The sequence below is a fragment of the Brevibacillus massiliensis genome, assembly GCF_000311785.1.
Lineage (GTDB): Bacteria > Bacillota > Bacilli > Brevibacillales > Brevibacillaceae > Brevibacillus_C > Brevibacillus_C massiliensis.
Genome location: NZ_HE978535.1, coordinates 128,077 through 168,690, shown reverse-complemented (window position 1 = coordinate 168,690; position 40,614 = coordinate 128,077). Strand labels below are relative to the sequence as shown.

General features: G+C 53.6%; 38 protein-coding genes. 6 read left to right on the top strand and 32 right to left on the bottom strand.

Annotated features, from left to right (window positions below; all coding sequences use genetic code 11):
- Nucleotides 1-36: 36 nt before the first annotated feature.
- From hflX to miaB, 11 genes are all read right to left on the bottom strand, one after another.
- Nucleotides 37-1,332 (bottom strand): GTPase HflX, encoded by a 1,296-nt coding sequence (gene hflX, locus HGBM_RS00875; RefSeq protein ID WP_019119218.1) that lies wholly within the window; start codon nt 1,330-1,332, stop codon nt 37-39.
- A gap of 75 nt (nt 1,333-1,407) precedes the next feature.
- Nucleotides 1,408-2,370 carry an AAA family ATPase gene (locus HGBM_RS00870; protein ID WP_035286251.1) on the bottom strand — a complete coding sequence of 321 codons (963 nt, stop codon included), beginning with the start codon at nt 2,368-2,370 and terminating at the stop codon, nt 1,408-1,410.
- Between the two features lie 129 nt (nt 2,371-2,499).
- Nucleotides 2,500-2,739 (bottom strand): RNA chaperone Hfq, encoded by a 240-nt coding sequence (hfq, locus tag HGBM_RS00865; protein WP_019119216.1) that lies wholly within the window; start codon nt 2,737-2,739, stop codon nt 2,500-2,502.
- 29 nt (nt 2,740-2,768) lie between these two features.
- Entirely contained in the window at nt 2,769-3,722 is a 954-nt protein-coding gene (gene miaA / locus HGBM_RS00860; RefSeq protein WP_019119215.1) for a tRNA (adenosine(37)-N6)-dimethylallyltransferase MiaA, read from the bottom strand.
- A 1-nt stretch (nt 3,723) separates the two neighbouring features.
- A complete protein-coding gene (locus HGBM_RS00855; protein WP_019119214.1) occupies nt 3,724-4,509 on the bottom strand; it encodes a class I SAM-dependent methyltransferase in 786 nt (261 codons plus the stop codon).
- Nucleotides 4,510-4,567: 58 nt separating this feature from the next.
- Nucleotides 4,568-6,535, bottom strand: coding sequence for a DNA mismatch repair endonuclease MutL (gene mutL / locus HGBM_RS00850; protein ID WP_019119213.1), 1,968 nt, complete (start codon nt 6,533-6,535; stop codon nt 4,568-4,570).
- A gap of 16 nt (nt 6,536-6,551) precedes the next feature.
- Nucleotides 6,552-9,113 carry a DNA mismatch repair protein MutS gene (gene mutS, locus HGBM_RS00845; protein WP_019119212.1) on the bottom strand — a complete coding sequence of 854 codons (2,562 nt, stop codon included), beginning with the start codon at nt 9,111-9,113 and terminating at the stop codon, nt 6,552-6,554.
- 2 nt (nt 9,114-9,115) lie between these two features.
- Nucleotides 9,116-10,465 carry a putative amidoligase domain-containing protein gene (locus HGBM_RS26155; protein WP_019119211.1) on the bottom strand — a complete coding sequence of 450 codons (1,350 nt, stop codon included), beginning with the start codon at nt 10,463-10,465 and terminating at the stop codon, nt 9,116-9,118.
- 108 nt (nt 10,466-10,573) lie between these two features.
- Entirely contained in the window at nt 10,574-11,137 is a 564-nt protein-coding gene (gene cotE, locus HGBM_RS00835; RefSeq protein WP_019119210.1) for an outer spore coat protein CotE, read from the bottom strand.
- A 148-nt stretch (nt 11,138-11,285) separates the two neighbouring features.
- Nucleotides 11,286-11,732: a YlbF/YmcA family competence regulator gene (locus tag HGBM_RS00830; RefSeq protein WP_019119209.1), complete on the bottom strand. Its 447-nt coding sequence runs from the start codon at nt 11,730-11,732 to the stop codon at nt 11,286-11,288.
- A gap of 4 nt (nt 11,733-11,736) precedes the next feature.
- Nucleotides 11,737-13,248, bottom strand: coding sequence for a tRNA (N6-isopentenyl adenosine(37)-C2)-methylthiotransferase MiaB (miaB, locus tag HGBM_RS00825; RefSeq protein ID WP_019119208.1), 1,512 nt, complete (start codon nt 13,246-13,248; stop codon nt 11,737-11,739).
- Nucleotides 13,249-13,457: 209 nt separating this feature from the next.
- On the opposite strand from miaB, the gene HGBM_RS00820 reads away from it, so the two are divergent.
- The 4 genes from HGBM_RS00820 (at nt 13,458) to cbpB (ending at nt 17,506) form a co-directional block, all read left to right on the top strand.
- Nucleotides 13,458-14,708: an S-layer homology domain-containing protein gene (locus tag HGBM_RS00820; RefSeq protein ID WP_019119207.1), complete on the top strand. Its 1,251-nt coding sequence runs from the start codon at nt 13,458-13,460 to the stop codon at nt 14,706-14,708.
- A gap of 185 nt (nt 14,709-14,893) precedes the next feature.
- Nucleotides 14,894-15,709, top strand: a complete 816-nt coding sequence (locus HGBM_RS00815) for a lipoate--protein ligase family protein (RefSeq protein WP_035286248.1) — start codon at nt 14,894-14,896, stop codon at nt 15,707-15,709.
- A 30-nt stretch (nt 15,710-15,739) separates the two neighbouring features.
- Nucleotides 15,740-16,879: an acyltransferase gene (locus HGBM_RS00810; RefSeq protein ID WP_019119205.1), complete on the top strand. Its 1,140-nt coding sequence runs from the start codon at nt 15,740-15,742 to the stop codon at nt 16,877-16,879.
- A gap of 189 nt (nt 16,880-17,068) precedes the next feature.
- Complete coding sequence (gene cbpB / locus HGBM_RS00805) at nt 17,069-17,506, top strand: cyclic-di-AMP-binding protein CbpB (protein ID WP_019119204.1); 438 nt, start codon at nt 17,069-17,071, stop codon at nt 17,504-17,506.
- A gap of 63 nt (nt 17,507-17,569) precedes the next feature.
- On the opposite strand, the gene HGBM_RS00800 is transcribed toward cbpB, so the two are convergent.
- Entirely contained in the window at nt 17,570-18,688 is a 1,119-nt protein-coding gene (locus tag HGBM_RS00800; RefSeq protein WP_019119203.1) for a YheC/YheD family endospore coat-associated protein, read from the bottom strand.
- Nucleotides 18,689-18,829: 141 nt separating this feature from the next.
- On the bottom strand, nt 18,830-19,384 hold the full coding sequence (gene mnmM, locus HGBM_RS00795) for a tRNA 5-(aminomethyl)-2-thiouridylate-methyltransferase MnmM (protein WP_019119202.1): 555 nt from the start codon (nt 19,382-19,384) through the stop codon (nt 18,830-18,832).
- A 149-nt stretch (nt 19,385-19,533) separates the two neighbouring features.
- Between mnmM and HGBM_RS00790 the strand changes: the two genes are divergently transcribed.
- Complete coding sequence (locus HGBM_RS00790) at nt 19,534-20,577, top strand: YkvI family membrane protein (protein WP_019119201.1); 1,044 nt, start codon at nt 19,534-19,536, stop codon at nt 20,575-20,577.
- 56 nt (nt 20,578-20,633) lie between these two features.
- Here HGBM_RS00790 and HGBM_RS00785 read toward each other — a convergent pair whose 3' ends face one another.
- From HGBM_RS00785 to HGBM_RS31005, 19 genes are all read right to left on the bottom strand, one after another.
- Nucleotides 20,634-21,500 carry a 2-oxoacid:ferredoxin oxidoreductase subunit beta gene (locus tag HGBM_RS00785; RefSeq protein ID WP_019119200.1) on the bottom strand — a complete coding sequence of 289 codons (867 nt, stop codon included), beginning with the start codon at nt 21,498-21,500 and terminating at the stop codon, nt 20,634-20,636.
- Complete coding sequence (locus tag HGBM_RS00780; protein ID WP_019119199.1) at nt 21,472-23,250, bottom strand: 2-oxoacid:acceptor oxidoreductase subunit alpha; 1,779 nt, start codon at nt 23,248-23,250, stop codon at nt 21,472-21,474. Before HGBM_RS00780 ends, HGBM_RS00785 begins: the two co-directional genes overlap by 29 nt.
- A 187-nt stretch (nt 23,251-23,437) precedes the next feature.
- Nucleotides 23,438-24,376, bottom strand: coding sequence for a dipeptidase (locus HGBM_RS00775; RefSeq protein WP_019119198.1), 939 nt, complete (start codon nt 24,374-24,376; stop codon nt 23,438-23,440).
- Between the two features lie 90 nt (nt 24,377-24,466).
- Complete coding sequence (gene spoVS, locus HGBM_RS00770) at nt 24,467-24,727, bottom strand: stage V sporulation protein SpoVS (RefSeq protein WP_003385776.1); 261 nt, start codon at nt 24,725-24,727, stop codon at nt 24,467-24,469.
- Nucleotides 24,728-24,842: 115 nt separating this feature from the next.
- Nucleotides 24,843-25,637 carry a TIGR00282 family metallophosphoesterase gene (locus tag HGBM_RS00765; protein WP_019119197.1) on the bottom strand — a complete coding sequence of 265 codons (795 nt, stop codon included), beginning with the start codon at nt 25,635-25,637 and terminating at the stop codon, nt 24,843-24,845.
- Between the two features lie 59 nt (nt 25,638-25,696).
- A complete protein-coding gene (gene rny / locus HGBM_RS00760) occupies nt 25,697-27,247 on the bottom strand; it encodes a ribonuclease Y (RefSeq protein ID WP_019119196.1) in 1,551 nt (516 codons plus the stop codon).
- A gap of 370 nt (nt 27,248-27,617) precedes the next feature.
- Complete coding sequence (locus HGBM_RS00755) at nt 27,618-28,265, bottom strand: RecX family transcriptional regulator (protein WP_019119195.1); 648 nt, start codon at nt 28,263-28,265, stop codon at nt 27,618-27,620.
- A gap of 74 nt (nt 28,266-28,339) precedes the next feature.
- On the bottom strand, nt 28,340-29,401 hold the full coding sequence (gene recA / locus HGBM_RS00750; protein WP_019119194.1) for a recombinase RecA: 1,062 nt from the start codon (nt 29,399-29,401) through the stop codon (nt 28,340-28,342).
- A 183-nt stretch (nt 29,402-29,584) separates the two neighbouring features.
- A complete protein-coding gene (locus tag HGBM_RS00745) occupies nt 29,585-31,168 on the bottom strand; it encodes a DEAD/DEAH box helicase (protein ID WP_019119193.1) in 1,584 nt (527 codons plus the stop codon).
- A gap of 5 nt (nt 31,169-31,173) precedes the next feature.
- The gene (locus tag HGBM_RS00740) at nt 31,174-32,415 is read right to left on the bottom strand and encodes a competence/damage-inducible protein A (RefSeq protein WP_019119192.1); all 1,242 of its coding nucleotides are present in this window, start codon (nt 32,413-32,415) and stop codon (nt 31,174-31,176) included.
- 38 nt (nt 32,416-32,453) lie between these two features.
- Complete coding sequence (gene pgsA, locus HGBM_RS00735) at nt 32,454-33,029, bottom strand: CDP-diacylglycerol--glycerol-3-phosphate 3-phosphatidyltransferase (RefSeq protein ID WP_019119191.1); 576 nt, start codon at nt 33,027-33,029, stop codon at nt 32,454-32,456.
- A complete protein-coding gene (gene rimO / locus HGBM_RS00730) occupies nt 33,030-34,376 on the bottom strand; it encodes a 30S ribosomal protein S12 methylthiotransferase RimO (protein WP_019119190.1) in 1,347 nt (448 codons plus the stop codon).
- Between the two features lie 127 nt (nt 34,377-34,503).
- Nucleotides 34,504-35,433, bottom strand: coding sequence for a helix-turn-helix domain-containing protein (locus tag HGBM_RS00725; RefSeq protein WP_019119189.1), 930 nt, complete (start codon nt 35,431-35,433; stop codon nt 34,504-34,506).
- 12 nt (nt 35,434-35,445) lie between these two features.
- Nucleotides 35,446-36,225, bottom strand: coding sequence for a YmfK family protein (locus HGBM_RS00720; RefSeq protein WP_026074107.1), 780 nt, complete (start codon nt 36,223-36,225; stop codon nt 35,446-35,448).
- A 121-nt stretch (nt 36,226-36,346) separates the two neighbouring features.
- The gene (locus HGBM_RS00715) at nt 36,347-36,592 is read right to left on the bottom strand and encodes a DUF3243 domain-containing protein (RefSeq protein ID WP_019119187.1); all 246 of its coding nucleotides are present in this window, start codon (nt 36,590-36,592) and stop codon (nt 36,347-36,349) included.
- Between the two features lie 112 nt (nt 36,593-36,704).
- Nucleotides 36,705-37,439, bottom strand: coding sequence for an elongation factor P 5-aminopentanone reductase (ymfI, locus tag HGBM_RS00710; RefSeq protein WP_026074106.1), 735 nt, complete (start codon nt 37,437-37,439; stop codon nt 36,705-36,707).
- 9 nt (nt 37,440-37,448) lie between these two features.
- Entirely contained in the window at nt 37,449-38,744 is a 1,296-nt protein-coding gene (yfmH, locus tag HGBM_RS00705; RefSeq protein ID WP_019119185.1) for an EF-P 5-aminopentanol modification-associated protein YfmH, read from the bottom strand.
- 1 nt (nt 38,745) lies between these two features.
- Nucleotides 38,746-40,041: an EF-P 5-aminopentanol modification-associated protein YfmF gene (gene yfmF, locus HGBM_RS00700; protein WP_019119184.1), complete on the bottom strand. Its 1,296-nt coding sequence runs from the start codon at nt 40,039-40,041 to the stop codon at nt 38,746-38,748.
- 98 nt (nt 40,042-40,139) lie between these two features.
- Nucleotides 40,140-40,295 (bottom strand): hypothetical protein, encoded by a 156-nt coding sequence (locus HGBM_RS31005; protein WP_019119183.1) that lies wholly within the window; start codon nt 40,293-40,295, stop codon nt 40,140-40,142.
- Between the two features lie 115 nt (nt 40,296-40,410).
- Between HGBM_RS31005 and HGBM_RS00690 the strand changes: the two genes are divergently transcribed.
- On the top strand, nt 40,411-40,614 hold the full coding sequence (locus HGBM_RS00690; RefSeq protein ID WP_019119182.1) for a hypothetical protein: 204 nt from the start codon (nt 40,411-40,413) through the stop codon (nt 40,612-40,614).

Here is a 40,614-nt window from a genome sequence, read left to right as displayed (position 1 = left end):
AAGCAAAAAGCGGCTGGCCGTCAGCCGTCCGCTTTCTCATTCATACTCTTCAACAGATCGGGGCAGGTCCACTCGAAACGATTGAATCCGTCCGTATACGGGATTCTCTTGATTGATTCGCGCCTTGATCAGGTACGCGCCCGCCGTTTCGGAAAATTGCTGCTCCAGCTCGATTCCCTCTCGATACAGCAGCGACAGGATATCTCCCCGCTCCGCCGGCACCTGCAGCGTCATCTCCTGATACGACTTGCGCACATAGCGCTCGATGAGGGCAAGGAGCCGCCGCAGATCTTCATCCGAGAGCGCAGAGATCGTAATCGCATTCTCCATCCGGGGAATGTAGGAGCCGGGCATCACCAGATCTGCCTTGTTGAAGACGATGCACTGCGGAATGGTTTCCGCCTTCAAGTCCCGCAGCACCTTTTCCACTACTTCCAAATGGATTTCAAAGTCGGGGTGATGAGCGTCGACTACGTGCAGAATCAAATCGGCTTCCTTGACCCCCTCCAGCGTGGAGCGGAAGGCGGCTACCAGCGCCGTGGGCAAATCTTGAATAAAGCCGACCGTATCGGTCAAAAAAACGTCCATCCCGCCGGGCAGGCGTAGCTGGCGGGTAGTCGGATCAAGCGTGGCGAACAATTTATTTTCCTGCAGAGTGTCAGCATTTGTCAAGCGGTTTAACAATGTCGATTTGCCGGCATTGGTATAGCCTACCAAGGCGATCTGAAAGACGTTGTTCTTCTTCCGCCTTTCCCGGTGCAAGCTGCGAGTCCGCACGACGTCCGCCAGTTGCTGTTTTAGTTCACTGATCCGCCGGCGGATGTGGCGCCTGTCGCTCTCCAGCTTGGTTTCACCCGGACCCCGGGTGCCGATCCCCCCGCCCAGCCTCGAGAGCTGCTTGCCCTGCCCGGCAAGCCGGGGCAGCAGGTAGTTGTACTGGGCCAGCTCAACCTGTATCTTTCCCTCGCTGGAGTGGGCCCGCGAGGCAAAAATGTCCAGGATAAGCTGGGTGCGGTCGATCACCTTGCACGAAAAGGCAGCTTCCAGGTTGCGGTTTTGGCTGGGTGAAAGCTCATCGTTGAAGATGACCACATCCGCCTCAAGCTGACTTGCTCTCGCGGCAATCTCTTCTATTTTTCCGCTGCCCAGATACCAGGCCGGGTCGATTCGCTCGCGGTTCTGGGTCATGACCTCCAGCACCTCAACGCCGGCCGTCCGGGCCAGCTCGTGCAGTTCTTCGAGCGACAGACGGGAGCGTTCCTCATCGCGGTGATCAAGCAGGCAGCCCACCAATATCGCTGTTTCCCGCGTTTTGATCTGTTCCGTTCTCATGTATCTACGTCCTTTCCAAGCGCTATCCAAGGGCGTCTTTGCGTATGCTTTCCAGTGTACCACAATCCTCTGCCGTCATTGCTGAAAGACAAAATCCTCGGCTGCCAGCTGCAGCAGCTCATCCCTGGTCGGAGCGTTCACGGCCAGCAGCCGAACGGCCTGCTGCCTGATCGCATCTTCGATCGCGTTTCGGATGAAACGGGCATTGCTGAAATTGCTGCAAAACGGGTCGTTCCGGCTTTTGGTGATGTGTTCTCTCAGTTTCTCCTTCGCAGGCGGAGTAAGTTGGTACTGTTTGTTTTTCACGATTAATTCAGAAATCTCCATCAGCTCATCGATGCTGTAGTCTTCAAAGCTTAGTTTGATGGGAAAGCGGGAGGGAAGCCCCGGGTTCAACTCCATAAAAGAGTCCATCTCATCGTGGTATCCGGCGAGAATGCAGATAAAATCGTTTTGGTGATCTTCCAGGGCCTTCGTCAGGCAGTCAATCGCCTCTTTGCCAAAATCCTTTTCTCCCCCGCGGGCAAGCGAGTACGCCTCGTCGACGAAGAGAATCCCGCCCAGCGCTTTCTTCACCAATTCCCTCGTCTTTTGCGCAGTATGGCCGATGAACTCGCCAACCAAATCCGCCCGCTCCACCTCGATTAAATGCCCTTTGCTCAAAATCCCCATTTCCTTGAAAATACGTCCAAAAATCCGAGCAACCGTTGTTTTACCCGTACCCGGATTTCCCTTGAAAATCATGTGATACACCTGTTTTTCAACCTTCAGCTCCTGCTTCGTCCTCTCCTTGTTGATTCGAAGCAGGGCGTATATATCGTACATCACCTTTTTTACCTTTTTTAATCCGATCATCTGTTCCAGTTCGTCGAGAACGGCGGTCAAATTCGGACTGGCTGTGACCCTTACGGCATCTGCCAGCGTTCCCGGCGGCTTCACTCTTTGCGGACGGTTTAACACGATCTGAATCCGGTGGGGATGTCTGTTGATCACATCCGTCGTATCAGCTGACGAGTTTGGTGACTCCTTCACAAGCATCACCTGCCTTTGTGTCATACCATTAGTATACTCGTCAGGCGTGAAAACCTGCGCGAAAATTTGCCCGGGCGTTTGGCGCTCGGACATGAAAAAGCCCGGAATCTGCGAGAGTTCCGGCCTTATCATCTGTCACTGCTGATTGTTTTCCGCTGCCATCAGGGAGACAGGTCGCTGCGGGGTAAACGTGGAGATCGCGTGCTTGTAGACAAGCTGCTGTTTTCCATCCGTATCGATTACGATCGTAAAGTTATCGAATGCTTTAATGTAGCCCCGCAATTGAAAGCCGTTGACCAAGTAAATGGTAACCGCGATATTTTCCTTACGCAGATGGTTTAAAAACGTATCTTGGATGTTGATCGTCTGTTTCATGGTCAATACCCCCTAAAAGGACTTGTAAGTTATATATTCGGCAGTTGGTGAAACTTTCCTGCCAATGTTTGGGTGATTCTCTCCACTACCGATGAATATTCTTCTGGGTCGGTAACGTCGAACCAATGGATTTCCGACATTCGCCGAAACCATGACAGCTGACGTTTGGCAAAGTGACGGGTGCGCTGCTTGATCGCGGCCACCGCCTGTTCCAACGAAATTTCACCGTATAAATACGGAACCAGTTCCTTATAGCCAAGTCCCTGCATCGACACCGCGGACGGGTCCAAGCCGCGGTCGAGTAGCTGCCGGACTTCCTCGACAAGACCGGCCTCGATCATCTGATCGACGCGCCTGTTAATTCGTTCATACAACACGGCGCGATCCATCGTCAGCCCGATCATGACCAATTGGTAAGGGGAATGCTCCGCCCGTACCTGAAAATCCGACATGCGCTGCCCGGTGACCTGGTAAATCTCGATTGCCCGAATTACCCGTTTTCTGTCGTTGGGATGCAGCCGTTCCGCGGTAAGCGGATCGATCGCGGCCAACTGTCGGTGCAGCGCCTCCACTCCTTCCAACTCTGCAATCTTCTCGAGCCGCTGACGCAATTCAGGATCTTGCCCAGCTTCTGAAAAGTGAAAGCTGTGTGTGACTGATTCTATGTAAAGTCCGGTACCGCCGACGATAAAGGGCAGTCGGCCGCGCTCGTTGATTTCCGCAATGAGCTGCCTGGCCATCGCCTGGAAGTGGGCCACGGAGTATTCTTCATCCGGATCGATAATGTCGATCAAGTGATGCGGAACCATCCGGCGCTCCTCAGGCGTCGCTTTCGCCGTGCCGATGTCCATCTGGCGGTAGACCTGCATGGAATCTCCCGATATGATTTCGCCGTTGAACGTCTGAGCCAGCCTCAAACTGAGTGCCGTCTTGCCGACAGCAGTAGGCCCGACAATCACCGCCAATTTTTCCTTCTCTTGCACGTCACTCCCCTCCAGTTACCTCTCTATAGCTGTACACAACCTGATGTTCCTTTTTCCGGTATGGCGTGAACCCAAACTGCCGGAAGTACTCGCTCGTCTTCCCCTCTTTCAACACCACACGCCTGCGGGCAACACGGAGGGCCTCTTGCACCACCTGTTTTGCAAGCGGCTCCTGATTGGCAAGCGGGCGAAGTGCGGCGATCCCGCTCGAAGCGTCAACACCGACCTGAAACATCGGGTCAAAGTAGACGACGTCCCACGAACGGTCAGGCTGCTGCCGGAGAAACGCGTAATGGTCGGCGGCGACTACCTCCACCCGCCTCATCGCTTGGATCAGCGCTTCCGATCCCTGACTCCAGCGGCGCAGTCCGTCCTCTACCATCAGCGCCACGGTCCGCTGCGACTCAATGCCGACAACTCTGCCCGACTGGCCGACCGCATAAGCAAACACGATGGCGTCAGCCCCCAGACCAAGTGTAGCATCCAGCACACCATCTCCTGGTTTTATTTGGCAGGCAGAGAGCATAGTATCAGTATCGCCGCGCTCAAGCCGCTTTATACGGAATGCAGCCGTATTCGGATGAAAAAAGAACGGTTGTGCACCCGGCGATTCGAGCCGCACTCCTTTTGCCGAGACGACGATGATCTCATCTGTCCCGCTGCGCCGCCTGAGTGCCGCCAGTGAATCAAACCGCCGCGGTACGATCGGGATTCCGAACCGCTTGGCCAGTGCTTTGGCGTGTTCCAGTGTCTCTTCGCTGGGTTCCAATCCCGTTGTCAGGATCAAGCTGCATCACCCGTTTCAATAATAGCATGTTATGGAGATGAATCTAATAGATATATCGTCACATCACCCGCTTAAACATTTTTTCCAATTCATAGGTAGAAAAGTGGATGATGATCGGCCTGCCGTGCGGGCAGGTAAAGGGGCTTTTGGTCATCCGCAAGCGCTCGAGCAGTGCCTCCATCTCCGCGTGGGTGAGAAAGCGGTTGGCTTTAATCGAAGCCTTGCAGGACATCATGATCGCCGCTTTCTCCCGCATTTCCCGGATATCGATGCGGGCCTGCTCGCCCGCCTCCAAAACGAACTGGATCAGTTCGTCGATGACTTCCAATTCGCTGCCTTGCGGAAACCAGGAAGGGTGAGCCCTGACGATGAACGTCCGACTTCCGAACCACTCCGCCTCCAACCCGAGCGACCGCAGCAGTTCCAGCCGTTTCAACAAGCGTGCCTCTTCCGCCGCCGTGCATTCCACGGTGTGGGGAAACAAGAGCAGCTGGCTGGATGCGCTCTCCTCCTGCAGCTTCTCCATAAAAAATTCGTAGTAGATCCGCTCCTGTGCCGCGTGTTGGTCGATCAGGTACATCCCGGTCTCATTTTGCGCGACAATATAGGTCCCATGTACCTGTCCGACCGGGTATAACATCGGGATCGCAGCCGCCGCCTCGGCGGCTTCCCCCGCAGACGCACTCCCCTGGGCCGCAGACGCTTCCGCATCGAACGCCGCATCATCTGCAGCCGCGGAAGCTGCCTGGACAGACGGTTCTGCCGCCGCAGCTGTTTCGGCTCCGCTGTGCGCGGCTTCTACCTGCAGTTCCGCAGAGGGCTGCTCCGTAACCCCGCTCTCTTTTACCAGGAACCTCTCGCGAACCTCCGCCTCTGTCGGCAGCTTGCGGGATTGACCGAACACGGCACTGTCTATTTTTTCCATCTTCACCGCAGGCCTGGTATACCCTGCCGGGTTCAGCTCCAACTGCGGCTGGAACAGGGACTCGCCTCGTCCCCGTCCCCTGCGCTCCGCCTGCAGCGGCTGCACGATTCGCAGGCCCTGGCGGAGCGCCGTCCTTACCGCCGTTTCGATCGCCTCGCACAGCTCCTGCTCTTTGCTGAACCGCGCCTCCAGCTTTGCGGGATGCACATTGACGTCGACGAGTGTCGGATCCATTTCCAATTGCAAGGCCACAATCGGAAACCTTCCAACAGGCAAAAGCGTGTGGTAGCCGCGCATGATCGCATTGGTCAGCGGGTAACTGCGAATGTACCGCCCGTTGACCAGCGTGGAGATATAGGAACGGTTGGCTCTCGTCACTTCCGTCTTGGCGAGATACCCGCTCCAGCGAAAATCGAGCGTCTCCCCGCTGACCGGAAGGAGCAGCTTGGCTACCTGGACGCCGTAGATCGCCGCCATGACATGCAGCAGTTTGCCGTCTCCGGAGGTTTGCAGTATCATTTTCCCGTTGTGGGTAAGCGTAAAGGCTATCCCGGGGTAAGCCAGCGCCAGACGGTTCACAAAATCGGAGATATGTCCGATCTCGGTGGAGATCGACTTCATGTACTTCAGCCTTGCCGGCGTATTGAAAAACAGATCGCGAATGACGATTTGGGTTCCCTGTACGGCAGCAGCGTCAGTCACGCTTTGCACCTTGCCGCCTTCGACCACGATCTGCGTTCCCACTTTGCCGCTTGCGTCCGTGCTGGTCAGCTCCACGCGGGCGACGGAGGCGATACTCGGCAGCGCCTCGCCGCGAAACCCCAGCGTGCGAATCTGAAACAGATCGCGCGTAGTGCGAATCTTGCTGGTCGCATGCCGCTCGAATGCGAGCAAACAGTCGCTGCGCTCCATCCCGTGTCCGTCATCGACGATCCGGATGGAACCAAGCCCGCCTTCCTCGACGTGGATTTCGATTCGCTTCGCCATTGCGTCGATAGCGTTTTCGACCAGTTCTTTGACCACGGAGGCAGGGCGTTCCACCACTTCACCCGCGGCGATCATGTTGCTCAGCTGATCGTCCATCACCTGGATTATTCCCATCTCCTCCGCCTCCTTGTCACTTTCCGTTCAATGTTTGCTTCCACTCTGACAGCAGCAGCATCGCCTGCAGCGGCGTCAAGTGGTTGATGTCAACCGAGCGCAGCTGGTCAAGCACTTCCGCCGCCTGCGGATCGAAAGCAGGCTCCGGCTTCTCTTCAGCCGCCGCGGCAAACAACATGTCGAGTGTCATCTGCTCCGGTGCGGCCGCGAATTGCTTTGCCTCCAGTTCATGGAGAATCTGGCGGGCCCGGGAAATGACGGAATGCGGCATCTCGGCAAGCTCTGCTACGTGGATGCCGTAGCTTTTGTCAGCTCGTCCCTCGGCGATTTTGTGCAAGAACAGGAGCTTCCCTTCTCTTTCTTCGCATCTGGCATTGACGTTGACCACCCGCGGCAAGCTTTCTGCCAGATGGGTCAGCTCGTGGTAGTGCGTGGAAAACAGCGTCTTGGCGCCGATCCGGTCGTGGATGTGCTCGATCACCGCTTGGGCCAGCGCCATGCCATCATAGGTCGAGGTGCCTCGGCCGATCTCGTCCAGCAGGATTAAACTGCGGGACGTGGCCTTCACCAGCGCCTGCTTGGTCTCCAGCATCTCCACCATAAACGTGCTGTGGCCGCCGACCAGATCGTCAGCCGCGCCGATCCGGGTAAAGATCTGGTCGACCAGCGAGAGGCTGGCTTCTTTGGCCGGTACAAAACAGCCGATTTGCGCCATGATCGCCATCAGGGCGATTTGCCGCATGTACGTGCTTTTCCCCGCCATATTGGGCCCGGTAATCAGCAGCACTTGCCGCTGCTCCTGGTCGAGGGCAACGTCGTTCGCTACGTACTTTTCCTTGGACAAAACAGCTTCCACCACCGGATGACGCCCTTCCCGAACGACAAATTCGCCGCTTGTGACGATCTGCGGCCGAACGTAGCCGCGTTCATAGCTCACAGTGGCAAAAGACTGCAGCACATCTACTTCGGCCACTCTTTCGGCGAGCGATTGCAATCTGGCGACATGCTGCGCCACTTCGCTGCGAATCTGGACGAACAGTTGGTACTCCAATTCTACCATCTTTTCTTCTGCTTCGAGGATGAGCGCTTCCCGCTCTTTTAACTCAGGCGTGATAAACCGTTCCGCATTGGCCAGTGTCTGTTTTCGCTCGTAGCGCCCCTCGGGAACGTGGGACAGGTTGGCGCGGGAGATTTCGATGTAATAGCCAAACACCTTGTTAAACCCGACTTTCAGGGAACGGATTCCGGTCGCTTCCCGTTCGGCTTGTTCCAACTGGGCGATCCAGTCCTTCCCTTCCCTGCTGGCAAGCTGCAGCTTGTCCAGGTAAGCGTCGTAGCCGGGGCGGATCAGGCCGCCTTCGCGTACAGAGAGCGGCGGATCGTCGACCAATGCCTGCCGCAGCAGGCGGACGAGGTCGTCACATTCGTCCATTCCTTCAGCCAGCTGCGAGAGCACCGGCAAGCCGCTCATGGCGAGCCTTGCTTTCAGTTCAGGAATGTGTTCAAGGGATACCCGCAGCTGGACCAGATCCCTGGCGTTCGCGTTTCCGTACGCGATGCGCCCGGTCAGCCGCTCTATATCATACACCTCGTTTAGTGCAGCGCGGATATCGGATGTGAGCAGCAAATCTTCATACAGGTGATGGACTGCATCCAAGCGCCGTTCGATCTCGGAGCGATCCAGAAGAGGCCGCTCAATCCAGCGCCGCAGCAGACGGCCGCCCATCGCCGTTTCTGTCCGGTCGAGCAGCCAGAGCAGCGATCCCTTTTTGCTCTTGTCGCGAATCGTTTCCGTCAACTCCAAGTTGCGCCGGGAAAAGGCGTCCAACTGCAAATACTGGGCGGTTTCATACGCCTCCAGCTGGCGCAGGTGGGAGAGGCCCCGCTTTTGCGTCGTACCGATGTACTGCAGCAGTGCACTGATTGCCAATTTTTGGGATTCACCCAGCCCTGCTGTCTGTTCTCCGTACTGACTGTCTGCAAGGCGGGGATCGATCTGGTCCGGCGCCATTTTCATGACCGGCAGGTTCAGCACACCTTCCGCGATCTCTTCTCCGCACAGCACCAGCTCCCTGGGCTGGTACCGCAGCGCCTCTTCCCATACGGCATCCGCACGCGGAGTGGTGACGTACATCTCGCCCGTACTCATATCGCAGGCGGCGATGCTTTCCCGGCCGCCGCTTGCGGCGATGGAGACGATGTAATTGTTTTCCTTGGCGGATAACCACTCGCCTTCCATCATCGTCCCGGGCGTGATCACCCGCGTCACTTCACGGCGGACAACGCCCTTGGCCGCCTTCGGATCTTCCACTTGCTCACAGACAGCCACTTTATACCCTTTTTTTAACAGCTCAGCTATGTATGTATCTGCGGAATGGTGGGGAACCCCGCACATCGGGATTCGCTCCTCCCCTCCGCCATCGCGGCCGGTCAGTGTAATCTCCAGCTCGCGGGACGCTTTTACCGCGTCCTCAAAAAACAACTCGTAAAAATCGCCCAGGCGAAAAAATAAAAAAGTATCGGGATACTCTTGCTTGATCGCCAGATACTGCTGAATCATCGGCGTATATTGTGCCATTGTTACACGACTCCTAGCTTTCCAATCTCGTCCTTTATTATAGCACGGTTATTTGGGGATGTAGAGGGTGAGAGTCCCCAGGCCGGGCGAAAATCCTGCTCGGCCGGCCAGTTCTTCCCGGATGTGAGATCGCGAAAAAACGGTTCCAACACCTGTTCATAACGTCGATACATCGGCAAGCGGGTCAATTCTTTCAGCAAGTCACGCACAACCGGGCGCAAAAAAGCGGTATCCCCTCTGTAATAAGCCATTTGAACGCCCAGATCTGTCGCAGGCATCTGAGTCAAGTGCCATTGCTGATCCGCTACCAGCTTCGCCAAGGTGAGCACCCCTCTGGCTGTCTGAGGCGTGACCAGCCAGCTCGGCAGCGTCCGGTATTCAAATCCGCCATGCGGCTGTTTTCGCACATCTCCCAAAAATCCGTATCTCGGCCGGCGGTCCCGGCTTCCTGAATCTTCCACCAGACAGAGCGGCAGGCTGAGGTAACTGTCCAGCTTTCTCGCCAACTGAAATGTCGGGACAACGCCGCTGAAATGGATGTGTCCGCCAATCGGAAACCCTCGGAACGGCATGCCGCCGGCAATCCATTCCCATGAGCTGTCTATTTTGCTTCGGGCAACTTGCATGGCCCGATAGAGGTGGCGGAGCAGCTGATCCGGTTCGTCAGCGGGTTTGGGGCGAAGCTCGACGAGCGGAAAGTGATTCTCCAGGCGATTTTCCTGCGTCCGGGCAAAGTCGCACCCCGCGATGCCGTGTTTTCCCAAAAATGCGGACGCGATTCCCATTTCGCCCGTCTGGCTGCGCAGGGCAAATTCGGGGTCGGCACCCAGCGTTACGCCAGTCTGCCGCTGCTGTTCATCGCCGACTTGTTGCAGGAAAGTCCGCTGAGCTTCAGCATACACTAATGATAGCTGCTTCGATCGCTCCATCCCGGGATCTACATCCATGACCCGGATCCGGGTCGGCGACAAGGCAGCGATGAGGACCGAACCGTAATCAAGCCCCACAGCATACAAGCTGCGAATTGCACAGGCGATGACCCGCTGGATCTCCGCACCTTCCCGCTCTTCTGTCGGGAGAAAATCAAGCACTTCCGGGCTGATCACCTGCCGCATGAGCCAAACACCCCGGGATTCGGCCAGCTGCATCCCCAATACGTTGCGCTGAAACAGGTGGACCAGGTAACTGCGCTGGGGCCTGTGGCCGGCTTCACCCAACTGTCCGCGTTCCCGGAGCATGCGCGTCGGGATTCCGTGCAGCTTGAGCACGGACATCATCCTGCGATAGTCGCGGCACAGTTCAAGCGCCGACGCGGGGTTAAGCAAAATGGACGTTGCAGTTGCTATTGTCATCCTCTGACTCCCCTCCGCCTACATCCTATGCAAGAGCCCAGCAAGCCGTGAGGGCGCTTTTGCCGATCGACAGCAAGCAAAAAAGAGAGGAGTGTGGTTCTCCTCTCTTTAGTCGAGATCGTCAAACAGGGCATCGGCCGATTCAAAATCGTCATAGTCCTCGCTGCTGTCGCTAAAGTCATCGATGATAAAGTCTTTATCATCACAACCGCCGGAGCAGACGACGACACACATCTTCGTTTCGCCAATGATTTCCACCGCGTACTCCATTTCGATACGGATGGTGACCGTACCCCCGCCGGAAATTTCGGCTTTGACGCATTTCGGCTGCTCAACAGCCCGGGCGATAATCTCCAGATCGCCGCGGCAGTTCGTATCGTAGTAGGAAAGCGGGACTGTCTCATGATAGGAAATCGTTTCTTTCTTTACTTCCGTCTGCGTGTTGTCAGCGAACGAATACCACAAGTTGACGTCACAAGTACCGGTAATTTCAATAGCATCTCCGACTTTTTCCGCTTGGAAACTGTTGTTGATCAGCCAGCATCCCAAGATTGTCGAAGGTGTATGAGATGGCAAAATGGTCTGTGTCGTAGTGGAGTATTTCTGGCCTTTGCCACATACGGCTTTTGCGATGAGTTCCCGGCACTGCAGGTCTTTATCTATACCCGACATTTCGTTACCTCCTCCATACAACGTTTCTGTACATTTGTATGCAGGTCATTCGTCTAGGGTGCAAGAAAAGCTCACGCCGAGTTTTGAAAAGCCCGTTTGTGACAAAGACCGTTTGTGAAAAGACCGTTTGCCGAATGCTGCAAGCCCGTCAGCAGCCGCAGCAGCTGTCCGAATCCTTGCGCTCCGGCCCTCCCCCCGTCTGTCCCGTCAGCGGATTGCCGCCGGTGTCCAAGATAATCCGCTCGGACACCGTGTTCGTGATGACGTGTGTCACCATCTGCAGCAAATCGTTCACATCCATTTGCGATTGCTTAAACTCGGCAACGATGGGGATGCTGTCCAGCTCCTCATGCAATTGGTTGTACTCCGCCTCCACCTTCTTGGCCATCTCCTGATTGTTCATCGACTCAAACATCACGAGTTCTTTCTGTTTCCGTTTGAGCTGGCTGATCAACTCCTGCACCCGTTCATTGTGCTTGATCTGCTGCTCCGCCCGCTTGTAGAAGTCTACTTCCTTCGACCGGGCAATCAGCGCGGCCAATTCACGCGCCCTCGCTAAAATATCTTTATCCGTAATCATCTGGTTTTGTTCCATGATCCTACACTCCTACCTTTGTCACGATTTCACCATGCAGTGTCCACGTCTTCGCTTCCGTGATGCGCACGTGCACAAACTGGCCGATCAGGGATTTGTCGCCTGCAAAGTGGACGAGCTTGCCTGTGCGGGTGCGGCCGGACAGGACATCGGGGTTCGTTTTGCTTTCCCCTTCGACGAGCAGTTCCACTACTTCGCCTTGCAGCGCGAGATTTTTTTCCAGACTGATGCGATTTTGCAGATCCATCAAGCGCTGCAGGCGTTGTTTTTTCACTTCGTGCGGGACGTTGTCCTCCATGACCGCTGCTGGTGTCCCTTCGCGAGGGGAATAGATAAACGTGTAGGCCGAATCATAACCTACTTCTTCCACCAAAGAGAGCGTCTCTTCGAACTGTTCTTCCGTTTCTCCGGGGAACCCGACGATGATGTCTGTCGTCAAGGCAGCATGGGGGATGGCGGCTTTAATCTTGCGCACCAACTCGAGATAATGCTCCCTGCTGTACTTCCGGGCCATTTTTTTCAGGACCTCTGTACTGCCTGACTGCACCGGCAGGTGAATTTGCTCGACCAGGTTGCCGCCTTTGGCCAGCACCTCGATCAGATGGTCGTCAAAGTCGCGCGGGTGGCTGGTGGTAAAGCGAATCCGCGGTATGTCGATCTTGCGCAGATCGTCGAGCAAATCGCCAAAGCCGTAGGTGATGTCCTCAAAGTCCTTGCCGTAGGCGTTGACATTTTGTCCGAGCAGCGTAATCTCCTTAAAGCCCTGCCGCGCCAATTCCCGCACTTCGGCAATGACGTCGTCCGGACGGCGGCTTCGCTCTTTCCCCCGCGTATACGGAACGATGCAGTAGGTGCAGAATTTGTCGCAGCCGTACATGATATTCACCCACGCCTTGATGCTGCCCTCGCGAAGCTTCGGCATATTCTCGATGATGTCTCCCTCTTTGGACCACACCTCGACGACCATTTCCTTGCTGAACAGCGCGTCTCGCAGCAAATGCGGCAGACGGTGGATGTTATGCGTCCCAAAAATGAGATCCACGTGCTGGTAACTCTTTAGGATCTTGTTTACGACGCTCTCCTCCTGTGACATGCATCCGCAGACACCGAGAATCAGGTTGGGGTTGTTGTACTTCATCCGCTTCATGTGGCCCAATTCGCCAAACACCTTATCCTCGGCGTTCTCGCGAATGGCACAGGTGTTGAACAGAATGATGTCAGCCTCTGTCTCATCTTTGGCAGGAGCGTACCCCATCTGTTCCAGAATGCCGGAGATCGTCTCGCTGTCGTGCTCGTTCATCTGGCATCCATACGTGCGAACCAGGTAACGCTTTCCTCTTCCGATCCCTTCCATATCCTCCGGAATCGAGAAGTTGTAGTGGACGGTAACCTCTTCCTTTCCGCGCTTCTTCGCCTCTTTTAACGAAGGGGGCTGAAAATAGATCGAGTAATCTTTCTTGCTTTTCGACTTCTGGGCGGATTTTAAGTCCGGTGTCGAACTCCCCGATGTTGTCATGATCTATCACCTCAATATGATTGTTAATGGGTTCACATCAAGACATTATACCACAACTGCCGGCCGGACACCTAGAAACAGCATTGAACGGCTGGGAATGTATTATTTTTCAGGATCGTTTGATTGCCGTCCATTTTTTCGGGGACTTGCAACTTTCCCTCGTCCGGCGACGTCTAAAGGAGCAAATCACCACATTCAAGGAGGAACCCATGCGAAAACTTGCGTTATTCTTTCTCGCCGGCTTGTTGTTGTTTGCGATGATGCCGTTTGCACAGGCACAGGCCGCAACAAAGACATTCAAAGACGTGCCGCGCAGCCACTGGGCCTATGAAGCCATCTCTGCCATGGCCGAAAAAGGGATAATCCAAGGGTACACCGATGGCACTTTCCGGCCCAATAATAAAATCACCCGCGCGGAATTTGCCAAAATCATGATCGCGGCAGCAGATATCGAGATCAACAGGTCCAATTCAATCAAACAGACATTTAAGGACGTGGACCGCAACCACTGGGCGTTTTACTATGTTGAGCTGGCCAAAAATTACTTGACCGGCTACAAAACAGGTACGACCTATCTGTACAAACCTGATGAATACGCCGTCCGGGAAGATATCGCTGTCGCCCTCGTACGGCTGATGGGATACGATCAGAGCAAGAAAGCAGATCTGTCGATTTTATCGCGCTTCCGCGATTATTCCAAGATATCGCCGAACCTGCAGCCGTTTATCGCAATCGCTGTTCAAACCGACTTGATCAAGGGCTTTGACGACAGGACATTCCGGCCCCAGGACCCGATTACCCGTGCGGAAGCCGCTTCCCTGTTGTACCGCGCCGGGTTGGATGAGACAAAGGTTGTCTTCCCGCCGGACGATTCGACAAAACCGAAGCCGGAAGATCCGAAAAGGCCGATCTCGATTAGCGACTCCTTCTCCGGCAAGAACCTCGACAATTGGCTGACAAAGGATGCAACCGGAAACTGGGGAGTGATCGGCAACCGGGCAACCGCTGTATCCAATGACTCCAACCTGTATCACTACTTCCTGCCATTAAAATGGAACGAATCGGCCAATCCCGAAAATTACGAGCTTCAGATTGACGTCATTGCAGACGGAACAGACGGCTTAGGCGGACTCTTCTTCAACGGCAAGGACGGCGAAGCTGATGTGGTGACGATCGGCAAAAAGGCAATCACCGTCTCCCACGTCAAGGATGCAAAGAACAAGAGTACAACCACATTGGCAACCTTCGCCTACAAGCTGCAAACCACCAACAAACTGAAAATCACGGTAAACAAGGACAGTTACGAGATTTCTGTGAACGGTTCATTTGTCTTTGGCCAGCAGGATTATCCGATTGACGGAACATCGCTCGGCCTTTATCTGCACAAGGACGCCACCAAAGATGTACCGGACAAAATGACCTATTTTGATAACTTCCAATTTAAGGAAATTACAAAGTAAGCACATGCGCTCAGGCCGCTTCTTTTCGGAAGCGGCTTTCCTGTTTTTCTTGGTTATGAAAAATTCACAACTAGAAAAAATAAAAGGGTACGTGTATAATAGTATCCGACTTTTGCCGGTCAAGTCGGCATTTTGGAAGGAGTATTGCCTTGTCTGACCTTCGCGTTCCGCTACCTTTTCGCTGGATGGACTCCGGGATCCATACGGCGAGCCCAATAGATCCGCTCGCCTTCGATGAAGCCTTGGCCAACAGCCTCGGCAGACCGGATGCCCAGCCCATTATCCACTTGTGGGTATACGATCGCGCTCTCTACCTTGGCCGCCGCGATGCGAGGCTGCCCCATTTGTCACGGGGGCTGAAATTTGCCGCCGAACGCGGATTTGGCTGTGTGCTGCGCTCCTCTGGCGGAGCGTGTGTCCCGCTCGATGCCGGGGTGTTGAATGTGGCCATTCTCTTGCCCGATACACGCATTTCCATCGACGATTTCTTTCGCCTCGCGGCAGCGATCATCAGCACAGGGCTCCAGGCTTACGGCCCGGTAGAAATCGGGGAAGTGGCGGGTTCTTACTGTGCCGGCGACTACGACTTCGCGATCGGCGGTAAAAAGCTGGGCGGTATGGCACAGCGGCGCACCAGGCACGGATCCATCCTGCAGCTCTGCATCAATGTAGAAGGAAGCGGACTCGAACGCGGAAAACTGATGGACAATTTCTACAGGGAGGCCGGACTGGCCGAGATGATACAGAACAAACCGATTCCCCGGATTGACCCGGGGACGATCGGCAGTATATCGGAGTTGACTGGCCGGGCTGTGACGCTGCCAGAGGTAAAAGAACAGCTATTCGTCGCTTGCCGGAAATTCTGGGCAGTAGAAAAGGTCCCGTTTTCTCTGCCAGTTGCAGACTTTTCAGAAGCACGTGCACATCTGACTGAACGCCTCGGTCTTTACGGATACTCGAGCGAGGAATTAAAACGGGCCGACTCACTGTCAATCGGTTGACATTTTCATCGTAAAAGGAGGGGAGGATCCATGGTACAGAATCGCAGAGGCTCGTTTACAGACGTGAATGGACTTTTTGTCTTCGGTGCCTTCACGGTATTGGTGATTCACATCCTCGGTTTTTTCATCGCAGCGAGCCAGGACTTTCCGGGAAATTACGATGCACAAGCCCTCTCCATCATCTTGTTGCGGTTTGGTCGTGCTCTCTTCATTTTTGGGACCGGTTTGCTGATGTTCTACTGGTACGCCAACCGGGAAGTGGATTGGCGCAAATTTTGGCGGAAGCGTTGGATCAATGTGCTGGTTCCGTACCTGATTTGGACAGGGATTTACACCTGTGTCCGCTTTCAGACCCTGCAGCCGGAGATTATCGTTCCCGAATTTTTGAAGAGCGTCCTTACCGGGAGCGCTTTTTACCATTTGTACTACATCCCTTTGTATCTGCAGTTGAACGTTTTATTCATGCTTTTCAAACGGGTGATCGAACAAAGGCTGCGCTTTGTTTGGGTACTGCTTGTCTTCGCCGCTCAAGCAGCCCTGTACGCCTGCTACCGGTACGTATTTGTCACGCCGGGCGTCCCCATTGATTGGAATGCATCGGCTGTGATGTCGTTTCTGCAGGAGATCTACAACTATGGACAAAATTACGCTTTTATGTACGTCTTTTACTTTCTTCTCGGCTGTTATGCCGGGCTGAACATCGACAAGTGGCGGATATGGGTTTACCGCTTCCGATACGTTTCCTTGCTGCTGTTCATCGGGTTTACGGCCGTTATTGCCGGGAGTTACCTGACAGACCGGATCAGTTACGAAGAAGGTCTCAACATCTTCAGTCCGCTCTACCTGTCCTATACGACCAGTTTTATCCTGGCATCCTACCCCTTCCTCGCACATCTCGGGAGGCTGCCAGTCATCAGCGGATGGCTCGCCAAGCTGGCCAAGTACAATATGGCACTGTATCTGGTTCACCCGATGATTCTGTTTTTGCTGGAGAGTTATGTCATCTACCGCCTGCCCTGGTCGACGCCGGCGCTCATCGCCGCCATGTTTTTGGTTACTGTCCCGGCCAGCATCTTCCTGTATCAGCAGACATCGATCGCATTTTGGCTCCAGCGAAAGCAAAAGCGGAGCAAACGGCAAACGGCAACGGTGCGTTCCTATCAAACCTGAATGCCTCTTTGCCCTGACGAGAACTCAAACCTTGATCCACCGCCTGGCGTCCGCCGGGCATTGTTTTGTTTTGCTGTTTGTAAGCCCTTTCAATTTAGGTTTTTTTTAGAGGCTCTTGCACTTTACAAACCTACGCATACAACGTATGATGAAGCGGGAGCTAATTTGCTTGCAAAGGAAGTGAAAGTTGTGAATCATCCACAATTCAGCCGGCTGCTTGAACATGAAATTAGCGAACTCATGATTCCAGCATCAAAAGTAGCTCATGTACAGCTTGGAAATTCTCTGGAACATGCCCTTTTGGTGTTGATTAAATCCGGCTACTCTGCTGTACCGGTACTCGATCTCGATTACAAAATCCACGGACAAATTAGTACAACCCTGATTATGGAGTCCATACTTGGCATTGAACGAATTGAATATGAAACGCTGCATGAACATAAAGTTGAGGAAGTAATGAACCCGAAAATCCCTCGAATCAGACAGCAGGAAAATTTTATGCGGGCGCTTGAGCTTTCCATTAACCATCCGTATGTTTGCATAGAAGACGATCAAGGCGTCTTCCTCGGTATCCTCACCCGGAGAGCGATTTTGGCGATCCTGTATCGGTACTTCCGGGAGAGTTAATTATCGGAAGAACCGTTCAAAACGGCAGGGATGATTTGCTCCCTGCCGTTTTTACTTATCCGGCTACAGTGAAGGGCTCTCGTCATCATCCAGCGAATGCGCATGCAGAAGCGGCTGTGAGATCGGCCTGCACTCCAACAAGCTTTTCCCGTACTCCAAAGGGGTTTGGTAGGTCTTCCTGAACATGCCCAACTCACCCGCTTTAAAGAAAGAATAACGCTGATCCCGTACGTTCACCTCAATCAAGTAAGGGTTCCCTTCGAGGTCAATGCCCATGTCAATACCGATATCGGCGAGTGAAGGGCTGGTCAATTCAAGCTGTTTGGCTATGAGAATGCCAACTTTGGCGATGTCCAATTTGATCTTCCTGACTTCCGCCTCAGAAAACAGCGAAAGCAGGACCGTGTCGAGCTTTTCGGCACTTCCTCCCTGCGCCAGGTTGCTGAGTTTGTTATATCGGTTTGCCAGCTTGGCTACCATTCCCGAAACCGACCACAAGCGCTTCCCATTTTTCTGTATCGATACCCGAATGTCAAACGTTCTTCCCTTGTACAGCGCCAGTTTTATCCCCTGCTGGATGAGAAATCTGCGGTTCCCCACCCATTTTCCCACCTGTTGGCGAAAAGCGCTTCGGAGAAACGGTTTCTGCTGGATCGACGAAGACGTCCAAAGGAATGCAGGGCCGCTGCGTTCTATCCGAACGACTCCTTGGCCAACCGAACCAATGACCGGTTTCAGGTAGACAACCTGGTAGTGGTTGAGAAGATCCATGAGTCCATTCCATGTGTATGTTCTCGAGATTGGAAGATGGGGGCGCAATGCGGGATTGCTGTGCAACAATCTGTAGACTTTCCACTTGTTCCGCACAACGAGGCCGTTATACACCCGTCCAATCGTCCCTAACTTGCGGATTATCTGCTTCGTACGCGGGTTTCCTTCCAACACGCGGTTATGGATCACTCTTGGAATTTTTACTTTTTTGCGGACCAACCGGCCTCTCACGAGAACAAGCCCTCTTACTTCCCTGGTTTTCAAGTTGGCCTGGCAAGGATGAAAAAAAATAGGCTCAAGCCCTAATTTTTCGCCTATCAGCTTGTAGTAGCTGAGCCGCTCATAAGTCTGCTTTCCCGCCAAAGCCAGCTGCAGCACCTTCCAATCGAGCATAACACCGATGTTTTTCACATTGATTCCCCTCTTGCACCAAAGATAGAAGGAATATTGACTGCTTGTTACAGGGTATGTTGCATGCATAGCAAAAGAGTGCCTATTTTTTGTCTCTGTTTTTGTCGCTTTGTGCGCTTCCCCGGGAAACGTCAGCTGCGCCTACCGACATTCGATTGCCAGCAAAAAGGGGGCCTGGTTTTGCTGGTTCAGGTATTGGTATCTCAAGACGAGGTACTTGGTTTGATCCAGCGTCCGACAGTAGTTTTCCACGGCTTCTTTTTCCACTTTTCCGGCTGAATGCCCCCAATAGACGACGACTGTCATGACGCCGCCGGGCCGGAGTGACTCCAAGCCGGCCCCGATAGCCCGGATCGTGCTCTCTGCCTCTGTCGTAACGCGCTTGTCTCCCCCTGGAAGGTAGCCGAGGTTAAACATGACGGCACCTACCTTCGCTTCAACCTCGCTGATCTTTTCATGACTTTCCATGTGAAGCTGGACGCGGGCCAGGACGCCTTCACGCTCCAGCCGCAGCCTTGTCTTTTCGATGGCCTCCTGCTGGATGTCATATGCGATAACAAGGCCCGTTTCGCCGACCAGTTGGGCCAGAAACAAGGTATCGTTGCCGTTGCCCATCGTCGCATCAATGACTGTCTCGCCCGGACTGACCCGTTCGCGGATCAATTGTCTTGCCACTTCCAGTACATTTGGAAACATCTTCTTCTCTCCTTCCCGGTTACGTGCAGACCGCTGTCTGCACATGCTGGTTCACTATCGGTTGTCTACTCATTCTGGGTCAGGTGCATGAATGGCAATACCTGGTCATAAGATGGGAGTAATAAGGGACAAGAGGCAGGAGGCCAAACATGCCAAGCACATGGAAACAAAGCTTGCAAATTGCTTCTACCTATATCGGAACAGTGGTCGGCGCCGGCTTTGCATCCGGACGGGAGATTATCGAGTTTTTCGTGCAATACGGCACACAGGGACTGATCGGGATCTTCCTGGCAGCTTTGCTCTTTTCCTGGAGCGGCGTGCAGGTGATGCTGATCGCCCACCGTCTGCAGGCAAGCTCCTATCATCAGGTCAGCACGTATCTGTTCGGCAAGGCGCTCGGTACCCTCTTTAACATCGTCCTGATCGCCGTCATGCTGGGAACGACTTCCGTTTTGCTGGCGGCCAGCGGTGCCGTCTTCGTCGAAACCTTCCAGGTTTCCGCACAGATTGGCATTTGGTTTAGCATGGTCTGTATCTTTCTGGTTGCAGCCAACGGATTAAAAGGCATCCACTCTGTAAACAGCCTGTTCGTTCCCACCCTCATCTTGTTTACACTGTTTGTCTTTCTCTACAACCAGCCGTGGCGGATAGCCGAGGGCGACTCCTTCATCCTCGAGGTGATCAAACCGTGGATCTGGTTAAAATCCCCCTTGTACTATGTAGCGCTCAATGTCTGCCTCACCCAAGCCGTGCTCGTCCCGATCGGCAAGGAAAGCAAAAGCGAGCGACCCTTGATTATCGGTGGGCTGCTCGGCGGATTGGGGATTGGACTTTTGCTTTTTCTCTCGTACTGTTCCATGCAAGTGCACTTGCCCAACGTCCTGCTGGCGGAAATGCCCAATATCTACATGTTATCCGGTGTGGGAAAAGGCATCTCCATTGCCTTCGCCCTGCTCGTATACGCTGAGGTATTCTCTTCATTGGTTGCCAACGTATTCGGTCTTGCCCAGCAAATGAATCGATGGGTCCCCGTCTCCCCTTCTCTTGTGCTGCTCGGCATATTGGGGATCAGTTACCTGATCAGCTTTGTTGGATTTTCCAGTCTGCTCACTTTATTGTACCCGCTTTTCGGGCAGATTGTCGTCTTCTTTTTGCTGATGCTGGCCGTTCGCCAGTGGAGGTACAAGTATTAAGATTATCCTGTAAGAAAAAAACGCCCCCGCAATACGGAGGCGTCCGGAAGCTGAGGTTACGCGAACTCAGCCATCAATTTATCGAACTCTTCAGCAGACAAGCGAATATCTTGGTTTGCCAACCCTTGTTCCTTAAAACCGGGAACAAGCGCCTCATACGACGGCTGCTCTGTGTCTTGGTAAATCAATCCAGTGAGCATGCCTTTATTCGCCATCGAATAAGACATCGCCTTGATCCGGTCATGCGGATCATACCCTTCGATGCTCTCAACCGGTACGATGTTTTCCTTGAACCAGTCGTACGTGTTGATCTTGTTATAGGTGACACACGGGCTGAAGACGTTGATCAGGGAGAAGCCTTTGTGTTTGATCCCTCTTTCGATCAAGTCAGTCAAACCTTTCAAGTCGCTGGAGAAAGATTGGGCAACGAAGGTTGCTCCGGCCGACAGCGCCAGTTCAACCGGTGTAACAGCCGATTCGATCGATCCCGCCGGCGTCGATTTGGTGACAAACCCGGCCGCCGAACGCGGAGAGGTTTGTCCTTTGGTCAAGCCGTAGATTTGGTTGTCCATTACGATATAGGTAATATCCATGTTGCGGCGAATCGCGTGGATCGTATGTCCCATCCCGATGGCAAAACCGTCGCCGTCACCGCCGGCAGCGATAACCGTCAGTTCCCGGTTGGCCATTTTCAGGCCTTGCGCAATCGGCAGTGCGCGTCCGTGAACGCCGTGGAACCCGTAGCAGTTCACGTATCCAGAGATACGTCCAGAACAACCGATTCCCGATACAACCGCCAACTGTTCCGGTTCAAGACCTACGTTTGCAGCTGCACGCTGAATCGAAGCTTGTACGGTAAAGTCGCCACAGCCTGGGCACCAGTTTGGCTTAACATTATTGCGAAACTCTTTGAACGTCGCCATGTTTGATCAGCCCCTTAATTCCATTATAAACATCAGACGGCAAGAACGGATTTCCGTCGTATTTCAATACAGATTCAATCTTGTCGGCGTTGCCCACATGCAGCTTCAGCAGATTTGCGATCTGCGCAGTTGCGTTGTGTTCCACGACGATTACCTGTTTTGCGCTTTCCACCAAAGGTTTGATGACCTCTGTCGGGAACGGATGCAGCAGGCGGATTTGGCCGTGGTTGACCGAGATGCCTTCCGCCTCAAGCCGCTCTCTCGCTTCCTCGATCGTGCCGCCTGTAGAGTTGATGCCCAGTACAAGCACGTCAGGATTTTGGTGCGGAGCGTTCATCACGACAGGGTTCGGGAATTTCTTCACCAGGTTGTCAAGTTTGCGCAAACGCTTGTTCATCTGGTCAACGTGGTTTTTCGGACCTTCGTTTGGTCGTCCGATCTCGCTGTGCTCAACGCCAGTTACGTGGTGCAAGCCGTACTTTTGACCAGGGATCGGCCGCGGAGAGATTCCGTCTTCCGTCAGCTCATAGCGTTTGAACTGTTCGTCCGGACCGATTTCCGGAAGCTCCTGGCCAGCCAAAAGCTTGCCGCGGCGGATCTCAACCCGGCTGAAATCAAGCGGCTCTACAGTTTGCTTGCCAAGCGACAGCGCAATGTCCGTCAGCATAATGACAGGTACCTGGTACTCTTCCGCGATGTTAAAGGCCTCAACCGTATCGTAGAAGCATTCTTCGACAGTAGAAGGAGCCATGACGACTTTCGGAATTTCCCCGTGGGTTCCGTGGATCATCGCATTGATGTCGGACTGCTCAATCTTGGTCGGCAATCCGGTGGACGGACCGCCCCGCTGCGTATCGACGATGACTACTGGCGTCTCCGTCATACCGGCAAGGCCGATCGCTTCCATCATCAGGGACAGACCGGGACCTGCAGAGGCTGTCAGCGTACGAATGCCGCCGTAGCTTGCGCCGATTGCCATCGTGATAGCGGCAAGCTCATCTTCGGTCTGAATGACGGTACCGCCAAATTTCGGCAATTTTTTAATCAAGTATTCCATAATCTCGGAAGCAGGGGTGATCGGATAGGCCGGCATGAAACGGACACCAGCGGCGAGACAGCCCAAGCCAATGGCGTCGTTGCCGATCATGAACAGACGTTTTTTGCCGTCGGCTTTTTCCAATTGGAATTCCGGCAATTGCCCGCCGGTCAAGCCAGCGACGAATTCCGCACCGCGGGAAATGGCTTCCATATTCTTTTCAACCACTTTTTCCCCTTTGCGCAGGAACATATCCTCCACAATATTACGGAAGTTTTCTACCGGTATTCCCAATATCGCACTAGTCGCCCCGATTGATACCATGTTTTTCATCAGAGACGTACCAAGTTCATCAGCAATTTGTGTCAACGGCACTACAAACAGACGTACAGGTTTAAGCCCCTCCGGAAGAGTCGGATTAAACTTGGCGTCTGCGATGATGATGCCGCCTTCGCGAAGTTCGTGAGCATTCAAGTCGATCGTCTCTTGGTCGAACGCCACCAGAATGTCGAGAACATCGGATACAGCCCGCATCGGCTTGGTACTGACGCGGATTTTGTTGTTGGTATGCCCCCCCTTGATCCGGGAAGAGAAGTGACGATAGCCATACAGGTAATAACCCATACGGTTCATTGCTGTGGAGAAGATTTCACCAGTACTTTCGATACCTTCCCCTTGCTGTCCTCCAACTTTCCATGAAAGTTGACTAATCATGTAATTCCACTCCTTTAGCGACTGTGAAAGGCGTCCATTCTGCTGCTTGCACCCAGAGGGAAACAACAAAATGTGTATGAGCTTTACCAATTGTAGTCCTAGCTATTCAAAATTGCAAGTGCTTTCACTAGAATTACTATTGGAATTGATCTTTGAATGTACCAGGTACATTAATGTTTTACATCTCCTATTGTAACACGCTTTTAAAAACGCGCAACCAGTTTTCGTACATGAATTTCCTTACTTCCGCTTCTGAGTACCGCTTTAACAATTCTTCGACCAAAAGCTGGTATTTGCCGGCAGAGCTGAGGTCGCCAAAAGTCTTGTCGATCCCGTCAAAATCTGAACCAAAGCCGACGTGATCCGCACCGCCGAGCGAGCAGACGTGATCGAGGTGCCTCAGCAGATCGTCGATCCAGACGGTTCGCTTTTCGCTTGTATTAAAGAACGGCACAAAGGACAAGCCGATAACGCTCTCCTTCTTTATTAATGCCCTAATTTGCTCATCGGTAAGGTTCCTTTTGTGAGAACAATATTCCATCGTATTGGAATGCGAGGCGATCACGCTGGACTCGGAAAGCTCCATGACGTCCCAAAATCCCGGTTCTGCCAGATGGGATACGTCGATCATCATTCCCAATCGATTCATTTCCTTGATCACTTGTCTGCCGAACAGAGACAATCCGCTTGGGCGCGGCTCCTCGCAGCCGTCAGCTGCCTCTGTGCGGAAATTCCAGGTAAGCCCCATGCCCCTGACGCCTAGGCGGTACAGAGTTTGCAGATACGTGAGGCTCCCTTCCAACGGATGGGCCCCTTCCAGGAACAGCATGGCGCCGCGGCGATTGCCGTTCATCACTTCGTCGATATCCTGTTTGCCGTAGACAGGCTGCAATCCGGAACCGACCACCTGTTCGTGAAACAGCATGGCCATTTCCAACGCAGCGTGAAACCGGCGCCCGGGGGGAACGTTCATCGGAACAAATACCGCAAACACCTGAAGCTGGACATCGCCTTGTTCCATTTCGGGCCGGCTTACGTGCAGACGTTGGTCTTCCTTCCCGAAAGTCAGGTCGCGGTTTTCCCACAATTTTAAAAGTGCATCACAATGTGTATCGATTACTTTCATATCCATTCCCCGCTCTATTGTAAAAATAAACATGAAAAAACCTGTTCATTCAACGAACAAACAGGCATGTTCACTCGGTCTACAATTCCATCATCTGGGTTCTACGATTAATTTGATTGCTGTCCGCTCTTCTCCGTCAATGACAATGTCTGTAAAGGCCGGAATGCAAATAAGATCGACTCCACTAGGCGCTACAAACCCTCGTGCAATCGCTACTGCTTTCACAGCTTGGTTAAGCGCCCCAGCCCCAATGGCTTGAATTTCAGCCGCTCCGCGCTCGCGAAGCACTCCTGCAAGGGCACCTGCGACAGAGTTGGGGTTGGACTTTGCTGAAACTTTTAATACTTCCATCCTTCTTGAACCTCCCGTCTGATAGAATATCTACCATCAATAGAATGATATGCACTTAACCCCTAAAAATTCCTGTTCGGACAGCAATTATTCGCAAAATTCCGATCTAATCATATTATTCCATAAACGGGTGGTCTGCGTCAATGCGGATTCTTTCGACCTTGCGGGTATAGCCAGTGGATTTGTCAAGGGTAAACAAAACACCGTTTATCTGTGTCTGCCCGTCTGCCACCTCAAAGCGTACTGGCAGCTGTGTCAAAAACTTCTTGATGACCGTATCCCTCTCCATGCCCAAGATGCCGTCTCGCGGACCGCACATACCTGCGTCGGTGATGTAGCCCGTTCCCTTGGGCAGGATACGCTCGTCACCCGTCTGAACGTGAGTGTGGGTCCCGACCATGGCGCTGATCCGGCCGTCGAGATACCAGCCCATCGCCTGCTTTTCCGAGGTTACTTCCGCGTGGAAATCGACAAAGATGAACTTGGTTCGCTTCTTTGCCTGTTCAATCAGCTGATCGGCGGTGACAAACGGACAATCCAGCGGCGGTAAAAACGTTCTCCCCTGCAGGTTGATGATCGCCGCTTCGCCTGCCGCCGTTTTTACAAATGTGAGTCCGGTTCCGGGCGTACCGGCAGGGAAATTGGCAGGACGGACGATCCGCTGCTCGTCATCGATAAATGAAAAAACTTCCTTGTTGTCCCAGGTGTGATTCCCGAGTGTAATCGCGTGAACTCCGTGCTCATACAATTCTTTTGCAATCTTTTCCGTGATTCCTCGTCCATGCGCAGCGTTTTCAGCATTGACGACAATCAGATCGGGCTGGTATTTTAGCCTCAGCCGCGGCAGGTATTCCATTACCATGTTCCTGCCGGGCGAGCCGACAATGTCACCGAGAAAAAGCAGTCGCATTCAAACCGCCTCCTGTCCTTCTGCTATGAGACTAAAATAAAGTGGCAGTATCTGCCACTTTATTTTGCATACTCGACGGCCCTTGTCTCCCGAATAACGGTGACTTTGATGTGGCCAGGATAATCGAGTTCATTTTCAATTCGTTTTGTGATCTCTCGCGCCAATCGAACGGCTTCAGCGTCGTCGATTTTTTCCGGCTGCACCATGACGCGTACTTCGCGTCCTGCTTGAATGGCATAAGACCTCTCAACGCCCTCAAACGATTCGGAGATCTCTTCGAGCTTCTCCAGCCGTTTGATGTAGGTCTCAAGTGTCTCGCGCCGAGCACCGGGTCTGGCTGCCGAGAGTGCGTCTGCAGCGCCTACCAGCATCGAGATGACGGACGTCGGTTCCGTATCACCGTGGTGGGAGGCGATACTGTTGATCACTACGGGGTGCTCTCCGTATTTCTTCGCTAATTCTACGCCTATTTCAACGTGAGAACCTTCCACTTCATGGTCAATCGCCTTGCCAATATCATGTAACAATCCGGCGCGTTTCGCCAGCTTCACATCTTCGTTCATCTCCGCCGCCATCAGGCCGGCCAGATGGGCTACTTCCATCGAGTGTTTCAACACGTTTTGCCCATAGCTGGTACGGTATCGCAGGCGTCCCAAGATCTTGATCAGGTCGGGATGCAAGCCGTGAACGTCCGTTTCAAAAGTAGCCTGTTCCCCGTATTCGCGAATCCGCTCATCCACTTCACGGCGGGCCTTATCGACCATCTCTTCAATTCTGGCGGGATGAATCCGGCCGTCGGCAACGAGTTTATCGAGAGCGGTTTTGGCGATCTCGCGACGGATGGGGTCAAAGCCTGAGAGAATGACGGCTTCCGGTGTGTCGTCAATGATCAGGTCGATTCCCGTCAACGTCTCAAGCGCGCGGATATTGCGGCCTTCACGTCCGATAATGCGGCCCTTCATCTCATCGTTGGGCAGCGTCACAACCGACACGGTCGTCTCGGCTACGTGATCGGCAGCACAGCGCTGAATGGCCGTCGTGATGATTTCGCGCGCCTTCTTCTCGGCATCTTCCTTCGCCTGGGTCTCAATTTCCCTGATCATGACAGCCATCTCGTGACGAACCTCGTTCTCCACATTCGATAGGATAATTGCCTTCGCTTCTTCCTGGGTCAAACCGGAAATCCGTTCCAGTTCGGCTACTTGGTCTTTATATAATTGCTCAACGCTTGCTTTCAGTTCTGTGATCGACTTGTCTCGTTCCGCCAGGTCTATTTCCTTGCGTTCCAGCTGCTCCAGCTTGCGGTCGAGCGTTTCTTCCTTTTGAAGAATGCGTCGCTCCTGACGCTGTATTTCATTGCGCCTGTCGCGCAGCTCCTGTTCTGCCTCCGTGCGAAGCTTGTGAACTTCGTCTTTCGCTTCCAGGACCTTCTCTTTCTTGACCGCTTCCGCGTCGCGCTTGGCTTCTTCGACGATTTGCTTGGCGGCCTCTTCCGCACTGGAGATCTTCGCTTCCGCAATCGACCTGCGAACGAAGTAACCGGCGATAAAACCTGCCACCAGAACAACGATGAGCAATATCAATGTAATCGGATTTAATATTGTACCCATAATCGTGCTTTTTTCACCTCCTTGGCGTGTGACATCTCCCCGCTTTCTAAGCATTCAATTTCCAGTCATCACCCTGCGAATTTCGTGTTGTGTCAAGAAACGAGTGTCTATTCGTCAGGTACAAACACTTGCTTCCAAAGTCAGAGGGGAAGCCTAAAAAACAAGACCGATGCTACTCGGTCCGCTGAATCCACGCAGTGCTGCGCGGTTGTTCAGTTTTTCCACTGCGAATTAGCAAAAGAAATAGCGAAAAAGTATGATACACCTCATAACACAAACCTATTTTATTATTTGATAACAAGACTTGTCAAGAAGCACCCGGGCACCGCCAGGGCAAAGACAGCCGCCGATGATTCTGTTATATCCAGCCCTACTCCGGCGAAAATCGGCCTTCCCGCAGTTCCCGGCGCAGCGTCTGCACCGTGGCAGGGGTAAATCCCCGACGCAGCAGGGCTGCCAGCAGCTTCTGTTCTTTTGACCGGTCCAGCGGCAGCACTTCATGCCTCAGCCTTTTTTCTGCAAACTTCCGCGCCGCCTCCAATTCTTCCTCTTGTTTTACCTCTCCGAGGGCGCCGCCTATCATCTCGTGCGGAAGCCCTTTTTGTTTGAGCTCCATCCGCAAGGCGTACTTCCCGCGCGGGTTATTGCGCAGGCGTTCCGCTACCCACTGCCTGGCGAAGGTTTCATCGTTCAGATAGCCCTGAGCGGCACACCTGCTGCTGGTCTGGCTCGCGACCTCCTCGGAAAATCCTTTTTGCACCAGGTACTGTTCCAGCTGATAGGTTGTCCGGGGGCGCATTCCCAGGTAGCGAAGAGCCAGCAAGTACGCCTTATGGCATTCTTCCGCCTGAAGGACCTCCCGTCCCACTGTTTCATCGATATAGGTGCCCTTTAATAAGTGGTATTTGATCAGAATGTCTTCATGGACGTCGAAGGCAAACTCATCATCGATGTATACCTGGTAGCGGTGCCTGTTTTTTTTGTCTTGATAGATGGCGGTAACCTGGCCGCTCTTCATCGCCCTACTCCTCTCCCGGGTCTGGTACAGTGCTGCAGCCTGTCGGACGACGACAGGCTGCTGTGGTTGACTGCTTATTCAAAATCAAAAACCGGCTCTTCCTCTTGCTCCGGATCCATGACCGCATCATCAGACTGCGGCACCGCACTCGGGTTGAGGCTGTAGTATTCGCGCACTTTTGCCTCGATTTGGCTGGCGATCTCCGGGTTTTCCTTCAGGAAGAGCTTGGCGTTCTCACGCCCCTGGCCCAGCCGCTCGTCGTTAAACGAATACCAGGCGCCGCTCTTGGCTACGACATCAATCTCGGCGCCGATGTCCAAAATGCTGCCTTCACGGGAAATTCCCTCGCCGTACATGATATCCACCTCTGCCGTTTTAAACGGCGGAGCTACCTTGTTTTTGACCACTTTGATCTTCGTCTTGCTGCCGACGACGTCATTGCCTGACTTGATGCTCTCCGCCTTCCGCACATCCAAGCGCACGCTGGCATAGAATTTGAGCGCCCGGCCCCCGGGAGTGGTTTCCGGATTTCCGAACATGACGCCTACTTTCTCGCGCAGCTGGTTGATAAAGATCGCGATTGTCTTTGACTTGTTGATGGCTCCGGACAGTTTGCGCAGCGCTTGGGACATCAGGCGAGCCTGCAGGCCCACGTGGGAATCCCCCATCTCTCCCTCGATCTCCGCTTTCGGAACGAGCGCCGCAACCGAGTCCACGACGATGATGTCGACAGCACCGGAACGAACAAGCGCTTCCGCGATCTCCAGGGCTTGTTCGCCAGTGTCAGGCTGCGAGAGCAGAAGATCCTCAATGTTAACGCCCAGCTTGGAGGCATAGACCGGATCGAGAGCGTGCTCCGCGTCGATAAATGCCGCTTGTCCGCCCTGTTTTTGCACTTCGGCAATGGCGTGAAGCGCAACCGTCGTCTTACCGGAAGACTCCGGCCCGTATATCTCAATAATCCGGCCGCGGGGAAAACCTCCTACTCCCAAAGCGATATCAAGCGCCAATGCCCCGCTGGACACGGTGGAAACCTGCATCGTTCCCATGTCACCCAATTTCATTATGGAGCCTTTTCCGAATTGTTTCTCTATTTGCCGTAATGCGTTTTCCAAAGCCGCGCGACGATCAGACAATACTGACACTCCCTTTCACTTCGTTTGGTTACCTGTAATCATCATACATCGAGATAGAAGCACTTGCCAAGTATTTTTTGCGAACAAACATTCGCATAACGTCTTTCCTGAAAAAAAGCCACCTGCATCTGGTTGCGATACAAGCGGCTCTCTTTCCCTTTGTTGGCCTTAAAGGGCAGTGTGTTACCTTTTATTGCGCGGTTTCGCCGGTTCCAGGTTGATTCGTTTGCCGTTGATGCGGGTCTGGCGAAGCGCCTCGTAGACGAATGGAGCGACCTCCTCCGGCACTTCGACAAACGTAAAGTTTTCGAAGATGTCGATCCGGCCGACTGCTTTGCCGGGAATGCCAACCGATTCGGATATTTCCCGAACCAGATCCTGCGGTTTGACATTCGCGTTTCGTCCGACGTTGAGGAAGAAGCGAACCATGCCTTTGGCCGCACCGGTTTCGCCGAAGTCGTACACTTCCGCCTCAGTACCGTCCCCGATTTCGTTGTGGAAGGCGAGGTGAAGCGCCGCAGCAGCGATTTGCTCTGGCGAGTAGTCGGCAGCAAGGCTTTGTGCGACCTTCTCGTACATTTCGGCGATTCCATCGCTTTCGATCAGGTTGATTAACTGTTCACGCAGCTGTTCCTGCTTCCGTTCGGCCACTTCTTCGAGTGTGGGAACATTGCGGGAGACGATCGCCGCTTTTGTCTGTTTCTGGATGATCATCATCTGTCTCATCTCGCGCGGCGTCACCAGCGTCATCGCAATCCCCTTGCGGCCTGCACGCCCGGTACGGCCGATGCGGTGCACGTAGCTCTCGGGATCCTGCGGGATGTCGTAGTTGATGACGTGGGTCACATTGCCCACATCGATGCCGCGGGCGGCTACGTCCGTCGCGATCAGGAACTCAATCGTTCCCTCGCGGAAGGCTTTCATCACTTTGTCGCGCTGAGCCTGCGACAAGTCGCCGTGCAAACCGTCGGCGAGGTATCCGCGCGCCTGCAGGGCCTCCGTCAGCTCGTCCACGCCGCGTTTGGTACGGCAAAAGATAATGCCCAGCTCGACGTCCTCGCTGTCGAGGATGCGGCACAGGCTGTCCAGCTTGTTTCGCTCAAACATCTTGTAATAGACTTGCTCGATCAGCGGGGCTGTCACTTCTTCGCGGCTGACAGTGACTGTTTCCGGATTTTTCATGTAACGGGTAGCGAGGCGTTTGATCTCGGCCGGCATCGTCGCCGAGAAGAGCAGTGTCTGACGGTCTTCGTTCAGGTGGCTGATAATCGTCTCGATATCCTCGATAAAGCCCATGTCAAGCATCTCGTCCGCTTCGTCGAGGACCAGCATCGTCACGTTGTCCAGCCGCAGCGTCTTGCGGCGAAGGTGGTCCAGCACGCGGCCTGGCGTACCGATTACGACCTGAACGCCCTGTTTGAGCGCGCGAATTTGGTGGCTGATCGACTGCCCGCCGTAGATCGGAAGCGTGCGGATGCGCTTGTACTTCGCGATCCGCCGCAGTTCACCCGACACCTGAATCGCCAGCTCGCGGGTAGGTGTGAGCACGATCGCCTGGATGGTATTGGCTGTCGTCACTTTTTCGATCAGGGGAATGCCGAAAGCGGCCGTTTTCCCCGTACCTGTCTGGGCCTGGCCGATCAGGTCGACGCCGGTCAGAATCCGCGGGATGCACGCCGCCTGAATCGGGGACGGTTCTTCAAACCCCATGTCGTGAATCGATTGCATGATGTTTTTATGTAGCGCAAAATCAGTAAAATTCGTCATCTTGGTCACCTTTCTTTTAAGCGTTGAAGCGTGTAAAACATTGCGTGTTTGGCAGAACGCCCGACGATCGCCCGGCGCTGTCCCGCCAATTGAAGCTGTTGCACAACCGTCGGCATCCCCTCTGCAGCCAGTCCGATGTAGACGAGACCAACGGGCTTTCCTTCCACGGTCCCGGGACCGGCAATCCCGGTAACGGAGACGCCGTACGTCGTGCCCAATTTTTGTCTGACGTTCTCAGCCAGGTATCTTGCGGCCGCTTCACTTACCGCACCGTCATGCTCTAACACCCTTGCCGGCACCCCCAAGAGGTCCCGCTTCGTCTCGTTGCTGTAGCAAACGACACCTCCGCGAAATGCTTCGGAGCTGCCCGGAACAGAAGTGAGCATCGAGGCGATCGATCCTCCTGTGCAGCTTTCCGCACAGGCTATTGTCTCCTGCCGCTTCCGCAGTTCGGCGATCAGCACCTCATGCAGGGAGGTCTCACCGACGGCGTAGATGAACTCGCCTACCCGCTGGCGAATGGCAGCCTCGACGGGCGCAATCAAACTCTCTGCCAAAACTCCGGAAGCGGCCCGGGCAGTGATACGACAAGTTACTTCAAATTCTTTCGCATAGGGAGCAATGGTAGGGTTCGTTTGTTGTTGGATGAGGTCAGACAATTTGTCTTCCAGGGCTGACTCGCCGATCCCGAAGAAGCAAAGCACACGGGAGTGAAAGACTTGTTTTTCCGGTTGCAGCTTGGCCAGAAACGGCATGACGTAGTCCACTGTCATCGGGCGCATCTCGCTAGGAGGTCCGGGCAGGAGAATAAATGTCTTGCCCGAAGCGGTCAAGCCCATGCCTGGAGCCATGCCGTGGTCGTTGTTAAAAACGGTGCTCGCTTCGATCACCAATGCCTGTTTGCGGTTGTTTTCCGTCATGGGAATTCCCCGTTTGACAAAGAAGGCCTGAATGCGCGAAAGCGCCAGCTCGTCCGTGACTAATCTGCGTCCGACAAAGTCGGCTACCGCCTCTTTCGTCAAATCATCCTGGGTGGGGCCCAACCCTCCGGTAAAAATAACCACGTCGGAACGGCTGGCTGCAAGCTTGATCGCTTGCATAAGTCGTTCGTAATTATCGCCAACAACCGTGTGAAAATAAACGTGTATCCCCAGCTCAGCCAATTTCTGCGATAAAAACTGAGCATTGGTGTTGGCGATTTGCCCCAGTAACAGTTCGGTTCCAACAGCTACAATTTCCGCTCTCATCTGTATCCTTCCTATTCCACTGCCAAATATGCCTGCAATCAGGAGTAGTGAATGACATTGCGATTTTTCGCAAAGTAGTCATAACCGGAATAAAGCGTGATGACAACCATCGCCCAAGAGGCAATGACGTCAAACGGGATGTGAAAAGGTTCGAAGGGGAAGTTGCGAATCATCAGCGCGACAATCGCGACGATTTGCACCCACGTCTTTAACTTGCCGAGTGCACTGGCAGCGATGACCTGACCTTCCGCAGCAGCCACCAGGCGCAGACCGGTCACGGCAAATTCGCGGCTGATGATGACAATCGCGATCCAAGCCTCCAACCGGTGCATTTCCACAAGTGAAATCAGGGCCGCGGAAATCAGCAATTTATCCGCAAGCGGGTCGAGAAATTTCCCGAGATTGGTTACGATTTTCTTCTTGCGTGCGATGTACCCGTCCAATCCGTCCGTACTGGCAGCCAGTATAAAGACCAATGCGGCAATCACCTCATTGTAGGTCATGCTGATGCTGCCGACGGTAAAGGTGCCAAAATTGTAGCGGACCAGCAAAAAAAACATCACGACGGGTACAAGAAAAATTCGCGCCAAAGTGATGCGATTGGCAAGATTCACCTACAAAACCTCCCCGGCTAAATCGTACTCATACGAATGGGTGATCCTCACTTTCACAATTTTGCCCAGTTCGCCTTTATAACCGGAGACAAAGACTTCTCCATCAATTTCCGGGGCGTCAAATCCGGTGCGTCCAACGAAGATATCACTCTTCCCTTCGTAACGCTCGATCAAGACATCCAGTTCCTTGCCGACAAAACGGTCATTCTGCTGCCGGGAGATCTCCCTTTGGATTTCCATGATCTGATTTGCCCGTCTCTCTTTGGTCTCTTCGTCTACGTGATCCGGTAGTCTGGAAGCCGGCGTGTCGTCTTCACTCGAATAAGTGAAAACACCCAGGCGGTCAAATTTGATCTCTTTGACGAACTCGCACAGATTCTGAAAATCCTGTTCAGTCTCGCCCGGGAAGCCGACGATGAGGGAAGTCCGCAGCGCAACATCGGGTACCGCTGCCCGGATTTTGCTGACCAGCTCGCGAATGTCGCGCTGGCGGCCGGGACGGCGCATGCGTTTTAAAATCGCATCTTCCGAGTGCTGCAAAGGCATGTCAATGTATTTGCAAACCTTGGGGTTGCTGGCGAAAACGTCGATCAGTTCATCGGTGAAGAAACCGGGGTAAGCGTAATGAAGGCGAATCCATTCAATTCCCTCCACCTCGGACAGACGGTTCAACAGCTCCGCCAGCATGTGTTTGCCGTCGTACAGGTCCGTCCCGTAGTTGGTGGAGTCCTGCGCAATCAGACTGATTTCCACAACCCCTTGTGAAGCGAGGTGCCTCGCTTCTTCGATGATCGATTCGATCGAACGGCTGCGGAATGCGCCGCGCATCATCGGAATGCTGCAGAAAGTACAAGCGTTGTCACAACCTTCGGCGATTTTGATATACGCGGAGTAGGTGCCGGTTTTGACTTTGCGCTTGATCACCTGTTCGTAGGAAAATACCGGATTGCCTATACGTACGGGCCTTTTTCCCACCAATGACTCTTCGATGATATCGGTAATCGACATGAAGTCGCCTGTTCCCACAATTCCGTCCACTTCGGGAATTTCTTGCAGGATATCTTCTTTATAACGCTGCGTGAGGCACCCGGCCACTACCAGCGACTTTACCTTGCCAGACTCTTTTAGATCCGCCATATCCAATATCTTGTTGACCGACTCTTCCTTGGCGGCATCAATAAAACCACAGGTATTTACGATCACAACAGTAGCCTGCTCTGGATCGTCCACCAGTTCGTATCCTTTCTCGTCGATCAAGTGAGCCATCATATCCGAGTCTACGAGATTTTTTTCGCAACCCAATGTCACGATTGCTACTTTTTCTCGCGCGGAAGCTTTTTCTGCCATTCTCTTTCCTCCAATTAGTCACACCTGCCCAATGTACACTTAAACAGTATAATATATCGCCCAGAGCAGTGTCAAAAACTAAAGACAAGCGGAAAACATTCCGCTTGTCTGATCCGGAGCCGGTTGCCTATTCAACTTTCAGCTCGACAAAGGATGGGTAGTGTTCCATATTTGCTGTCGGGACAACCTGCCCATTAACCGTAAGTTCAACTGCTTTCGGGTCGCCCAATTTGATGTAAGCGGATTTTTCCAGTTCGTAGTTCTGCTCCTGTCCCAGTTCCATCATCAAGGCGGCTACTTTCTTCCCGTTCTTTGCCCGATATACTTCCACCCAGCATCTGCCATTCGACGTTTTCAGATGAATCGAGAGCTTGTCTGCTTGCTGCAGCGCAAAGCTGTAGACGGAGCCGTTCTGGGAAACCGGTGTAATCCCGGTCTGCTGGGAGCCGGTCTCAGCCGGCGGCGTGCTGCCGCCTGAAGTCGTGCCGTCTGGACTCGTGCCGCCGCCCGGTACCATGCCGCCGCCAGCCGCCTCATTGGCAGGGAGCGAATCGGAACCGGACGGAGTGGGCGCAGCAGGCGGAGGAACGGGCGGCGGCGTTGATCCTTCAACTGTGTCTACCCCTGATGGAGAGACAGCCGTGCCAGATGGTGTCTGAAGCCCGCCATCGTGTTTGGCTGCATACGAGTAGATCAGCGCGGAGACCAGTACGATAAACAGCACCACCAAAGACTGGGTCAACCATTTTCCCGTTTGCAGCGGCGTTTTGGCGACAGTGGCACGGCGGCGCCGCAGCCTTTCCAATTGCTCTTGCGGCGGTTGTGCCGGCAGATCGGTTTGGAAGTGGGACAAGACCTGGTTGGCATCGAGCCCAACAGCTTCCGCATAGCTTTTTATGAAGGCACGAGCATAGAAATGACCGGGAAGAACGTGAAAATGTCCTCTCTCTATGGCCTCCAGGTAACGTCGTTGGATTTTCGTGACCGTCTGGATTTCGTCGAGTGATATTCCCTTTTCCTCCCTGGCTCTTTGCAGCACCTGGCCCAGTTCAGACACACTGTTCCCTCCTTACGTCACGTCAAAATCATTTAACGCCTGATTGTTGAGCATTTCATAGGTGATCTCCTCATCGGGGTGGTGACGGAGTTCAATAATATACTGAAAATCATCCAGTTCGTACTCCGATTCCCTGACGAAAATATCAGGGTGTTCCACAACCTTGGCTGCCGGGAAATTCATGATCTCCCGGAGCAGGCTGTGATGCCGTTCGGTAGAGCGAAGTGTTGAGACGATCCCATCAATTAAATATACATGATCAGTAGACATTTCATCAACTGCCAAGGTACTGCGGACTGTCTGGCGCAGCAGTGTCGAAGAGATAAAGGTCCAGCGTTTGTTCGCCGAGACGCTGGCCGCAATCATGGACTCGGTTTTGCCGACGCGGGGCATGCCCCGGATGCCGACCAGCTGATTGCCTTCTTTCTTAAATATTTCAGCCATAAAATCAACCAATAACCCCAGTTCGTCACGAATAAACCGGAACGTCTTCTTGTCTTCTGTGTCACGAGCGATGTAGCGTCCGTGGCGGACAGCGAGACGGTCCAGCATCGTCGGGGGGCGAAGCCTTGTTATGGTTATATTGTCCACTTTATGGATAATATTGCGGAGAACCTCTATTTTTTCGTCATCATCAGCCATGACCAACATGCCGCGGCGATTATTTTCAACACCATTGATCGTGGTGATATTGATATTGAGCATCCCCAGCATCGAAGCCAAATCCCCCAGCAGACCGGGCCGGTCTCTCTGGATTTCGTACTCGATGTACCACTCTTTTTTATCTTTTATATCCACGAGTGACTCCCTCTCTCACGTGATAAATATCCCTATCAGTATACCATCTGTGAGCGAGCCGACAAAGGGTGAACGTAAAAAAATCCCCGCTATTGGGGATTTTCCATTGTTACCCTTATTTTTGCACGAGTTTTACCATCATGGAAGCAAGCGCACGCTTTTGCTCCTCGTTGCCCACTTCCCAAAGCTCTTTGAGCAGACGCTCCTGCTCGTTTTTGGGCTGAACCTGTTCAGCAAGATAATCTCCTATCTGAAAGGCCACATTGTGAACCGTTTCGTTTTCCATTCCTGCTTCTTTGGCTGATCCAAGGCGTTCACCCAGAAATTGTTTCCAGTCAGAAAAGTTGTCTAGAACCGACATCGAACGTTCCCTCCTCGAGTTAGTACCTTCGGGCTGTTTGCCCTGATAGGATTAGAGTGCCATCGGGAACGCAAAAATATACGTTTTTTTCCTCTGCATTCCGTCGCCAAACTCAGGTATACCAGCCGCCGTTCGGACTGATCACCTGACCGGTGATGTATCCTGCTTCCGGCGACAACAAATAGACGGCGAGCGACGCTACCTCCTCCGGCCGGCCAAGCCTGCCTGCCGGAATCGCCTCCACGATCTCCTGCACATCCTCGGGGGAGAAGCGGTTCATCATCCCCCCCTCGATCGCTCCCGGAGCAATGGCGTTGACGCTGATTCCGCTGGGAGCCAGTTCCTTGGCGAGCGCCTTGGTAAACGCCAGGACGGCCCCTTTGGTCGTGGAGTACAGCACCTCACAGGCACTGCCCGTCAAGCCCCAGATCGACGACAGGTTGACAATCCGGCCGTACTTCGCCTGAATCATCGCCGGCAGGGCGGCTTGTGTCACGAAGAACGGAGCCCGCACGTTGATGTGCACCAAATTGTCAAACTGCTCTGGTGTCACATCGTGGATCAGCCCGACGTGATCGACCGCGGCATTGTTTACCAACAAGAGCGGTTTTACCGGCATTTGTCCAAACATGCGGTGCACCTGCTGAGGGTCCCGCAAATCTGCTTGGAGCGGGTATGCCGGCACCCCAAGCTCGCTTGCCAGGCGCAGGATCCCCTGCAGTTTATCGCCCGCCAGGTGATAATGCAGATACAGCGGGATGCCCCGCTTGGCCAAAGCGATGCTGACCGCCTGACCAAGCTCGCCGGACGCTCCCGTAACAAGCCCCCACATCGTTTCTCCTCGCATGACAGCTTCCTACTCCCTGTTCGCAGCCGAACGGACAATCGAGACTGCCATCTGGTCAAACCGAAGGTGCTCGCCCATCCGCTCCGTTACTTCTTGCAGCGTGATCGACTCGAGTACCGGCAGCACCGCAAACAAGTCGGTGCCGTTAAACGTATAACTGGTAAACTGGTTGGCGATGTACTCAATCGAGTTGAGCGAACGGAGGAAGTGACCTATCTTCTTCCGCTTGCTCCGTTCAAATTCGTCCTGGGCAATGCCTGTTTGCAGGTAATGGCTGATCTCTTGCTGGATCATCTCTTTCAGCCGTTCGGGATCCGGCGTGTCCCCGCCCACGAGGGAGTAGGCGTAATCCTGTTCACACGTGTAGTCGTAATCGAAGCTCTCCGTGATCAGTCCGGCCTCATACAGTTTTTGATACAGGGCGGAACTCGTGCCAAACAGGATATCCAGCAGAAGCTTGGTGGTCATCTCCCGGCGCAGCAGCGCTTCACCGCTCAGCCCGACGTGTGCGTCCTTGAAGCCGATCATGCATTTCGGCAGCCCGACAGCCAGGTGATTTTCCACCTGCTTTTGGGCCAATGCCGCCGGTTCCTGCGGAAAAAACCGCTCGATTTTGGGCGCCGGCGAAGAAAATGACTTGCCCGCCTGATTTTTGCGCACTGCCTGCATGATTGCCTCCGGGTCAAACGAACCGACCACAAACAAGATCATGTTGCTGGGATGGTAAAACGTCTCATAGCATTGGTACAGGGTATCTTTGGTTATTTTGGCAATTGACTCAACCGTCCCGGCAATTTCGATCCGCACCGGGTGTTCCCGATACATCGCCTTGAGCAGGCTCGTGTACACCTTCCAGTCCGGATTGTCATCGTACATGCGAATCTCCTGGCCGATGATGCCTTTCTCTTTCTCCACGCTTTGTTCCGTAAAATACGGCTCCTGGACGAAGTCGAGCAGGATGTTAAGGTTCTCTTCCACCAGATCGGTGCAGGAAAACAGGTACGCCGTCCGATTAAATGTTGTGAAGGCATTGCAGGAGGCGCCGTTGCGAGAAAAGTCCTGAAAGACATCGCGGTCCTGCTTATCGAACATCTTGTGCTCCAAAAAATGGGCGATTCCGTCGGGCACGTGCACCTCTGCCCCGCCCGAGATGCGAAAGTGGCTGTCAATCGAACCGTACCGCGTAGTGAAAACGGCGTAGGTTTTGCCGAATCCCATTTTCGGCAGCAGGTAGACTTTCAAACCGTTCGGCAGCTGCTCCGAGTAAAGAGTCTCGTTCACCTGTTGAAACGTCGTCGTTTGCACGTTACACACTCTCCTTTCGGTCCCGCAGCAGGTAAATGGTATCCAACTGGATCTTGTCCGCCACCCGCTTTACATCCTCCAGAGTGGTGTCGGCAAACGCCTGCAGCATCTCTGTCAGCAGCCGTTTTCGCCCGCTGAGGAGTCCGTTATAGGTAAAATCGATCATCATCCGAGCGCTGTCGAGGAGTTCACGGAATTGATTCGTCAGCGTCGCCTTCGTCAGGTTTAGCTCTTCATCGCTGATCTTTCCTGCTTTCACCTGCTCCAGCTGCTCTTTCATGATCGATACGGCCCGCTCGTAATTGGCCACGTCAATCCCCGACATCATCATCAGCACGCCCTTGTGGCTCTCCAGACGGGATACGGCGTAGTAGGCCAGACTCGCCTTCTCGCGCACGTTGATAAACAGCTTGGAGTGGGGAAACCCGCCGAGGATGCCGTTGCAGACCTGCAAGGCCGGATAGTCGTCATCTTTATACGTGACATGTGTCCGGCAGCCGATATTCAGCTTGCCTTGACTGACGTCGAGCCGGTCAACCACCTCCCGCACCTGCTGCACATCTTTTTGCGCATTGGCCGGGGGCAGTGTGACAGGTTGACGGCGCTCCGGCTTGACGTGTGCCTTGACGTATTCCTGAATCTGTGCGCTCTCCACGTCGCCGACGACAAAGACGTCGATCGGATTGCGCGACAGCAGTTCCTGATAGTATCGGTACAAGCCGGCTCCGTCTATCGCGGCGAGATCCTCGCGCCTGCCGTAGACCAACAGGCTGAACGGCTCGTCTTTGAACATCTCTTCCGTGATACGTTGATTTGCGTACCTCATTTTATCGTCGATGAGGCTTTCAATCCGCTTCCGCAGCGACTCTTTCTCCGTATTCAGGTATTTCTCCGAAAATGCATGATTTTCCAGATACGGATGGACCAGGACCTCTCCGGCGAATTGAAACGCTTGTTCCAGCAGCGGGACTGAATCCGACAGGTACTTTTCATTGGGCACTTCCAAGTAGACCTGAAGAATTTGGCGTTCCCCTTTTTTCACGACATCTATATCAAAAATGGCCCCGTAAAGCATATCCAGGTGTTCGCTTAGCTTCCTGGTATCGGGAAAGCGGGCTGTCGCCCGTTTCAGGACGTGAGCCAGCAGCGCTGTTTTCGTCACGTACGCCTGTGACAGCTCTTGCTCTATCATGACCACGATGGTCGTCGTCTTAAATTTCTCTGTCGGCATGATATGCAGATTCAACCCGTTAACCTGGGAAGATTGAAACGAGATCTCTTTAGCTGGTGCTGCCATTACCTTCCAACTCCCTTCCGCTGGTTTTCTCTTCCTATTGTAACCAAACAACCGGTGATTCAGCAAAGCATAAAGAGAAAAAGACGCCGCACTGGCGCCTAAAAATCCGAAGAATCCCACTCGTACAAAGCTTCCTGGCTGTCCTCGGCCGAGTCAAACCTGCCGCACTCCGGGTTGAGACAGAGCATCCCCTGCAGTTGGCTGTCGGCGAAGGGTTGACCCTTCGCTTCGCCACAGTACGGGCACCTCCACATGTTTTTTCCTCCTCGTCAAAGCTGATGTACAGGTAGTTTTCCCGACTCCGCCTGCTTCTATTAGAAGAGCTTCCTCGCGGGAATCCATCCCGGTCCTTCTTTCGAGGAGGCTTTTATGGCCGAAAAAGGACCGCTCCGCGACATGCGAAACGGCCTTGCCTTCATCCGTTTATCTCGATCCCGTCTCATACGGCTTGCCCGATGCTGCCGGCGCATTGGAGCGACCGCCCATGGCACACAAAACGACAAGTCATTTTTTGATCAATACTTTATCCGGCGTTTTTCTGTGAAAATCACTTATGTCTTAGTATCGGAGTAA

Bases quoted from the DNA above. Each gene is read 5' to 3' on its own strand.
- hflX (WP_019119218.1), bottom strand. From the start codon at position 1,332: ATGAGAACGGAACAGATCAAAACGCGGGAAACAGCGATATTGGTGGGC.
- HGBM_RS00870 (WP_035286251.1), bottom strand. From the start codon at position 2,370: ATGCTTGTGAAGGAGTCACCAAACTCGTCAGCTGATACGACGGATGTG.
- hfq (WP_019119216.1), bottom strand. From the start codon at position 2,739: ATGAAACAGACGATCAACATCCAAGATACGTTTTTAAACCATCTGCGT.
- mutL (WP_019119213.1), bottom strand. From the start codon at position 6,535: ATGGGAATAATCCAGGTGATGGACGATCAGCTGAGCAACATGATCGCC.
- mutS (WP_019119212.1), bottom strand. From the start codon at position 9,113: ATGGCACAATATACGCCGATGATTCAGCAGTATCTGGCGATCAAGCAA.
- HGBM_RS26155 (WP_019119211.1), bottom strand. From the start codon at position 10,465: ATGACAATAGCAACTGCAACGTCCATTTTGCTTAACCCCGCGTCGGCG.
- cotE (WP_019119210.1), bottom strand. From the start codon at position 11,137: ATGTCGGGTATAGATAAAGACCTGCAGTGCCGGGAACTCATCGCAAAA.
- HGBM_RS00830 (WP_019119209.1), bottom strand. From the start codon at position 11,732: ATGGAACAAAACCAGATGATTACGGATAAAGATATTTTAGCGAGGGCG.
- miaB (WP_019119208.1), bottom strand. From the start codon at position 13,248: ATGACAACATCGGGGAGTTCGACACCGGACTTAAAATCCGCCCAGAAG.
- HGBM_RS00820 (WP_019119207.1), top strand. From the start codon at position 13,458: ATGCGAAAACTTGCGTTATTCTTTCTCGCCGGCTTGTTGTTGTTTGCG.
- HGBM_RS00815 (WP_035286248.1), top strand. From the start codon at position 14,894: ATGGACTCCGGGATCCATACGGCGAGCCCAATAGATCCGCTCGCCTTC.
- HGBM_RS00810 (WP_019119205.1), top strand. From the start codon at position 15,740: ATGGTACAGAATCGCAGAGGCTCGTTTACAGACGTGAATGGACTTTTT.
- mnmM (WP_019119202.1), bottom strand. From the start codon at position 19,384: ATGTTTCCAAATGTACTGGAAGTGGCAAGACAATTGATCCGCGAACGG.
- HGBM_RS00790 (WP_019119201.1), top strand. From the start codon at position 19,534: ATGCCAAGCACATGGAAACAAAGCTTGCAAATTGCTTCTACCTATATC.
- HGBM_RS00785 (WP_019119200.1), bottom strand. From the start codon at position 21,500: ATGGCGACGTTCAAAGAGTTTCGCAATAATGTTAAGCCAAACTGGTGC.
- HGBM_RS00780 (WP_019119199.1), bottom strand. From the start codon at position 23,250: ATGATTAGTCAACTTTCATGGAAAGTTGGAGGACAGCAAGGGGAAGGT.
- HGBM_RS00775 (WP_019119198.1), bottom strand. From the start codon at position 24,376: ATGAAAGTAATCGATACACATTGTGATGCACTTTTAAAATTGTGGGAA.
- spoVS (WP_003385776.1), bottom strand. From the start codon at position 24,727: ATGGAAGTATTAAAAGTTTCAGCAAAGTCCAACCCCAACTCTGTCGCA.
- HGBM_RS00765 (WP_019119197.1), bottom strand. From the start codon at position 25,637: ATGCGACTGCTTTTTCTCGGTGACATTGTCGGCTCGCCCGGCAGGAAC.
- rny (WP_019119196.1), bottom strand. From the start codon at position 27,247: ATGGGTACAATATTAAATCCGATTACATTGATATTGCTCATCGTTGTT.
- HGBM_RS00755 (WP_019119195.1), bottom strand. From the start codon at position 28,265: ATGAAGAGCGGCCAGGTTACCGCCATCTATCAAGACAAAAAAAACAGG.
- HGBM_RS00745 (WP_019119193.1), bottom strand. From the start codon at position 31,168: ATGACGAATTTTACTGATTTTGCGCTACATAAAAACATCATGCAATCG.
- HGBM_RS00740 (WP_019119192.1), bottom strand. From the start codon at position 32,415: ATGAGAGCGGAAATTGTAGCTGTTGGAACCGAACTGTTACTGGGGCAA.
- rimO (WP_019119190.1), bottom strand. From the start codon at position 34,376: ATGGCAGAAAAAGCTTCCGCGCGAGAAAAAGTAGCAATCGTGACATTG.
- HGBM_RS00715 (WP_019119187.1), bottom strand. From the start codon at position 36,592: ATGTCGGTTCTAGACAACTTTTCTGACTGGAAACAATTTCTGGGTGAA.
- ymfI (WP_026074106.1), bottom strand. From the start codon at position 37,439: ATGCGAGGAGAAACGATGTGGGGGCTTGTTACGGGAGCGTCCGGCGAG.
- yfmF (WP_019119184.1), bottom strand. From the start codon at position 40,041: ATGGCAGCACCAGCTAAAGAGATCTCGTTTCAATCTTCCCAGGTTAAC.
- HGBM_RS31005 (WP_019119183.1), bottom strand. From the start codon at position 40,295: ATGTGGAGGTGCCCGTACTGTGGCGAAGCGAAGGGTCAACCCTTCGCC.
- HGBM_RS00690 (WP_019119182.1), top strand. From the start codon at position 40,411: ATGGCCGAAAAAGGACCGCTCCGCGACATGCGAAACGGCCTTGCCTTC.